At 68.4% G+C, this 57671-nt stretch carries 49 protein-coding genes (1 of these 49 running past the window's edge); 20 read left to right on the top strand and 29 right to left on the bottom strand.

Annotation, left to right across the window (positions count from 1 at the left end):
• Positions 1-718, bottom strand: partial view of a hypothetical protein gene (locus tag VN779_RS14005; protein WP_325723281.1) — the beginning only. It extends 2834 nt beyond the left edge of the window; only the first 718 of its 3552 coding nucleotides appear in the window; its start codon is at positions 716-718; its stop codon lies off the left edge, out of view.
• Positions 719-754: 36 nt separating this feature from the next.
• Positions 755-2092 carry a crotonyl-CoA carboxylase/reductase gene (gene ccrA, locus VN779_RS14000; RefSeq protein WP_349260787.1) on the bottom strand — a complete coding sequence of 446 codons (1338 nt, stop codon included), beginning with the start codon at positions 2090-2092 and terminating at the stop codon, positions 755-757.
• A 364-nt stretch (positions 2093-2456) separates the two neighbouring features.
• Here ccrA and VN779_RS13995 point away from each other — a divergent pair, with 364 nt between their 5' ends.
• Together VN779_RS13995 and VN779_RS13990 are read left to right on the top strand one after the other, a co-directional pair.
• Positions 2457-2852, top strand: coding sequence for a hypothetical protein (locus VN779_RS13995; protein ID WP_325723277.1), 396 nt, complete (start codon positions 2457-2459; stop codon positions 2850-2852).
• Positions 2853-2895: 43 nt separating this feature from the next.
• Positions 2896-3699: a TetR/AcrR family transcriptional regulator gene (locus VN779_RS13990; protein ID WP_325723275.1), complete on the top strand. Its 804-nt coding sequence runs from the start codon at positions 2896-2898 to the stop codon at positions 3697-3699.
• Positions 3700-3708: 9 nt separating this feature from the next.
• Here the strand turns inward: VN779_RS13990 and VN779_RS13985 are convergent, their stop codons facing one another.
• From VN779_RS13985 to mce, 3 genes are all read right to left on the bottom strand, one after another.
• Complete coding sequence (locus VN779_RS13985; RefSeq protein ID WP_325723273.1) at positions 3709-4194, bottom strand: hypothetical protein; 486 nt, start codon at positions 4192-4194, stop codon at positions 3709-3711.
• Positions 4195-4374: 180 nt separating this feature from the next.
• Entirely contained in the window at positions 4375-6528 is a 2154-nt protein-coding gene (locus tag VN779_RS13980; RefSeq protein ID WP_325723271.1) for a HelD family protein, read from the bottom strand.
• 167 nt (positions 6529-6695) lie between these two features.
• Positions 6696-7139, bottom strand: coding sequence for a methylmalonyl-CoA epimerase (gene mce, locus VN779_RS13975; RefSeq protein ID WP_325723269.1), 444 nt, complete (start codon positions 7137-7139; stop codon positions 6696-6698).
• 134 nt (positions 7140-7273) lie between these two features.
• Here mce and VN779_RS13970 point away from each other — a divergent pair, with 134 nt between their 5' ends.
• Both VN779_RS13970 and meaB read left to right on the top strand, forming a co-directional pair.
• Entirely contained in the window at positions 7274-8464 is a 1191-nt protein-coding gene (locus tag VN779_RS13970) for an acetyl-CoA C-acetyltransferase (RefSeq protein WP_325723264.1), read from the top strand.
• A gap of 68 nt (positions 8465-8532) precedes the next feature.
• Positions 8533-9483 (top strand): methylmalonyl Co-A mutase-associated GTPase MeaB, encoded by a 951-nt coding sequence (meaB, locus tag VN779_RS13965; protein ID WP_325723262.1) that lies wholly within the window; start codon positions 8533-8535, stop codon positions 9481-9483.
• 228 nt (positions 9484-9711) lie between these two features.
• Here the strand turns inward: meaB and VN779_RS13960 are convergent, their stop codons facing one another.
• From VN779_RS13960 to VN779_RS13940, 5 genes are all read right to left on the bottom strand, one after another.
• Complete coding sequence (locus VN779_RS13960) at positions 9712-10479, bottom strand: endo alpha-1,4 polygalactosaminidase (RefSeq protein WP_325723260.1); 768 nt, start codon at positions 10477-10479, stop codon at positions 9712-9714.
• A 161-nt stretch (positions 10480-10640) separates the two neighbouring features.
• Positions 10641-11321, bottom strand: coding sequence for a spherulation-specific family 4 protein (locus VN779_RS13955; RefSeq protein ID WP_325723259.1), 681 nt, complete (start codon positions 11319-11321; stop codon positions 10641-10643).
• 41 nt (positions 11322-11362) lie between these two features.
• Entirely contained in the window at positions 11363-12844 is a 1482-nt protein-coding gene (locus VN779_RS13950; protein ID WP_325723258.1) for a hypothetical protein, read from the bottom strand.
• Positions 12841-14361, bottom strand: a complete 1521-nt coding sequence (gene pelF / locus VN779_RS13945; RefSeq protein WP_325723257.1) for a GT4 family glycosyltransferase PelF — start codon at positions 14359-14361, stop codon at positions 12841-12843. Before pelF ends, VN779_RS13950 begins: the two co-directional genes overlap by 4 nt.
• Positions 14362-14541: 180 nt before the next feature.
• Positions 14542-16479: a hypothetical protein gene (locus VN779_RS13940; protein ID WP_325723255.1), complete on the bottom strand. Its 1938-nt coding sequence runs from the start codon at positions 16477-16479 to the stop codon at positions 14542-14544.
• A gap of 34 nt (positions 16480-16513) precedes the next feature.
• Here VN779_RS13940 and VN779_RS13935 point away from each other — a divergent pair, with 34 nt between their 5' ends.
• Positions 16514-16921: a hypothetical protein gene (locus tag VN779_RS13935; protein ID WP_325723253.1), complete on the top strand. Its 408-nt coding sequence runs from the start codon at positions 16514-16516 to the stop codon at positions 16919-16921.
• A gap of 243 nt (positions 16922-17164) precedes the next feature.
• Here VN779_RS13935 and VN779_RS13930 read toward each other — a convergent pair whose 3' ends face one another.
• The 3 genes from VN779_RS13930 to VN779_RS13920 form a co-directional block, all read right to left on the bottom strand.
• The gene (locus VN779_RS13930; protein ID WP_325723251.1) at positions 17165-18679 is read right to left on the bottom strand and encodes a maltokinase N-terminal cap-like domain-containing protein; all 1515 of its coding nucleotides are present in this window, start codon (positions 18677-18679) and stop codon (positions 17165-17167) included.
• A gap of 168 nt (positions 18680-18847) precedes the next feature.
• Positions 18848-20575 carry a maltose alpha-D-glucosyltransferase gene (gene treS / locus VN779_RS13925; RefSeq protein ID WP_325723249.1) on the bottom strand — a complete coding sequence of 576 codons (1728 nt, stop codon included), beginning with the start codon at positions 20573-20575 and terminating at the stop codon, positions 18848-18850.
• Between the two features lie 122 nt (positions 20576-20697).
• Positions 20698-23019 (bottom strand): alpha-1,4-glucan--maltose-1-phosphate maltosyltransferase, encoded by a 2322-nt coding sequence (locus VN779_RS13920; RefSeq protein WP_325723247.1) that lies wholly within the window; start codon positions 23017-23019, stop codon positions 20698-20700.
• Positions 23020-23276: 257 nt separating this feature from the next.
• On the opposite strand from VN779_RS13920, the gene glgP reads away from it, so the two are divergent.
• Positions 23277-25907 carry an alpha-glucan family phosphorylase gene (glgP, locus tag VN779_RS13915; protein ID WP_325723245.1) on the top strand — a complete coding sequence of 877 codons (2631 nt, stop codon included), beginning with the start codon at positions 23277-23279 and terminating at the stop codon, positions 25905-25907.
• 77 nt (positions 25908-25984) lie between these two features.
• Here the strand turns inward: glgP and glgX are convergent, their stop codons facing one another.
• Complete coding sequence (gene glgX / locus VN779_RS13910) at positions 25985-28180, bottom strand: glycogen debranching protein GlgX (protein ID WP_325723243.1); 2196 nt, start codon at positions 28178-28180, stop codon at positions 25985-25987.
• A 183-nt stretch (positions 28181-28363) separates the two neighbouring features.
• Between glgX and VN779_RS13905 the strand changes: the two genes are divergently transcribed.
• From VN779_RS13905 to VN779_RS13885, 5 genes are all read left to right on the top strand, one after another.
• On the top strand, positions 28364-29152 hold the full coding sequence (locus VN779_RS13905) for an enoyl-CoA hydratase/isomerase family protein (RefSeq protein ID WP_349260786.1): 789 nt from the start codon (positions 28364-28366) through the stop codon (positions 29150-29152).
• 145 nt (positions 29153-29297) lie between these two features.
• A complete protein-coding gene (locus VN779_RS13900) occupies positions 29298-30170 on the top strand; it encodes a heavy metal-binding domain-containing protein (protein WP_325723239.1) in 873 nt (290 codons plus the stop codon).
• 68 nt (positions 30171-30238) lie between these two features.
• Positions 30239-31024: a heavy metal-binding domain-containing protein gene (locus VN779_RS13895; protein ID WP_349260785.1), complete on the top strand. Its 786-nt coding sequence runs from the start codon at positions 30239-30241 to the stop codon at positions 31022-31024.
• Positions 31025-31041: 17 nt separating this feature from the next.
• Entirely contained in the window at positions 31042-31497 is a 456-nt protein-coding gene (locus tag VN779_RS13890) for a hypothetical protein (RefSeq protein ID WP_325723235.1), read from the top strand.
• Positions 31498-31547: 50 nt separating this feature from the next.
• Complete coding sequence (locus VN779_RS13885) at positions 31548-32207, top strand: MBL fold metallo-hydrolase (protein ID WP_325723233.1); 660 nt, start codon at positions 31548-31550, stop codon at positions 32205-32207.
• Between the two features lie 73 nt (positions 32208-32280).
• On the opposite strand, the gene VN779_RS13880 is transcribed toward VN779_RS13885, so the two are convergent.
• The 4 genes from VN779_RS13880 to VN779_RS13865 all read right to left on the bottom strand — a co-directional run bounded on the left by VN779_RS13880 (position 32281) and on the right by VN779_RS13865 (position 37047).
• Complete coding sequence (locus tag VN779_RS13880) at positions 32281-33957, bottom strand: acyl-CoA mutase large subunit family protein (RefSeq protein ID WP_325723231.1); 1677 nt, start codon at positions 33955-33957, stop codon at positions 32281-32283.
• 68 nt (positions 33958-34025) lie between these two features.
• Positions 34026-34583, bottom strand: coding sequence for a MarR family transcriptional regulator (locus VN779_RS13875; RefSeq protein WP_325723229.1), 558 nt, complete (start codon positions 34581-34583; stop codon positions 34026-34028).
• A 58-nt stretch (positions 34584-34641) separates the two neighbouring features.
• On the bottom strand, positions 34642-36507 hold the full coding sequence (gene ilvD, locus VN779_RS13870) for a dihydroxy-acid dehydratase (protein ID WP_325723227.1): 1866 nt from the start codon (positions 36505-36507) through the stop codon (positions 34642-34644).
• 177 nt (positions 36508-36684) lie between these two features.
• Positions 36685-37047: a DUF3817 domain-containing protein gene (locus VN779_RS13865; protein WP_325723225.1), complete on the bottom strand. Its 363-nt coding sequence runs from the start codon at positions 37045-37047 to the stop codon at positions 36685-36687.
• Between the two features lie 158 nt (positions 37048-37205).
• Between VN779_RS13865 and VN779_RS13860 the strand changes: the two genes are divergently transcribed.
• Both VN779_RS13860 and VN779_RS13855 read left to right on the top strand, forming a co-directional pair.
• On the top strand, positions 37206-38102 hold the full coding sequence (locus VN779_RS13860) for a DUF2127 domain-containing protein (RefSeq protein WP_325723223.1): 897 nt from the start codon (positions 37206-37208) through the stop codon (positions 38100-38102).
• Positions 38103-38141: 39 nt separating this feature from the next.
• Positions 38142-38714, top strand: a complete 573-nt coding sequence (locus tag VN779_RS13855; protein ID WP_325723221.1) for a MarR family winged helix-turn-helix transcriptional regulator — start codon at positions 38142-38144, stop codon at positions 38712-38714.
• Positions 38715-38781: 67 nt separating this feature from the next.
• Here VN779_RS13855 and VN779_RS13850 read toward each other — a convergent pair whose 3' ends face one another.
• The 7 genes from VN779_RS13850 to VN779_RS13820 all read right to left on the bottom strand — a co-directional run bounded on the left by VN779_RS13850 (position 38782) and on the right by VN779_RS13820 (position 45350).
• Entirely contained in the window at positions 38782-39813 is a 1032-nt protein-coding gene (locus tag VN779_RS13850) for an undecaprenyl-diphosphate phosphatase (protein ID WP_325723219.1), read from the bottom strand.
• A 97-nt stretch (positions 39814-39910) separates the two neighbouring features.
• On the bottom strand, positions 39911-40525 hold the full coding sequence (locus VN779_RS13845) for a hypothetical protein (RefSeq protein WP_325723217.1): 615 nt from the start codon (positions 40523-40525) through the stop codon (positions 39911-39913).
• A gap of 225 nt (positions 40526-40750) precedes the next feature.
• A complete protein-coding gene (locus VN779_RS13840) occupies positions 40751-41233 on the bottom strand; it encodes a hypothetical protein (protein ID WP_325723215.1) in 483 nt (160 codons plus the stop codon).
• Between the two features lie 317 nt (positions 41234-41550).
• Complete coding sequence (locus VN779_RS13835; protein ID WP_325723213.1) at positions 41551-43017, bottom strand: FAD-dependent oxidoreductase; 1467 nt, start codon at positions 43015-43017, stop codon at positions 41551-41553.
• 185 nt (positions 43018-43202) lie between these two features.
• Complete coding sequence (locus VN779_RS13830) at positions 43203-44447, bottom strand: AI-2E family transporter (RefSeq protein WP_325723211.1); 1245 nt, start codon at positions 44445-44447, stop codon at positions 43203-43205.
• Between the two features lie 3 nt (positions 44448-44450).
• Positions 44451-44753, bottom strand: coding sequence for a co-chaperone GroES (locus VN779_RS13825; protein ID WP_349260074.1), 303 nt, complete (start codon positions 44751-44753; stop codon positions 44451-44453).
• Between the two features lie 156 nt (positions 44754-44909).
• Entirely contained in the window at positions 44910-45350 is a 441-nt protein-coding gene (locus VN779_RS13820; RefSeq protein ID WP_325723207.1) for a DUF3618 domain-containing protein, read from the bottom strand.
• A 234-nt stretch (positions 45351-45584) separates the two neighbouring features.
• On the opposite strand from VN779_RS13820, the gene bcp reads away from it, so the two are divergent.
• The gene (gene bcp, locus VN779_RS13815; protein WP_325723205.1) at positions 45585-46055 is read left to right on the top strand and encodes a thioredoxin-dependent thiol peroxidase; all 471 of its coding nucleotides are present in this window, start codon (positions 45585-45587) and stop codon (positions 46053-46055) included.
• Positions 46056-46348: 293 nt separating this feature from the next.
• The gene (locus VN779_RS13810) at positions 46349-47149 is read left to right on the top strand and encodes an AIM24 family protein (RefSeq protein WP_325723203.1); all 801 of its coding nucleotides are present in this window, start codon (positions 46349-46351) and stop codon (positions 47147-47149) included.
• 165 nt (positions 47150-47314) lie between these two features.
• On the opposite strand, the gene VN779_RS13805 is transcribed toward VN779_RS13810, so the two are convergent.
• The 4 genes from VN779_RS13805 to VN779_RS13790 all read right to left on the bottom strand — a co-directional run bounded on the left by VN779_RS13805 (position 47315) and on the right by VN779_RS13790 (position 51434).
• Positions 47315-48457 (bottom strand): hypothetical protein, encoded by a 1143-nt coding sequence (locus VN779_RS13805; RefSeq protein ID WP_325723201.1) that lies wholly within the window; start codon positions 48455-48457, stop codon positions 47315-47317.
• Positions 48432-49106, bottom strand: a complete 675-nt coding sequence (locus tag VN779_RS13800; RefSeq protein WP_325723199.1) for a DUF6114 domain-containing protein — start codon at positions 49104-49106, stop codon at positions 48432-48434. Before VN779_RS13800 ends, VN779_RS13805 begins: the two co-directional genes overlap by 26 nt.
• Positions 49107-49218: 112 nt before the next feature.
• A complete protein-coding gene (locus VN779_RS13795; RefSeq protein ID WP_325723197.1) occupies positions 49219-49842 on the bottom strand; it encodes a DUF6230 family protein in 624 nt (207 codons plus the stop codon).
• A 623-nt stretch (positions 49843-50465) separates the two neighbouring features.
• On the bottom strand, positions 50466-51434 hold the full coding sequence (locus tag VN779_RS13790; protein WP_325723195.1) for a tetratricopeptide repeat protein: 969 nt from the start codon (positions 51432-51434) through the stop codon (positions 50466-50468).
• 244 nt (positions 51435-51678) lie between these two features.
• On the opposite strand from VN779_RS13790, the gene VN779_RS13785 reads away from it, so the two are divergent.
• The 5 genes from VN779_RS13785 to VN779_RS13765 form a co-directional block, all read left to right on the top strand.
• The gene (locus tag VN779_RS13785) at positions 51679-52365 is read left to right on the top strand and encodes a TetR/AcrR family transcriptional regulator (RefSeq protein WP_325723193.1); all 687 of its coding nucleotides are present in this window, start codon (positions 51679-51681) and stop codon (positions 52363-52365) included.
• Between the two features lie 460 nt (positions 52366-52825).
• Positions 52826-53815 (top strand): ABC transporter permease, encoded by a 990-nt coding sequence (locus tag VN779_RS13780; RefSeq protein ID WP_325723191.1) that lies wholly within the window; start codon positions 52826-52828, stop codon positions 53813-53815.
• Positions 53816-53910: 95 nt separating this feature from the next.
• Positions 53911-55701: an ABC transporter substrate-binding protein gene (locus VN779_RS13775; protein ID WP_325723189.1), complete on the top strand. Its 1791-nt coding sequence runs from the start codon at positions 53911-53913 to the stop codon at positions 55699-55701.
• A 103-nt stretch (positions 55702-55804) separates the two neighbouring features.
• Entirely contained in the window at positions 55805-56800 is a 996-nt protein-coding gene (locus VN779_RS13770; protein ID WP_325723187.1) for an ABC transporter permease, read from the top strand.
• On the top strand, positions 56797-57671 hold an 875-nt coding region (locus VN779_RS13765; protein WP_325723185.1), incomplete at its 3' end, for an ABC transporter ATP-binding protein. The genes VN779_RS13770 and VN779_RS13765, both read left to right, overlap by 4 nt.

Raw genomic sequence — 57671 nt, 5'->3', positions numbered from 1 at the left:
ACTGGCGCAGTTCCGACTCGATCTGCGCGCGGGCCTGCTCGGTGGCCTGACGGCGCATCTGCTCGGTCTCGTTGCGCACCCGCTCGGCCCAGGCCACGGTCTCGTTGACCTCGGCCTCGCCGCGCTGCCTGCGGTCAGCCAGCTCGGCTTCCAGGGACCGGCGCCGCTGCTCGAAGTCGGCCTGGAAGCGCTGCGCCTCCTGCTGCGCCTGCGCCCGCACCTGATCGGCCTGTGCCTGCGCGCTGCGCAGCATCTGGTCGACCTGGCCGGAGATGTTGCCGTAGTTGGGCGTGGTGCCGTTGCGGCGTAGTTCGTGCAGCTTCGAACGCAGCACCTCGACCTGGTACCCGAGGTCCTCGCCGTGCGCGATCGCCTCATCGCGCTCGGTGCGCACCCGATCAAGGTGCGCCTCGAGTTCGTCGAGGTGGGCTTCGACCTCGTACCGGTCATAGCTGCGCATGCTCTGCTCGGGACCCGCCTGCTCCCAGTCGTCGCGGGGCCGACCTGTGCCGCGGTCGGCCGTCTTGCCGCGCCTGCCCGGTGAGTGCGGTGTCGTCTCGTCCCGGCCCGGCTCCCAGACCCGATGCGGGTCCGGATCGGCGTAGCCGGAGTCGTCCGACTGCGCCGCGTAGTACTCCTGGAACCGTACGTCACCAGAGGCGTCATGGGGAGGGCGGGAACCGTACCCGGTCCGCTCGTCCACGCGCCCATATCCCATGACAGACAATCCTGTCAGATTCCGGGCCGGGGCACCTTAGACGTTACGAAAGCGTTCGATCGCACTACGGTGTCGCTCCCGCAGTGCGCTGTCACGCACCCCTAGTCCTTCCTCTGGTGCTAGACACAGTACGCCCACTTTGCCCTGATGCAGATTCCGATGGACGTCGAAGGCCGCCTGTCCGGCGTCGGCCAGCGGATAGCTGCGGGAAAGAGTCGGGTGGATACGGCCCTTCTGGATCAGCCGGTTCGCCTCCCAAGCCTCCCGGTAGTTGGCGAAGTGGGAACCGATGATTCGCTTGAGGTTCATCCAGAGGTAACGGTTGTCGTACTCGTGCATGAAGCCACTGGTCGACGCACAGGTGACGATCGTGCCGCCGCGCCTGGCCACGTAGACCGAGGCACCGAAGGTCTCCCGGCCAGGGTGCTCGAAGACGATGTCAGGGTCCTCGCCCCCGGTCAGTTCCCGGATACGCGCGCCGAAGCGCTGCCACTCCTTCGGGTTCTGCGTCGTCTCGTCGCTCCAGAACCGGAAGCCCTCCGCGGACCTGTCGATGATGAGCTCGGCGCCCATCGAGCGGCAGATCTCAGCCTTCTGCGGCGAGGAGACCACGCACACCGGGATCGCCCCGCCGTTCAAGGCGAACTGCGTCGCGTAGGAACCGAGGCCGCCCGAAGCGCCCCAGATCAACACCACGTCGCCCTGCTTCATCCCGGCGCCGTTGCGCGACACCAGCTGCCGGTACGCCGTGGAGTTCACCAGTCCGGGACTGGCCGCCTCCTCCCAGGTGAGGTGGTCCGGCTTCGGCATCAGCTGGTTGGTTTTCACCAACGCCACTTCGGCGAGCCCGCCGAAGTTGGTCTCGAAGCCCCAGATTCGCTGCTCCGGGTCGAGCATGGTGTCGGAGTGCCCCGCGGCGTCCTCGAGTTCGACGGAGAGGCAGTGCGCGACCACCTCGTCGCCGGGCCGCCACTTGTTCACCCCGGGGCCGGTGCGCAGCACCACGCCGGCCAGGTCCGAGCCGATGACGTGGTACGGCAGGTCGTGCCGCTTTGTCAGCGCGGACAGCTTGCCGTACTTGCGCAGGAAGGCGAAGGTCGGCACCGGCTCGAAGATCGAGGTCCACACGGTGTTGTAGTTGATCGCACTGGCCATCACGGCCACCAGGGCCTCGCCGGGGCCGAGCTCCGGCAGTGGCACCTCCTCGAGGTGCAGCGAGGTGCGCGGGTCCTTCTCCCAGGTGGTCAGGCCCTCGAACATCGCGGTCTCGTCCGCGTGCACGGTCACCGCCCGGTACGCCTCGGGCAGCGGGAGAGCGGCGAAGGCCTCGGCGGGCGTGTCTCCGGCGTTGATCGCGTCCAGAACCTCCTTCAACTCCGGGGAGGAGGGGGCCGCGGATGCGCCTGCGGTCTGGTTCCTGCTCATGGGTGTCGGCCTCCAGGTGGATGGTCGCGTGAGCTATGTGAACTGCGTTGTGCCGACCGGCTCGGGGCTGCGTCGGCACACGGCGGTCTGAAGTTGTGTCCAACTGTGTTACTTGCGAGTAACTATGCCGCCATGGATCCGGCTTGGCTAGATGGGCGCCCCACACAGTCGGGGTGGCGCGAATCACAGCGACGCACACCCGGAACAGATTTGAACGTGTTCGAAATCCGCGCTACGCTCAACGCGGAAACTGAACGTGTTCAAAACAGCGGCGAACGCCGGAGCCTGAACGCTTGAACTGGAGGGGATCCGCATGGACCTCACCGTCGCGACCTACATCGTCTATCTCGCCATCACCATCGCCTTGACCGTCTGGGTCGGCCGCACCTTCAGCCGGGCCGGCCTGGTCTTCCTCTCCGAGATCTTCCACGGGGACCAGAAGCTGGCCGAAGCGGTCAACCACCTGTTCGTGGTCGGCTTCTGCCTGGTCAACCTGGGCTTCGACGCGCTGTGGCTGCGTTACGGCCCGGCCGTCGCCGACACCCGCGGACTGTTCGAGGCGCTGTCCGTGAAGGTCGGCACGGTGCTGCTGATCCTCGGCGCGATGCATCTGCTGGACATCCTCGTGCTCAACCGCTACCGCCGCCGTGCGCTGACCGATCTGGCAAGCCAGCTCGGCCTGCCGGAAGCCTCCGCGCCGAGCAGGTGACCGGGCCGAGCAGGTGATCAGGCAGTCACGGCAGACTCTCCCCATGAGCGAGCAACCGGAAGCAGGCGCGGGGGAGCGGGTGGGGGGAGGTGCGGACCGAGCCGCGGGGGGCTCGGTCCGCACCCGCATCTCACCGCCAGGAGCGGAAACCAAGCCAGCCGCGCACACCAAGAGCGAGCAGACCCGCGCGTCGATTCTGGACACGGCGCTGCGCCTCTTCCGCGAGCGCGGCTACGACCGCACCACGATGCGCGCGATCGCCGAGGCGGCCGGAGTCTCGGTCGGGAACGCGTACTACTACTTCGCCTCCAAGGAACACCTGGTCCAGGGGTTCTACGACCAGATCGCGGAGGAACACCGCACTCAGCTTCCGCAGGCTTTGTCCGGCCGCACCGAGCTGGGCGACCGCCTCGTCACGACGCTCCAGGTCTGGATGGATATCGCAGGCCCCTACCACGAGTTCGCCGCCCAGCTGTTCAAGAACGCGGCCGACCCGCAGAGCCCGCTCAGCCCGTTCTCGGCTGAGTCGGAGCCGGCCCGGGACGCGATGATCGAGCTCTACCAGACCGTGCTCGCGGGCTCGGACGCGAGTGCGAAGCTCGACAAGGAACTCGCGGTGATGCTGCCGGAACTGCTGTGGCTCTACCACATGGGCATCGTGCTCTATTGGGTCTACGACCGGTCACCCAATGCTGAGCGCACCGCGCGCCTCGTGGCGCGAGCGACGGCCGTCGTCGCCCGGCTGGTGGCGCTTAGCCGATTCAAGGTCCTGCGTCCGCTTGTCCGCGAGGCCAAGGCGCTGCTGTCAGAGTTCGTGCTCGTACCGCAGGAGGGCGGCGAAGGCTAGCGGCGCAGGTCACTGTCCCCCGGGTCGGCGCCGGGCAATGAACTCCTCGAACTCGGCCATGAACCGGGTGAAGTCCGCGCTCGTCCCGGTGCGTAGTTCCAAGGAGTCGAGCAGCGACGCCTCGCCGAGGCAGAAAACGTGCTGGCCCTGCCACTCGACGCGGATGCCCGAGCGGTTCGGAAGATCCATGCGGGTGGCGGGTACCGGCGTGCCGTCGATCACGATGCTCGTCGGCGTCTCGGGAGCAGTTGGTATGCGCGGTCCACGCGCAGCGCCGGGACCGGCCATCCCGACTGGCTCGATCATGTTGCTGGCGAGCGTTTCCACGGAACGGATCCGCTGTGGCCAGTCGATAGTGCCGCGCACGGTGCGCACGCGCAGCTGCGTATGACCCGTCGTCGCGTAGGTCACGTCTATGGCCCACGGATGGTCGTCCGAATCTTCAAACCCGAGCAGGGCGATCGTGCCCTCCGGCGGCGCGCACGCGATAGCCACTGGCCCGGGGAACTCCTCGGCCTTCGCTGCGTAGTTCGTACGCTGAGGTTTTGGACCATCGCCCGGCTGCCAATAACGCATCCGCCCCTGCACCCCTCTGCCCCTCCGCCCGTAATCCCGTCAGCCCTCTAACGTGTCGGCGCAGAAGTCAGTTCCCTGGCCGGAGGCAGAAATATATGCTCAGGTCGTGCGCGGCTCGCAGATGTAAAGGCGCTGGGTCGCTCGGGTAAGGGCAACGTAGAGAGTCCGGGTGCCGGCGGGGGATTCCTGCTCGATCGCGGTCGGGCTGACGATGATCGCCGCGTCGTACTCCAAGCCCTTGGCGTCGAGGGCGTTGACGACGACTAGCCGGCCCGCTGCCTGCTCGACCTGCCGAGCCAGCGCCGCCGCCGTCGCCCGGGCCGCAGTGAGGCTCGTGATGACGCCGACCGTGCCCTCCACCGTCGCGAGAGCTTCCGTGACGGTTGCTTCCAGATCGTCACGGTGCTCGGGCGGGAAGCCGGTGGAGCGCACCGCGTCGGGAAGCGTCGCGTCGGGCGCCGCCTTCTTCGCGTACTGGCTCGCATAGGCGAAGATCTCGGCCGAGTTGCGGTAATTGGTGCGCAGTTCGTGGACGTGGCGGGGACGGTCGCCCAGCGCCGCCTGCATCGCCTGCTGCGACTCCTGCGGGTCGGGCCACGCGGATTGCACCGGATCGCCGACGATCGTCCAGGTGGCGCGGCGGCCGAGACGCCCGAGGACTCGCCACTGCATCGGGGAGAGGTCCTGCGCCTCGTCAACGATGACGTGCGCGTAGCTCTCGCGAACCCGCTCGCGGCGCGCTGTGTCCGTGGCGCGGTCGGCCCAGGAGGAGACCTCTGCGACGCCGCTGTCCGCGAAGAGGCCCCCGTATACGTCCTCTTCCTCGGTCTCCTGCGGCGGGGTGCCGAGGAGCTGGGTGAGTTCGTCGAGAAGCGGGACATCCTCGATGGAGAAGTCGGGGTCGGCGGCCGCGTCGGGTCCGATGGTCGCGGACCACGAACGCGCGAGCGCGTCGATCTGAGCAGGCGTCAGGTGACGACGTCCGTAGTGCGCGAGGGCTTGCGAATCTGCGCAGGAGCGCAGCACCTCGCGAGGTGTGCGGTAGGGCCACCACTCCTCGACGAACAGCTCGAAGTCGGTGCGGTCGCGCAGGTCGCGATCGAAGATCGTGCGCTCGGTCCGCCGGCGTTCGCGCAGCTCGCTTGGCAGTTGTTCCCAGGCTGCCTCAACCAGCGCTGTCTCCGCGTTCGCGCGGGCCGCGTTGGGGTGAGGGTTGCGCTGAAGGACCGCGCGGCGCAGATCGTCGAGGCGGCGCCCGTCGAGCCGGATGACGTGCCCGTGGTAGGTGGCGCGGAACTGGCGCGGGGTGCCCGGCGGCGTGGCGCGAGCCGCCCGGCCGAGGACCGGCAGCAGTCTGCCGGAGCCCTTGAGTTCGGCGAGGTCGGCTGGGTCGTGCCGGGTCGCCTTCACGCCGTCGACCAACTGGCCGAGGGATCGCAGCGCCGCGGTGTGCTCGCCCAGGGAGGGGAGGACCTGCTCGATGTAGGACACGAACACTGCCGAGGGCCCGACGATGAGCACGCCGCCGGATTCGAACCGCTTGCGCTCGTTGAACAACAAGTACGCGGCCCGGTGCAGCGCGACCGCGGTCTTACCGGTCCCGGGGCCGCCGGTGATGATCGTCGCACCGTCGGCGGGCGAGCGGACGGCGAGGTCCTGCTCCTTCTGAATGGTCGCCACGATGTCCTGCATCGCCGCGCCGCGCTTGCGGGTGAGCGCCGCCATGAGCGCGCCATCGCCGACCACCGTCAGACTCAGCTGCTCGGCGCGATCCGGGTCAAGCAGGTCGTCGTCGAGGCGGGTGACCTGAGCGCCAACGCAGCGAATAGTGCGTCGGCGCACCACGTCCATGCGGTCAGTCGGCGTCGCGCGGTAGAACGCGGCGGCGGCCGGCGCGCGCCAGTCGACCACCAGCGGTTCATAGTCCTCGTCGCGCACGCCGATACGGCCGATGTGCCGCGCTTCGCCGTCGTCGAAGTCGAGCCGGCCGAAGACCAGGCCCTCCTCCTGCGCGTCGAGCCGCCTGAGCCACACCGTGGCCTGATACACGATCGCGTCCCGCTCGACCAGGCCGCCCTCGTTGCCGAACAGCGCGCGCCGGTGACCCTCTGCCTCGTAGGCGCGGGCATGCTCGCGCATCACCTCAAGGCGCTCGTGCACCCGGTCCACATGGCGCTGCTCGGCTTGCATCTCGGCGCGCTGCGCCCGATCAGGCGCGCCGGTGCTCGTCGCGGGCTGAGGCAAAAGAGGCACGACCTCCGATAGGACACTTGGACGCGGTCCACCACGCCTGTACCTGGTTCAGGCAGGACCGGACAGTCTATCGGGGGTGGGCGACAGGGCGGAGGACCGAGCCGGGCGGGTTGGCTCGATTGGGATCCGTATACGTCAGCGTTGCTCTGCCTTAGCGCTGGTCTGTCTCAGTGCCGGTCTGTCTCTGACGGCGATGCCGCCTGAACGAGCTCGGTCAGCACGCCGTGGCAGTCCTTCGGGTGCAGGAAGTTGATCGAGGAGTTCGACGTACCGCAGCGCGGGGTTCCGTATAGCGCGCGGACGCCGGTACTCGTCGCTGCTTCGGTGGTGGCCACCACGTCGGGCGTGCCGAACGCGATGTGATGGATCCCCTCGCCGTGCTTTTCGAGGTATTTCGCGATCGCCGAGTCGTCGCGGACCGGCTCGAGCAGTTGAAGGTAGGAGGCCGCGCCGTCGTCGGTGCCGTTGATCCGGAGCATCGCCTCGCGCACGCCCTGCTCCTCGTTGACCTCGCTGTGCGCCACCTCGAAGCCATATGTCTTCCGGTAGAACTCGATGCTCGCGTCGAGATCCCGGCAGGCGATGCCGATGTGGTCGATGCGAGTGATCATGGATTCCTCCACCGAAATTCCGGTTCCGGGCACTGTGGTCAAGCCGACACTGTTAGACCCTACTGGGGGGTAGCTAAATTGTGGATAGTGTCGAAGACGACACTCGACCGCCATCTCAGGAGGCGTACCGAATCATGGCCAGCTCTGTCATTGTCGCCGGAGCGCGCACACCGATGGGCAAACTGCTCGGCGCGCTGACCCCGTTCAGCGGGGCCGACCTCGGTGGATTCGCGATCAAGGCCGCCTTGGCGCGGGCCGGGGTCGCCGCCGACCAAGTCGACTATGTGATCATGGGTCAGGTGCTCCAGGCCGGAACCGGGCAGATCCCGGCGCGCCAGGCCGCCGTGAAGGCCGGCATCCCGCTCAACGTGCCCGCGCTGTCCATCAACAAGGTCTGCCTCTCCGGGCTTGACGCGATCGCCCTGGCCGACCAGCTGATCCGGGCCGGCGAGGTGGAGATCGTGGTCGCCGGCGGCCAGGAGTCGATGACGAACGCGCCGCACCTGCTGCCCAACGCGCGCACCGGCTACAAGTACGGCTCGATCGAGGTCCTGGACGCGATGGCCTACGACGGCCTGACCGACTCCTTCGACCACATCCCGATGGGCGAATCCACCGAGCGGCATGTCGGCAAGCTCGGCATTAGCCGGGCCGAGCAGGACGATTTCGCCGCGCGGTCCCAGCAGCGCGCGGCCGCCGCGCAGAAGAACGGCATCTTCGAGGCCGAGATCGTCCCGGTGGAGATCCCGCAGCGCAAGGGCGACCCGATCGTCGTCAAGGAAGACGAGGGCGTGCGCGGGGACACCACCGCGGAAAGCCTTGGCAGGCTGCGCCCGGCGTTCACCAAGGACGGCACGATCACCGCGGGCAACGCCTCCCCGATCTCCGATGGCGCGGCCGCGGTCGTGGTGATGTCGAAGGCGAAGGCCGAGGAACTGGGCCTGACCTGGCTGGCGGAGATCGGTGCGCACGGCATCGTGGCCGGCCCGGACAACTCGCTGCACTCGCAGCCGTCCAACGCGATCAACGCGGCACTGGCGAAGGCCGGGCTGACAGTCGACGATCTCGACCTCATCGAGATCAACGAGGCGTTCGCCGCGGTCGGCCTCCAGTCGATGCGCGACCTCGGGGTCGGCGAGGAGAAGGTCAACGTCAACGGCGGCGCCATCGCGCTCGGCCACCCGATCGGCATGTCGGGCGCCCGTCTGGTGCTGCATCTCGCGCTCGAACTCCAGCGGCGCGGGGGCGGCACGGGCGCGGCCTCGCTGTGCGGTGGCGGTGGCCAGGGTGACGCGCTGATCGTTACCGTGCCGAAGCGTGCCTGAGCCCAGGCAGACGGTGCAGAGGCAGGGCTCAAGGACGACGCAGGGTGACGTGGATAGGGTCTTGAGTTGTGACTGACGTCCCTGCTTTGGTGGACCGCGCGCGTAAAGGCGACCCGCGCGCGGTCGCTCGCCTGATCTCCATGGTCGAGGACGGTTCGCCCGCGCTGCGGGAACTGATGGCGACCCTGGCCCCGCACTCCGGCAACGCGTACATCATCGGGCTGACCGGCGCTCCGGGCGTGGGCAAGTCGACCTCGACGAGCGCGATGGTCACGGAGTACCGGGCACGCGGCAAACGGATCGGGGTTCTCGCGGTCGACCCCTCCTCGCCCTTCTCCGGCGGCGCGCTGCTCGGCGACCGCGTGCGGATGCAGGAGCACGCGACCGACCCGGAGGTCTACATCCGGTCGATGGCCTCGCGGGGCCATCTCGGCGGCCTGTCCGCGGCCACCCCGCAGGCGCTGAGAGTTCTCGACGCGGCGGGCTGCGAGGTGATCCTGGTCGAGACCGTGGGCGTCGGGCAGTCAGAGGTCGAAGTCGCCTCGGCGGCGGACACCTCGGTGGTGTTGCTCGCCCCGGGCATGGGCGACGGGATCCAGGCGGCCAAGGCCGGGATCCTGGAGATCGGCGACGTGTTCGTGGTGAACAAGGCCGACCGGGACGGCGCCGACGCGACCGCGCGGGAGCTGAACCACATGCTCGCGCTCGGCGAGCGGCGCGAGGCCGGGGACTGGCGCCCGCCGATCGTCAAGACCGTCGCGGCGCGCGGCGAGGGCATCAGCGAGGTGGTCGAGGCGCTGGAGAAGCACCGCGCTTGGCTGGCCGAGACCGGAAAGCTCGCGGTGCGCCGCCGAGCCCGCGCGGCCGCGGAGATCGAGGCGATCGCGTTCGCGGTGCTGCGTTCCCAATTCGGTTCGCTGCACGGCGACTCGCGCATCGCGGCGCTGGCGGACCGCGTGGTAGAGGGCGCGCTCGATCCGTTCGCGGCGGCCGACGAACTGTTGGAGAGCGTGGACTAAGGACATCGCCGGGAGTGCGGTGGGCCAGGCGGCGTGACCAGCTGCACGCGCTTCAATGCGCCCTCGCGCCCTGCGCCAAAAGACTAGGCCGCCGGATGAATTGACAGCATGCTGCGATCCGGACTCTTAATCGTCGCTCTGCTCGATCCAGTGTCCGCGAGCGGGACCGCGACCTGTGACGCCCGGATCAACGTGCTGCTGGGCCGCGGCGAGCACCGCATGCGCAAGTCACCTGCTGGACGGTGCGGAGGCCGTCTGGCAGGGCCAGCGCGGCGCGTCGAGGCTCAGGTTTTTGCGCATCGAGGACAGGCCGAGCGCGGTCGTCTCACGGCAGAACTCGGTCAGCGGCAGGTTGTATTCGACGTGAAAGACGGCCTTACCGGCAGCAATGAACGGCTTGAGCAGGTCGCACTCCGAGTATTCGGCGCACTGCTCGTTGACCGCGAAGTCGAAGTCCGCGACGAGTTGCGGGATCTGGTCGAGGTCGTTCTTTAGGCCGATGGCCAGCCCGGCGGCGTGGGCGAGGTCGGCGAGCATGTGGTTGAAGGCCAGCTGGTCCGCGGCGGTCAGCGGGAAGCCGGTGTCGTTGTGGTAGCCGTCCACGTTGTCGGCCTCGACACCGTCGAAGCCCTTCTGCGCGCAGGCCTTGAACCGGTCGGCGAGGATGGGGCGCAGGACGTTGAGTTGCCGCACGTCCAGCCAGCGTTCGCCGGGCCAGCCGTTCGATTGTCCGATGATCGCGGCGGGGTAGCGCTTCGCGTCGGCGCGGAAAGACTCGTACGCTCCCGCATTGACGTAGCAGATCACCTTGCGACCGGCGGCGTGCAGCGTGGCGACGACCGTGGCGCTGTTCTCGCCTCCGTCGATGTCGTAGACCTGGGCGTTGACAGACGTGTCGACCGTGCCGGAAAGCTGCCACTGCCAGGTGAGGCCGGGCTTGGGCTGCCAGACGGTTCCAGGCGTGGCGGAGGAGGAGCCGGGGGGAGGTGACGGCACGGAAGCGGACGAGGAATCGGGCGGGGTAGTCGGCGACGAGGACAGCGAACTCTGTGCGGCCGAAGGCGATGGAGACACGGGCGTTGAGCAGGCGCTTAGCGCAGCAAGGGCAACCGCTAAGGACGCGGCGAATGCGTAGCGGAGGCGCGTTGCGCGGCAGCCTATTGCTCGAGCTGCCTGCTGAGGCTTCCCCATGGATTCGCTCCGCCTAGTTCCGTGACGTAGAAGGCTCCGACGTGGCGTGCGCGCGCCGTGTTTTGCGCCGCAGATACCTCCTCGGTCGGCGTGCTGTGCACAAGGTGACAGAAGCGCTCGGCCGGATGGTCTGCCGTCCAGTCAGTCGCTGCATGATCACGATACGCGGCCCAGGAGCCCTCGAAGGTGACCACCACATCCGCGAGTTCGGCGTATCCGGGATCGGGGGTCACGCCCGGGTTCAGGACGACGAAGTCCATTCCGGCGCGGCGCACGGCTTCGGCGATTCGGCCGTAGTGAGCGAGGTGATCGTGCCCGCTGGAGACCTGATCGAGGAACGCGCCGCGTAGCCCGTACCAGGACTGATAACGCATCACGTCGCGCAGGACGGACACGCTTGGGCGCTTTCCGTAGCCAGTATCTACGTAGCCGATAACGCGTCCACCCGATGCCTGAACCGCGGCGATCGGTTCGATATACCCGCGATCGACTGCCTGCCCGGGGCCAGAGCCCGGATTGAGAATCGCGAAGGACAGCGCAGGCCCGAGCGCGGCAAGGACCTGCCAACCGACCGGATCCCACAAGGGGTTGAAGTAAGCGGGGACCGCGAAGCGCGGCAGCGGTCGGAACGATCGGACCGGTTGCATGGGAGCTGCGGGCGACCGGTCTCGAGCGATGGGGTGACGGGTCATAGGTGCACCCACGGGCGCGCGGTGACGGCCGCGGCCCGAATCGCGAGCAGCACCGAAGCCTCCAAGGCGAGAGCGGCCAGGACCGCCGCGTTGCGGCTCGGCAGGGCGACGAGCGTCGAGGCCAGCGCGATCGCGGTGGGCCACAGCACGGCGCGCGCCTCGATGCCGCGCATGAACAGCGCCGCGAGCAGGCCCGGAGCGAGGGCGACCGCGAAGAAGTAGAGCCCTGCGGCGCGGGTGTCGCCGCGATCGAAGAAGTAGTAGACGGTAAGGGCTAACGCGGCGGTGGTCGCGGCCTGCCGGATGAGCGCCCCGAGTAAGAGCAGCGTCGCGGGCGGAGGAAAGCCTGCGGGGTCGGCCAACGTGGACAGCAACTCGCCCACTTGCCGCTGGTACCAGCGCGCGTGCCACTCGCCGGCGCCCATCCCCAGGGTCAGTACGATCGCGGCGTGCAGCGCGACCAGCCCCTGACCGGCCGCGACCGGGCCGGCGAGGACCACCGTGATGAGCGCGCCGGTGCCTAGACCGGAGAGCACGTGCGGCGACGAGTCGCGCAGCTCACGCTGCGTCAACCGCGGGCTGGTGCCGGTCCCGTGGCGGGTCAGCCGCAGCATGAACAGCACCGTTGCGGCGGCCGAGAGCTGAGCGCCCGCGAGTGCCGCGTAGGGCGGGGCGCCGAGCCACACCGCGATCGCGCCGGAAATCGCCGGGATGAGCGTGCCCGCCATCGCGAACTCCGCGCCGAGTACGAGGGCTGGGACGGCCGCGAGGCAGAACCAAAGGCTGGTCGCGGCTGGTAGCAGCGCGGTGAGTGCGGTACCGAGAACCAGTTGCGTCGCGCCGAGCAGCCAAGTGGAAACGAGCAGTGCGTATAGCGTTCCGTTGCGAAGAATACGCGCGGCACCGGCGCGGTCCGCGTTGTTCAGCCGGCTGTAGGCGAGGTGTGCGACGCCCTGGCCGTAGCCCCAGGCGAGCACCTGCACGACGGCGAGGACTGCGCGAGCAGGGCCAGTCATATCGCTCACCATGAACGCCATGGCGCACAGCGATGGCGCGGTGAACAGCAGACCGCGCAAGATCGCGCGGGCCGTGCCGGTCACGGTCGGCTGATCGTCGGACGCATCCGGCGAGTGCGGGTCGCGAGGAACCCGGCGATGCAACTCCTCGGCGAGCGCGAACAGGTCCGGCAGGCCGAACCTCTCAGCTGCGATCCGGTCGTTGTAACCCTCTGCTTCGAGCCCGGCGGCGATCGCCAGCGAATCCACCGCGCTGCGGCACAGGTCCGCGAGGCTCAGCGCGAGGCGATCGACCGCATCGAGGGCACGGGGAGTGTCGAGACTGTCGGCGGAAGGTTCGGCCGAGTCGGCGTCCGGATTGGTGCAGTCTGTTAAGAGAGGCCTACGCGGTTGGCTGTAGGCAGTGGCAAACGCATGGTTCGGTACGCCGTCCGCCCCGCCGAGCAGAGACGGTGCACTCATGCGGCGAGCCCGCTAGGCACGGACGACTCTTGAGCGGCCCAGGACGATTCCGTGCTGTCTGACGTGGCGTCGGATGCGGTAACGGGTTCCAGTGCTGGCTCGGGTACGCGCGGGGCGCCAAGGCTGTCGTAGATCTCGTCGAAGATGTCCACCGCGCGGCCGATGGTGAACAGTTCCAGCGCCCGCTCGCGAGCCGCCTTGCCCAGTTCGCGCCGCCGCTCATGATCGGTGAGCAGCGCCAGACAGGCCTGGGCCAGCTCCGCCGGTCGACGCGGCGGGACCACGAGACCGGTATCGCCGATCGCCTCGGCCACGCCGCCGACCTCGGTCCCGACATTCGGCCTGCCACAGGCCATCGCCTCGATCACGGTGAACGGAAGGCCCTCAGAGATCGAGGACAGGACGACCACGTGCCCGGCCGCGTACGCGTCGCTCACCACGTTGCACTGCCCTTCGAAGACAACGGCCTCGCCGATGCCGAGCTCCTGCACCAGCGCGAGGCATTCCTCGTGATACCACTCGCCGCCGGCCGGCGCGCCGCCGAAGATGCGCAGCCGCGCGGCCGGCAGTTCGGCCAGCACCAGCGCGAAGCCGCGCAGCAGCGTGTGCAGGTCCTTGAGCGGATCGATCCGGCCGACGAAGACCAGCGTCGGCTCATCCGGCTCCCCCTGAGCGGGCGGAAATCGGTCCGGATCGACGCCGTTGTACACGGTGCGCAGCTTCGCCGGATCCGCGCCGAGCCGTTTCTCCCAGCGTTGGTTGTACTGGTTGCAGGGCGTGATGAGATCTGCGTTGCGGTAGCCGGTCTCGCACAGGCGCCTGGTAAACGCAGCGACGATTGCCTTAACCGGCCAGCCGAGGCGTTCACCGTGTAGGGCAAGGTACCGCTCGCGCAGGTATACGCCGTGCTCGGCGACGATCAGTGGCGTCCCGTGCGTCCACTTCGCGACCAAGCCGACGAGCGCGGCCAGACCGTTCGACACCGTGTGCGTGACGTGGGTTTCCGGCGGCCGATAGGACAGCGGGCGCAACGCGTGCTCGATAAGGTCCAGAGCGGTCATCGCGTCGGCCAGTTTGAGCGCGGGACCGAGACCACCGTGCGAGCGCTGCCAGAAATCCGCGAGAGCGCTGGCGACCGCGTCCGTGCGCAGCACCTCGCTGAGGCTGATCGGCTGATGTGCCTGGAAGAACAGCTCGAACAGGGCTGATTCGAAATCCTCCGCGGCCCCGGGTTCCCGGCTCAGCGCCGCTTCGAGCAGGCTGATCGCCGCGGCCGGGTCCGGGCGCTTGGCGAACCGGCCGCGCTGGTTCGGGCGTTGGGTCGTCCACAGCGGAAGCAGCCGCAGCGAATCGACGTTCTCCGGCAGTTCGTAGACGGCGGGCTCGTGGCCGGTGGCGGTAAGGGCGACGACGTGAAAGCGATGCGTCTTCAGCCCTTTGATCATCTGATCGCACCAGACCGAGACGCCGCCGCGTACATGTGGATACGTGCCCTCAGTCACGAGCAGGATCTCCACGGGTTCCGTTCCCCCTCAAGTACGGCGCGGTGAGTAACGCAACCGTGCAACGTGTCTGCGGTCGCGTTCCTGTGAGTGCATGTAGCTGTGCGGGTGCGCTTATCCGGGCGCGCCGAGTGCTCGGAGGTCGCTCCGAGCACTCGGCTTGATTTGCTTGATCAGTTGGTTGTGACCGCTGGACTACAGCAGCCCGGAATAGCCGGGGAGCAGCAGGGTGAAGCCGCCGGCCGGGGACTTCTTGTAGGCGGAGAGCTCACCGGCGTATGCGGACCCGAAGGCGGTCGCGCCCAGCGAACCGCCCAGCAGGCCGGGGTTCTGCGTGCCGGTCGGCCCGGGGAAGGGCACGTACAGCCCGCTCGGCGCCGAGATGAACACCTTGCCGCTCTGCAGGTAGCCCGAGACGCTGCCCGCCGCGACCGCTGCCGCCCACGCCGACTGCTGCTGAAGGGTCTGGCCCTCCGCGGCGAGCGTCTGCTCGACGATCGGTGCGGTCGAGGCGAACTCGGCCCGGTACTGGCTCAGGATCGCGTTCAGCGCCGGGTAAAGGGTCCGATCCTCGGCCAGGTTCGACTGGTGCACGTAGGTCGGCCGCGGGTCGTTGGCGGTGATGTGGCTCAGTGCGATCCGGGCCTCGGTCGGCACGATGTAGTCCGTGTAGCCGGTGACCGGGTCCAGCGGGCTGATGCAGGTCGAGGTCGGGTTGTTCTCGCAGATCCCTGATCCGCCGTTGGCCGCCGAGGTGTAGACCCAGTTGTACTCGTTGATCTCGTCCGAGACCGTCGCGGCGTTGTAGTACACGTTCATCGGATGCCGGGGCACGGTCAGCGTCGAGCCGCCGGTGACGAGCCGCTGGTTCGGCTCGCGGGAGGCGTCGGAGCCGGTCCACGCGACGTGCTGGGCGGCCAGGCCCGGGCCGAGGTTCGGGTTGTCGACCGGCTGCTGCGGCAGCGTCGCCAGGCCCGAGTGCTCGCCGGTGACCAGTTCCGTGGCGTCGGTCGTGAAGCCCTTGGCCTTCGCCCAGGCCACGTTCTGCGAGACCTGCGAGGTGATGTCGGACTGCGGCACCCAGATCGGGTTGCCGCTCGCGTCGGTCTGGCAGGACCACGGGATGGTGGTCTCGTTCTGCTCACAGCCGAGGAACTCGTGCGAATAGGTGTGGTTGACCCACTCCAGCGCGGCTGACTTGTTGGCCTGCCAGGCGGTCAGCAGCGGATCTGAGCCGGTCGCGGTTACCTCGTCGTCCGAGCCGCCGCCGTTGTACAGCATGGTCAGCTTGTAGTTGTTCGCGTTCTGCCAGCTGGCCTGATACGACACGTCGGCCGCGGTCATCCGGCTCGGCGTGGTGTCCGGGATACCGGCCGGGCAGATCGAGTCGCCCGGCGTGCAGTGTCCGACCTGGGACCACTCGGAGTCCGGCAGGAAGGTGTCATCGACGTCGACGGTGAAGTAGTTGCGGTCGTAGCCGAAGTGCACGCCTTGTGTCGCCCAGGTGATGAACCCGTGCGCGAGTGCGCGGAACTGCGCCTGGTTGGCGTTGTACGCGAATGTGTTGATCAGTTCGCTGCGGTTGCTCGTGGCGTAGATGCCAGCCAGGACGCCCTGTGTCGTGGTGCCGGGGATCGTCATGGTGAGCAGCGGATCGAACGTGGTACCGGTCGCCGGGTTGGGAGTACCGAGGTACCCGTATGACTCGGAGATGGTCGGGTCGATGTTCTCGAAGGGCACGCTGCCGCTCAGATACGGGAACGCCTTGGTTTTCCCGTCGCTGGTAGCTGTAGCGGTCATCCCGTCGAGCGTGCCCGCGAAGGTCGGGTAGTTCATGCCGACGGCCGGGCTCGGATACAGGTAGGCGTCGACCTGCCGGACGGAGTATGTGATCTCATACGCGTCGAGCGCCGAGATCTCGGCGGCGGAAAGCTGCGCAGGCGCGTTGTTGGGCAGCACGACCGCGTCAAAGTGCGCTTCTGGCACTCCGCCGGCGGTGCCGGCGAGGAACGCGGCGGTGAGCTGCTGGCGGGTCGCGCTGGTCAGGTCGATCGCGGTGTAGGGCACGCCCTCGGTGCTCAGCTCGGTCCGGATCGCTTCAACCGGCGAAGATCCATCGGTAAGGACGAGCACGCGAAGGTCGACCCGGTCGCCGGAGGGGAAGCTCGTGGCGGCCAGGCTGCTCGACTTCGCGGTGGTGGATTTGATGGGGCCTGACTTGACGCTGTTAGAACCAGCTGGGTTAGCACCGGCTGTGTTCGACTCGATGACGGAGCCGGAGTTCGCGGTGGAGGTGGCCGCCCGAGAGACGGCGGCCTGGATCGGGACGGCGGCGACGGCGCACAGCGTCGCGGCGGCGAGCCCGGCGACGGGTCTGGCACGGCGGTTGCCGCGCGGTTTGCGGGCATGGCGAAGCAAGGAGTTCCCCCCTGCGGTAGTTGTTGAAGTCTTTTCGTCGGACCGTGGCACCGAGATTAATTTCGGCCACGGCTTCCACCCGACGGTTACCGTAGGGGAGGGGCAGGGGGTGCGCCATATCGAACTGGAAAGAATTCATCCGAACGTATGGTTTTAGGCTAACAATTTCGACGCACTCGGGGCGCACTCGCAATTGCAGCGTGCGCGCTAGTCAGCGCATGCAGTAACGCTGAGCGGCATCGTCGAAGAGATCACTGCTTTGACAGGAATCAGGACCGGCAGGCACGCACGTTCTTTCGGCGAACGTGAGTGCCTCTCGCGTGTATCACCGGAATGCTCGCCGAATGAATGCGCCGCGGGCCGGTCCTGAACGATGGTTTTGAAAATAGGTGTTCGAAAATCAGTGCCGCGTGGAAAGCCGTGCGCAGGCATTAAGCGGAATGGGCAGCCAGGACGGCCGGTTGGCCGCTTCGTATCCGACTTCGTATACCGCTTTGTCGATCTCGAACGCGCGTAGCACTGCGGACTCCGCGCGCGGGTCGTAGCCGAGCACCTCGGCGTACCCGCGGCAGAACGCGTCACGGTTGCGCGCCGCCCACTCACCTGCCCGCGCCGTCATCAGCTCGGTCGCCGCCGGAGGCTGGTCGGCGAGCGTCGACATGGTGCCCAGCAGATGGTGCGCCGCGTAGTCAAAAGAGCGCAGCATGCCGGCGATGTCCTTGAGCGGGCTCGCCGGAGCGCGCCGCTCGGCCAGCGACCGGGTCGGTTCGCCCTCGAAGTCCAGCAGGATCCAGCCGGTGACGGTGCGCATCGCCTGGCCGAGGTGGTAGTCGCCGTGCACCCGCTGCACCGGCAGCGGACCGCCGAGCGCGGCGAGTCGGTCTATGGCCTCAGCCAATCCCGGCGCATACGGCCGCAGTTGCGGTACCTGACGCGCCGTCATCTCCAGCTGCCGGCGCATCCCGCCGGCCAGGTGCTCAAGGTCCTCCGGCGCCAGCCAGCCGGTCGGCAGCGTCGCGGCCAGCGCTCGGTGCACGCGCGCGGTCGCCATGCCGAGCCGGTGCGCCTCGGGCCCGAAATCGGCGCCGGCGCGCGCCGCCGACACGTCAGGCTCGGCGGCGAAAAGGTCGCGCACGCTGGTCAGCGCGAGCGCCCAGCCGTCCGTCGCGCTCGGCAGGAACGGTTGGAGCGTGAGCAGGGTGACCGGTTCGTCGACGGCCTCTCCGCCGAGGCTGGCGCCGTCGAGCGCGGCGGCGTCGAACTCGGCCCAGCCGATCGGTGGCGCTATGTGCGGAGACTCGGCCACCGCGAGGGCCAGGCCCAGCTCCAGCTCGGGGCTGCGGCCCGGAGCCGGCCGGCGGAAGACCTTGGCGATGTACTGATCGCCGTACACCAGCGAGGTGTTCGACTGCTCGCCGGTCAGCACCAGCGCGCGCAGGTCCGTGCGCAGCACCTGCCCGGCCAGCCGGTCGAAGCGCAGCGGGCCCACCGAGTCCCGGTCCGCGATCCGCTCCAGCAGCCACGCGGCGAGGAATGCGTCATGCAACCCGTCGTAGCAATGCCCACCGAGCTCGGGTACCGCACTGTTCGGATCGCCTATCGCCGCGTGCCTCAGCCGATCAGGCAGTGAGCGCCGCGCACCCACGAAGACCTGATAGGTCTGCGGCGCCTCGCCGTTGGCCGCACCATCGCGGTACGTGACCTCCGCCAGAACGTGCCACAACCGCACGTCCTCGCCGTTGTCGTCAGCGATTTGCGGCGCGGCCAGGCAGGAGGAAACGACGACCGACTCGATGTCCCGGCCCTTGCCGCCGAACCAGCGTTGCTCGGGCAGCCAGCCGGACAGCAGCCCGGCCAGCCGCTCGGTGGAGCGGCCGTCCAGAGCGGGGTGGGCCATGTCGATCGTCGACGTCATCGTCGGTCATCCCTTCACGCTGCGCCGTGGCTGCACCGAGCAGCGCCCCGTTCGTGGCACGCCGGTACCGCGCCTCTTACCCTCCTTTCGGCGCCGTAATGGGTGCGCCGACGGTCCTACCCGGACCGTTTTCCTCACATCACGTCAGTTCACATGAAGTCGCGTCCGTCACGGCCGCTGCAACTTGAACCAGTAGAACCCATGGCCGCCCAGTGTGAGCAGGTACGGCAGCTCGCCGATCTTCGGGAAGTGCACCCCGCCGATCAGCTCCACCGGCTCGATGGCCTGGTAGGCGCGCAGGTCCAGCTCGGTCGGCTGCGGGAAGCGGGAGAGGTTCATCACACACAGCACCAGATCGTCCTCGGCTCCCGACCCGCGCGGCGCCTCGGCAGCCGGCAGTTCGCGGATGAAGGCGAGGACCGAGGGGTTGGTCGAGCCGAGCTCCTGGAAGGTGCCCAGGCCGAAGGCCGGGTTCTGCCGCCGGATCTCGATCATCCGCTTGGTCCAGTGCAGCAGCGAGGAGGAGCTGGCCATCTGCGCCTCGACGTTGACGGATTGGTAGCCGTAGACGGCGTCCATGATCACCGGCAGGTTCAGCCGGCCCGGGTCACAGGCCGAGAAGCCCGCGTTGCGGTCCGGCGTCCACTGCATCGGGGTGCGCACGCCGTCGCGGTCGCCGAGCCAGATGTTGTCGCCCATCCCGATCTCGTCGCCGTAGTACAGCACCGGGGAGCCGGGAAGCGAGAGCAGCAGCGCGGTGAACAGCTCGATCTGCCGCCGGTCGTTTTCCAGCAGCGGAGCGAGCCGCCGGCGGATGCCCACGTTCGCCTTCATCCGCGGGTCCTTGGCGTACTCGCTGTACATGTAGTCGCGGTCTTCGTCGGTGACCATCTCGAGCGTGAGCTCGTCGTGGTTGCGCAGGAAGATGCCCCACTGGCAGTTCGCCGGGATCGCCGGGGTCTGCGCCATGATCTCCGAGATCGGATAGCGCGACTCGCGGCGCACCGCCATGAAGATGCGCGGCATCACCGGGAAGTGGAAAGCCATGTGGCACTCATCGCCGCCGGACTCGGCGTCACCGAAGTAAGCCACCACGTCGGCGGGCCACTGGTTCGCCTCGGCGAGCAGCACCGTGTCCGGGTACTCGGTGTCCACCATCTTGCGCACCTTCTTGAGGAACTGGTGCGTGCGCGGCAGGTTCTCGCAGTTGGTGCCCTCTTCCTGGTACAGGTACGGCACCGCGTCCAGCCGGAAGCCGTCGATGCCCAGGTCGAGCCAGAACCGCAGCGCCGCCAGCATCTCGGCGTGTACCTGCGGGTTCTCGTAGTTCAGGTCGGGCTGGTGGGAGAAGAAGCGGTGCCAGAAGTACTGCTTGCGTACCGGGTCGAAGGTCCAGTTCGAGGTCTCGGTATCGATGAAGATGATGCGCGCGTCGGCGAACTGCTTATCGTCATCGGCCCACACGTAATAGTCGCCGTAGGGCCCGTCCGGGTCGTTGCGCGAGGCCTGGAACCACGGGTGCTGATCGCTGGTGTGGTTGACCACGAAGTCGATGATGATCCGGATGCCGCGGGCGTGGGCCTGCTCCACGAAGTCCACGAAGTCACCGAGGTCGCCGAACTCCGGCAGCACGTCGGTGTAGTCGGACACGTCGTAGCCGCCATCACGCAGCGGGGACTTGAAGAACGGCGGCAGCCAGATGCAGTCGACGCCGAGCCACTGCAGGTAATCCAGCTTGCTCGTCAGACCCTTGAGGTCTCCGGTGCCGTCGTGATTCGAGTCGTGGAAGGAGCGGACCAGAACCTCGTAGAAGACGGCGCGCTTGAACCAATCCGGATCGCGTTCGCTCTTCGGAAGGTCCAGCGGTGAGTCTGATACCGGTTCGTTGACGATCACGGTCACTCCAGTTGTGCCGGGAGCACCTGTGGTGCACGGATGAGGGTGGACTGCACACGACCGCCGATCCGCCCTGGGCGCCGCGCCTCGGGCCGGGGCCCCGGGCCGTCGCGATCAGGGCCCTACCTGATCAGCGTAAGCACATGGGCCGGTTGAGTGTGCGGGTCGAGCCGGACGTAGTTGTGCCGGCCCCAGTGGTACACCGCACCGGTCAGCTCGTCGCGAACGGTGAAGCGGTCGTCCCAGCCGAGGCCGAGCGCGGACAAGTCCAGGGAGACGGTGGCCTCGACCGTGTTGTGCGGATCGAGATTGACGACCACCAGGACCAGATCAGCAGCTGTGTGCTTGGAGTAGCACAGCACAGCATCGTTGTCCGTGGAGTGAAATTTGAGATTACGTAACCCTTGCAGTGCAACATGTTCACGACGTAGGCCGTTGAGACGCGTCAGGAAGGGTGCCAACGACCTGCCTTCAGCCTCCGCCGCGGCCCAGTCACGCGGCCTAAGCTGGTACTTTTCCGAGTTCAGGTATTCCTCGCTGCCCGGTCGCACCGGCGCGCTCTCGCACAGTTCGTAGCCGGAGTACACGCCCCAGGTAGGGCTGAGCGTCGACGCGAGGACCGCTCTGATCTTGAAGCCGGGACGTCCCGAGTACTGAAGGTATTCGTGCAGGATGTCCGGGGTGTTGACGAACAGGTTCGGACGCAGGAACGCCGAGGAGGAATCGGCCAGCTCGGTCAGGTACTCCTGAAGCTCCTGCTTGGTGTTGCGCCAGGTGAAGTACGTGTACGACTGGTGGAACCCGATCTTGGCGAGGGTGTGCATCATCGCCGGGCGGGTGAAGGCCTCGGCGAGGAAGAGCACGTCTGGGTCAGTGGCGTGGATCCGGTCGAGCAGCCGCTCCCAGAACAGCACCGGCTTGGTGTGCGGGTTGTCGACCCGGAAGATGCGCACACCGTGGCCCATCCACAGCCGCAGCACCCGCTCGCACTCCTCCAGGATCGCGGGCAGCACCCCGGGACCGTCGAAGTCCAGCGGGTAGATGTCCTGATACTTCTTCGGCGGGTTCTCGGCGTAGGCGATGCTGCCGTCGGCGCGGTGGGCGAACCAGTCCGGGTGCTTGAGCACCCAGGGATGGTCCGGCGAGCACTGCAGCGCGAAGTCCAGCGCCACCTCGATGCCCAGCTTGCCGGCCCGGTCCACGAAGTAATCGAAGTCGGCGAAGGTGCCCAGGTCCGGGTGGATCGCGTCGTGGCCGCCGTCAGTCGCGCCGATGGCCCACGGCGAGCCGACGTCCCACGGACCGGCGGTCGTGGAGTTGTTCGGGCCTTTGCGGTAGGCGGTGCCGATCGGGTGGACCGGCGGAAGGTAGACCACGTCGAAGCCCATCGCCGCGATGCCGGGCAGCCGTTCGGCGGCGGTGCGCAGCGTTCCGGAGACGGGAGGGGTGGCGCCGGTCGAGTCCACCTGCGCGCCCTCTGAGCGCGGGAACATCTCGTACCAGGACCCGAACAGGGCACGGGCCCGATCAACCCGCAGCGGGTAGCGCTCGCTCTCGGTCAGCAGGTCGCGCACGGGACGCGCGGCGAGGGCGCGGTGCAGTTCGATCTGCTCCATCGCGGCCAGCCTGGCCTCGGCCGGAACATCGACGTCGCGCAGCAGCTGAGCGGTCGTCAGAAGCAGTTCCACGTCAGGGTCGGCGGGCTGCGCCGGCGCGGAAGCGGACCGGTCGCCGTCCACAGCCGCGGCGTCCGATCGGCGCGCCCGGTCCGCAAGATCGTCCAGCGTCGCCTGGACGACGCGTTCGATGACCGCTTCGGTGGCCGCCGCGCGCGCGGAGATCGAGGCGCTGGAACCACCAGAGCCACTCGCACCCCTTACCTCACTTGAGGCAACAGAAGCATCGGAAGCACCAGGGGGGCTCGTGGGGGTCGTGCGGCGCGTGTGGGTGACGGTGTCTACTCCATCTGTGCCATTTCTGTGATGTTCGGCACGGCTGTGATTTTCGGCACGCTGGCGCGCGGCGCGCGCAGCAGCGGGACCTGTCACCGCGTCAGCCGCCGCGGCACGCTCAAGCAACCGCGCGCCGTCCTCGAAGACCAGCTCGATGTCGATACCGGCCGGGATCTTCACCCGGGCCGCGTGATACCAGGTGGACAGCGGATCGGACCACGCCTCCACGTGGAACGTCCACTCCCCGCGCCGGTCCGCGACCACTTGCGCGCCGTAGCGATCGGTGCCGGGAGCCAGCTCGCGCATCGGGGCCCACGCGCCGCGTTCGCCGTCAGGGCCGGTCAGCACCACGTTCGCGGCGACCGCGTCGTGCCCTTCTCGGAAGACGGTCGCGGTTACGGTGAACAGCTCGCCGGGCACCGCTTTGGCGGGCCGGGCGCCGTCGAGGATCCGCGGCTGGACGTCGACGATGGGGATGCGTCCGATGCTCATGCGGGATTCATATCCGATTTCTCGCGTTGCACGCGACGCGAGGGGCGACGGCACGCTTTCGGCCCTCTTCAGTCTCGGCCGGTCTTGGCCCAAAGCCGCGGTGTAGGACCGGTTACAGCTCGGCAACCGGTTCGGCCAGCGTGTTACCAGACCGCAACTCAGCCGGGGGGCGTTCGGGAGTGCACGGCAGCGCTCCGCCCGCGAACCTGAGCCACCATGTCGCGAAACCCGGTGACCAGCCGCTACTGTCCCGAAGCATGAGGGCTATCCGACGCTTCACCGTCCGCACCGTGCTTCCCGAACCGCTCGCGCCGCTCGCCGAACTGGCGGCGAACCTCCGCTGGTCCTGGCACGCACCCACCCGAGACCTGTTCGCCGCGGTGGACCCCGGGCAGTGGGAGGCGGTCGGCGGCGACCCGGTGCGCCTGCTCGGCGCGGTGCGCACCGAGCGGCTGGCCGTGCTGGCCGCCGATGGCCGGTTCACCGCGCGGATCGCCGACGCGGCCGCGAACCTGCGCGCATACCTGACCGAGCCGAAGTGGTACCAGACGCTGACCGACGCCCCCCGCGCGATCGCCTACTTCTCCCCGGAATATGGAATCACCGCCGTGCTGCCGCAGTACTCCGGCGGCCTCGGCATCCTGGCCGGCGACCACCTGAAGGCCGCCTCCGACCTGGGCGTGCCGATCATCGGCGTCGGCCTGCTGTACAAGCACGGCTACTTCCGCCAGTCGCTCTCCCGTGACGCCTGGCAGCTCGAGACCTATCCGCTGATCGACCCGGACAACCTGCCGCTGACCCGGCTGCGCGAGGCCGACGGAACCGCCGTGCGCGTCACCATCGGGCTGCCCGGGCTGCGTGAACTGGTCGCGCAGGTTTGGCTGGCGCAGGTCGGCCGGGTGCCGCTGCTGCTGCTCGACACCGACATCGAGGACAACGCGGACGGCGGCCGCGAGATCACCGACCGGCTTTACGGCGGTTCCAGCGAGCACCGGCTGCACCAGGAGATGCTGCTCGGCATCGGCGGCATCCGGGCCGTGCGGGCCTACTGCCGGCTCACCGGCACTGCGCAGCCCGAGGTCTACCACACCAACGAGGGCCACGCCGGGTTCCTCGGCATCGAGCGAATCAGGGAGCTGTCGGAGGAACACGGCCTCGACTTCGGCGCCGCGCTGGCCGCGGTCCGAGCCGGCACCCTGTTCACCACGCACACCCCGGTCCCGGCCGGCATCGACCGTTTCTCGCACGACCTGGTCGCTGAGCACTTCGGCGGCGACAACCAGTCCCCGGGCGTGCAGATGGAGAACGTCCTCGGGCTCGGCGCCGAGGACTTCCCCGGCGGCGACCCGGGCTGCTTCAACATGGCCGTGATGGGCCTGCGGCTCGCGCAGCGGGCCAACGGCGTCTCGGTGCTGCACGGCGAGGTCTCCCGGGAGATGTTCGGCGGGCTGTGGCCGGGCTTCGACCCGCCGGAGGTGCCGATCACCTCGATCACCAACGGCGTGCACGCGGAGACCTGGGTGCACCCGGCGGTCTTCGAACTGGTCGAGCGGGAACTCGGCCCCGGCGCGCTCGCCGACGAGCCCTTCGAAGCCGTGGACCGCTTGTCTGACAAGACGATCTGGGAAATCCGCTGCGTGCTGCGCGCCGCGTTGGTCGACGAGGCACGGCGCCGGGTCAAGGAGTCCTGGATCGCTCGCGGCGCCTCGGAGGCCGAGCTGGGCTGGACCGCCGACGTGCTCGATCCGGAGGTGCTCACCATCGGCTTCGCGCGCCGGGTGCCCTCCTACAAGCGGCTGACCCTGATGCTGCGCGACCGCGAGCGGCTCGCTTCGATGCTGCTCAACCCGCAGCGCCCGATCCAGCTGGTGATCGCCGGAAAGGCGCACCCGGCCGATGAGGGCGGCAAGCGGCTGATCCAGGAGCTGGTGCGGTTCGCCGACGAGCACAACGTGCGGCACCGGATCGTCTTCCTGCCGAACTACGACATGGCGATGGCCCAGTCGCTGCTGCCCGGCTGCGATGTGTGGCTCAACAACCCGCTGCGGCCGCTGGAGGCCTGTGGCACCTCCGGGATGAAGTCGGCGCTCAACGGCGGGCTGAACCTGTCCATCCGGGACGGCTGGTGGGACGAGTGGTTCGACGGCGAGAACGGCTGGGCGATCCCGACCGCGAACGGCGTCGACGACCCGGACCGGCGCGACGAGCTTGAGGCCGCGGCGCTCTACGACCTCATCGAGACCTCGGTGAGCCGCCGCTTCTACGACCGTGACGCGGCCGGTCTGCCGACGCGCTGGATCGAGATGGTGCGACACACGCTGAGCACGCTCGGCCCCAAGGTCTTGGCCAGCCGGATGGTGCGGGACTACGTGCAGCAGCTGTACGTCCCGGCCGCGACGTCCTCGCGTGCGGTATCGGCGGATGGATACCGCAGCGCGATCGAGCTGGCCGCGTGGACGGAGCGGATCAAGGCGAGCTGGCCGGAGCTGGCGATCGAGCACGTGGACGCGGTCGCCGACAGCGATGGCAGCGGCGAGGGCGCCCCTCGGCTCGGCGGCTCGTTGCGGGTTCGCGCGCTGGTGCAGCTCGGCTCGATCACGCCGGACGACCTGGAAGTCCAGGCGGTTTATGGTCGGGTCGACGAGCGGGACCAGTTGCGGGACACGCACACGGTCGCGCTGGAGTTGAACGGCGTGGACGACCTCGGCCGCAACCGCTACGAGGGCGTCGTGGAGCTGGACCGGTCCGGACCGTTCGGGTACACGGTGCGTGCGGTACCGAAGCATCCGATGCTGTCCACGCCCGCGGAGCTTGGGCTCGCCGTGTTGCCGACGCCGGTGACCGTCTCGTCCTCGGGCGAAGGCAGCGGCGACACGTTCATGCGCTGACGTGACAACTGCGGCGGTGCTCCGGATACGTCCGGAGCACCGCCGCGATGCACGCACCCTCGAAAGCCGACCTGGTGTCAGGTCGCTGACCACGCCTCCGGATCCGCGCGCAGCAGCATCAGCGATCGCGGGACGAGCGTGACCGGCAGCCCGCCGCCGTAGGTGACGTTGTCTCGCGCGCCGGGGTCGCCTTCCAGGGTCGTATCGATCACGCTGTGGTACCAACGCGCCCACGGATCGCCTGGCAGCACGAACTCCAGCTCCTCGGCCCCGGCGTGCACCAGCAGCAAGAAGCTGTCGTCGATGATCCGCTCGCCGTGGTTCCCCCGCCCGCGGATGTCCTGCCCGGAGAGGTACACCCCGAGGCCGGCGGCTGGCGCGAACCAGTCGCCGTCGGTCATCTCCTCGCCGTCCGGCCGGAACCAGGCGATGTCCTGCAGGCCGCCCGGATGTGCGGGCTGGCCCGAGAAGAACACGCGCTGGCGCAGCACCGGATGCCGTTTGCGCAGGTGGATCAGACGCCGGGTCAGATCCAACAGGCTGGACCATTCGCCCTTCTCCAGCAGCGACCAGTCGACCCAGCTGACCTCGTTGTCGACGCAGTACGCGTTGTTGTCGCCCTGTTGCGTCCGGCCGAACTCGTCGCCCGCGACGATCATCGGCACGCCGGTGGCCAGCACCAGAGTCGTCATCAGGTTACGGATCTGCCGCCGTCGCACCTGGTTGACGGCCTCATCGTCCGACTCGCCCTCGACGCCGTAGTTCGCGGAGCGGTTGTCGTTGGTGCCGTCGCGGTTGTTCTCGCCGTGCGCCTCGTTGTGCTTGTGGTCGTAGGTGACCAGATCGCGCATCGTGAAACCGTCGTGTGCGGTAACGAAGTTGATCGATGCGTACGGTCGTCGTCCGTCGTCCTGGTAGAGGTCTGAGGAGCCGGACAGGCGGTAGGCCAGGTCGCGCACGTCGGTGCGCGCGCCGCGCCAGAAGTCCCGGACCGTGTCGCGGAACTTGTCGTTCCACTCCGTCCACAGCGGCGGGAACTCGCCGACCTGATAGCCGCCCTCGCCGACGTCCCAGGGCTCGGCGATCAGCTTCACCTGCTGGAGCACCGGATCCTGCGCGATGACGGTGAGGAAGGCGGAGAGCTTGTCCACGTCGTGGAAGGAGCGGGCGAGGGCGGAGGCGAGGTCGAAGCGGAATCCGTCCACGCCCATCTCGGTGACCCAGTACCGCAGCGAATCGGTGATCAGCTGAAGCACGTGCGGTTGTACGACGTTGAGCGTGTTACCGCAGCCGGTGTAGTCGGCATACCGGCTCGGGTTCTTCTCGTCGAGCCGGTAGTAGCTCTCGTTGTCGATGCCGCGGAAGCACAGCGTCGGTCCATCGCCGCCGCCCTCGGCGGTGTGGTTGTAGACCACATCGAGGATGACCTCGATGCCGGCCGCGTGCATCGCCGCGACCATCTCCTTGAATTCGCGCACCTGGCCGCCGCGCTCGCCGCGCCGGGCCGCCGCCGAGTAGGGCGCGTGCGGAGCGAAGTAGCCGATCGAGTTGTAGCCCCAGTAGTTGCCGAGCCCGCGCTCTAGGAGGTGCGGTTCCGAGACGAAGTGGTGAATCGGCAGCAGCTCGACCGCGGTAACGCCCAGATGGACGAGATGCTCGATGACAGCCGGATGCGCCAGTCCTGCATACGTACCGCGCAGCTCATCAGGCACAGCTGGATGGCGCATGGTGTAGCCGCGGACGTGAAGCTCGTAGATGATCGTCTCGGCCCACGGCGTACGCGGTGGCGTGCCGGTATCGACGTCGACCCGGCCGGTCACGATGCCCTGCGGAACGTACGGTGCCGAATCGCGGTCGTCCGGGGCGTTCGAGTTGGCGGTCGAACCGTGCTTCACATGCGCGTACACCGCGTCGTCGAGGACGAACTCGCCTTCCAGCGCCCGCGCGTACGGATCGAGCAGCAGCTTGTCCGCGTTCCAGCGGCGGCCGCGCGACGGATCCCAGGGCCCGTGCACCCGAAAGCCGTAACGCTGACCGGGCTCGATGCCCGGCAGGTAGCCGTGCCAGACGTGAAAGGTGGATTCGGTCAGCGGGATCCGGCTCTCGCCACCGCCATCGTCGAACAGGCACAGTTCGACGCTTTCGGCTCCCGCCGCCCAGAGCGCGAAATTGACGCCTTGTCCGTCGTGGCGAGCACCGAGCGGATGCCAGGTACCGGGCCAGGGCCGGTCCCAGTGCTCGGTGTGGTGCGGATCGCCAACTTGGTCACTCATGGTGTCCATTGTGCCTTTTGACGGGTCGTGAAGAACCTCATGGCCCCGGAAATTCGGCGGCTGACCGGCCGTGGTTGGATGAACGGTGCAGGCGGACGGTGATCCAAGGGAGTGTCAGCGTTGACTGAGCCGAACGAGGGCGCGACGTCGGGCGACAAGGACAACGCGCTGGGCGCGCAGGTCCTGTGGCGCGCCGAGTATGTCCGGATCGAGATCGCGCCCGATACGCCGCGGGTCGCCACCATCCGGATCGACCGGCCGAAGCTGAACCCGCTGGATTCGCACGTGCAGGCCGAGCTGAGGCAGGCAGCCCAGCAGGTGACCGCCAACCCGGACCTGCGCGCCGTGGTGCTCTACGGCGGTCCGATCGCGTTCGCGGCCGGAGCGGACATCAAGGAGATGGCCGCTCTCTCCTACACCGACATGGTGCAGCGCTCGGGCACTCTTCAAGACTCCTTCACCGCGATCGCGCGCATCCCGAAGCCGGTCATCGCGGCAGTCACCGGTTTCGCGCTCGGCGGCGGCTGCGAGCTGGCGTTGTGCGCGGACCTGCGGGTGGCCGCCGCCGACGCCAGGTTCGGGCAGCCGGAGATCAAGCTGGGCCTCATCCCCGGAGCCGGTGGCACGCAGCGGCTCTCCCGCCTAATCGGCCCCGCCCGGGCCAAGGACCTGGTCTTCACCGGACGGATGGTCGACGCCGAGGAGGCGCTGCGGATCGGCCTCGCGGACCGCGTCGTCGCGCCCGAGGAGGTCTACCCGACCGCGCTGGCCTGGGCCGCCGAATTGGCCGCCGGACCGGCCTTCGCGCTGCGCGCCGCGAAGGACGCGATCGACCGCGGTCTGGAGACGGATCTGGCCACCGGCTTGGAGATCGAGCGGGCGCAGTTCGCCGCGCTGTTCGCGACGCCGGACCGGAGCACCGGCATGCAGTCCTTCATCGAACACGGCCCAGGCAAAGCCGTCTTCGACTGATCCCCTCCCAAGAGCGACGCCGAGCGCGACACACGGCACCGTGCCCGACCTCGGCGAATAACCTCGCGCCTGGCTTCGTGTTCACACAAGCCCGCGATGTCATACGCTGCGAGAGAGCGCACTTCCGTCTCCGACCGGGGGTCTGATGCCAGAACAGCTGGACGCCGCCCTTCCCGAGGTGGCTCGTGCGCGGATGGCCGAGATCCGTGAGAGCCACACCTGGGGCTCCGCGCTGAGCACGCAGGAGTTCGCGGCCATCACCGGCGCCGGTTTCGACCCGGTCGGCCAGGTGCTCGGCACGGCGGTGTTCCACATCGGGTACGCCGGGCGCTGGGGCTGCTCGGGCGCGTGGTCGTTCTTCGGCGGCACCGAGGTCTCCTCCTCCGCGTACGCCCCCTTCTCCCAGCTCGTGCGCACGATGTACGGCGCGCGGCGGCTGGCGCTGGCCCGGGCCATCGCCGAATGCAAGGCGCTCGGCGGCGACGGGATCGTCGGGGTGAAGCTGCGCGTCGGGCACTTCTCGGCCGGCGGCATGGAGTTCACCGCGCTCGGCACGGCGGTGCGTGCCCGCTCCAAGAGTCGCCCGGCGAGGCCGTTCACCTCGCACGTCACCGGCCAGGAGTTCGCCAAGCTGCTGCACGGCGGCTGGGTGCCGACCGGGCTTGTGCTCGGCATCTCGATCGCGACCAGGCACGACGACTGGCGCACCTACGGACAGCTGCGCTGGACCGCGGGTAACCAGGAGGTCGATGGTTATACGCAGCTGATCAACCACGCCCGGCACGATGCCCGCTACCAGCTCCAGCTCGACGCGAAGGCGCACGGCGGGGACGGGATCGTGGTCGACGAGATGCAGCTGCGCATCCGCGAGCGCGAGTGCCCGTCGTACGAGAACCAGCGTGACCACATCGCCGAGGCCGAGTTCGTCGGCACGTCGATCGCCCGCTTCGACCGCAGGCCCGGCGGCACCGGGCTCAAGCCACCGCTTAGCATCATGACCCTGAATCGGGGGCGTTGAGGATGACCGATCAGTCCATCCAGCAGGAGGCCGGGGACCTGGTCGCGCAGGGCGTGCCCGAGGACGCGATGCGCCGGCTCGCCCAGCTGCGTCCCGGCCAGGGCTCGATCTTCACCTCGGACCTGACGGTGAACGAGTTCCTGCTGGTGCGCGAGGCCGGGTTCCGGCCGCTCGGCCTGGTGCTCGGCTCCTCGATCTACCACGTGGGCCTGCAGTTGGGCCGCTGGTCGAAGAACCAGGAGATGACCGTCCTGTCCCAGGCCATGTACCACGCCCGCGAGCTGGCGATGAGCCGGATGGAGGCGGAGGCCAGCGCGCTGGGCGCGGACGGCATCGTCGGGGTGCGGCTGGACGTGGAGTTCAAGGAGTTCGGCAACGACATCGCCGAATTCATCGCGGTCGGCACGGCGGTCAAGGCGGACGGCGCGGACCCCGGACAGCACGGCCACTGGCGCAACAACAAGAACAAGCCGTTCACCTCGGACCTCTCCGGCCAGGACTTCTGGACCCTGATCCGGGCCGGGTATGCGCCCCTTGATATGGTGATGGGATCTTGCGTCTACCACGTCGCGCACCAGCGCTTCGGCCAGGTGGTCGGGAACGCGGGCCGGAACGTGGAGATCGAGCAGTTCACCCAGGCGCTCTACGACGCGCGCGAGCTGGCGATGAGCCGGATGCAGGCAGAGGCGGAGGCGCTGGACGCTGAGGGCATCGTCGCGGTGCAGCTGCGTCAGCACTCGCATACCTGGGGCTCGCACACCACCGAGTTCTTCGCCATCGGCACCGCGGTACGGCCGCTGCGCGCGGACCACGTGATCGACCGCCCGAGTATGGTGCTGAGCCTCGACGCCTGAGTCGGAACCGGGAAGACATGGCTGAATACGAATCACACGAGCTGGTTCCCGCCGACGAAAGCGGAGCCGGCGCCGGCTTGGACCGCGGCATGGACGTCGAACTGCTGGCGGCCGCGCTGCGCCGGGATACCGCGGATCTGGAACTGTACGCGAAGGTGCTGTCGGTGACGCTGGCCGACTCGCTACCGGCGGGCGCGGTACAGGTCGAGCGCAAGCGGACTATGGCGGACCGGATGGCCGGCCGCGAGGGCGCGGTCACCAACATCGACGTGGCACTCGGCGAGCAGCGGCTCGGCCTGCGGATGGATCGCGGCCGGATGACCGGTGAGGTGTGCAAGGAGGTGCGCGGCATCGTGCTCTCCCGGCAACAGGTGGGACTGGACGAGTGGATCAACACGCTCGCCCGAGCGCTCGCCGAGACGGCCGCGTCAAGCGGCCGCGCCCGCGAGGCGCTGGAGCGCTTCCTGAGCTAGCGTCACTCCCGCACCAGGCCTTAGGGCGAACGCGAAAGAAAGTGACGGACATGCAGATCACGTGGTTGGGTCACGCCGGGCTCCGCATCGAGCAGGACGGCTACACGCTGGTCGTCGATCCAGGCGTCTTCTGCGAGCAGCAGGCGCTCGCCGCAGCGCTCGATGATGCCGACGGCGTGCTCATCACGCACGAGCACTTGGACCACCTCGCCGAAGACGCGGTCAGAGCCGCGCTGGCGAAGAAGCCGCAGATCGAGGTGTGGACGAACAGCTCGGTCGCCGCCCAGGCCGAGGGCACCCCGGCCACCGTGCACGTAGTTGGCGACGGATCCACGTTCACGGCGGGCGGCATCGAAGTTCAGTGCTACGGCGAGTGGCACGACCCGATCCACCGGGACATCCCAACCGTCCGCAACACCGGCTTCCTGATCGGCGGCAGCGTCTTTCATCCCGGCGACGCGCTGACCAACCCGAACGTGCCGATCGACCTGCTGCTCGTTCCCTCGCACGGCCCGTGGACGCGGACCGGCGACCTGATCGACTACGTCAGGGAGCTGAAGCCGAACCGGGTCTCGCCGATTCATGACGCGATGCTCAGCCAGGTCGGCAACGACTTCCTCGGCATGCTGCTGTCCGAGAATCCGGGCGCGGGACCGGGTACCGGCGCGCCGTTCTCGAAGATGACCCTCGGCCAGCCGTTCGAGCTCTGATGCCGATGCCCGGCCGCGCTGAGCGTGCGGCCGGGCATCGGCAGCTAGCCGGGAATCTGAATCTAGCGCAGCGTCAGAACCTGGCCGGCTCGGTGTACGTACCGTAGACGTCCTTGAGCACGCCGCAGATCTCGCCGAGCGTCGCCTCCGCGCGGACCGCGTCGAGCATCGGCGGAATCAGGTTCACGCCCTCCTTCGTCGCACCGTCGCGCAACACGGCGAGCGTCGAGCGCACCGCCTCGTCGTCCCGCTTGGCGCGGCGCTCGGCGAGCACCCGGTTCTGCTCCAGTTCGACCTCGTGCGAGACGCGCAGGATTTCGAGCGGCGCCTCGATGGTCTCGGTGTGCGCGTTGACCCCGACGATCCGCTTCTCACCCTTCTCAACGGCCCGCTGATACTGGAACGAGGCCTCTGCGATCTGGCCGGTGAAGTAGCCCTCGTCGATGCCGCGCAGCAGACCCGAGGTCACCGAACCGTCCCGCCCGAGGTCCTTGATCTGCTGGAAGATCGCCTCCGCCTCGGCCTCCATCCGGTCGGTGAGCGCCTCGATGTACCAGGAGCCGCCGAGCGGGTCGGCCACGTTCGCCGCACCGGTCTCCTCCAGGATGACCTGCTGGGTGCGCACGGCGATCTCGGCCGCCTTAGCGGAGGGCAGCGCGAGCACTTCGTCGAGCGCGTTGGTGTGCAGCGAGTTGGTGCCGCCGAGCACGGCCGCCAGCGCCTCGATCGCGGTGCGGACGATGTTGTTCTCCGGCTGCTGCGCGGTGAGTGAGACCCCTGCCGTCTGAGTGTGGAAGCGCAGCCACTGCGCCTTCGCCGTCTTCGCGCCATAGACGTCGCGCAGCCAGCGGGCCCAGATCCGGCGCGCCGCGCGGAACTTCGCGATCTCCTCGAAGAAGTCGATATGCGCGTCGAAGAAGAAGGAGAGGCCCGGGGCGAAGACGTCGATGTCCAGGCCGCGGGAGAGCCCGAGTTCCACATAGCCGAACCCGTCCGCCAGCGTGTAGGCCAGTTCCTGCGCCGCCGTGGATCCCGCCTCGCGGATGTGATAGCCGGAGACCGAGAGCGGCTTGTACGCGGGGATGCCCTGCGCGCAGTACTCCATCAGGTCGCCGATGAGGCGAAGGTGCGGCTCCGGCGGGAACAGCCACTCCTTCTGCGCGATGTACTCCTTGAAGATGTCAGTCTGCAACGTGCCGTTGAGCTTGCCGATCTCGACGCCCTGGCGTTCCGCGGCGACGACGTACATGCAGAACACCGGGACGGCCGGTCCGCTGATCGTCATCGAGGTGGTCACATCGCCCAGCGGGATGCCGCCGAACAGCACGTCCATGTCCGCGGCCGAGTCGATCGCGACGCCGCAGTGCCCGACCTCGCCGAGCGAGCGCGGGTCGTCCGAGTCGCGGCCCATCAGCGTCGGCATGTCGAACGCGACGGACAATCCGCCGCCGCCGGCAGCGAGGATGGCTCGGAAGCGCTCGTTGGTGTGCGCGGCGTTACCGAAGCCGGCGAATTGGCGGATCGTCCACGGACGCCCGCGATAGCCGGTCGGGTACAGCCCTCGCGTGTACGGATAGTCGCCGGGCCAGCCGATCTGCTCGAAACCGGGAACGACAGAGCCCGGAGGCGGGCCGTAGACCGGCTCCGTTTCGTTGCCGGAGATGGTGGTGGTGTCTCGGTCGGTCTTCGCCGCCTTGTCGTAGGCCGCCTGCCAACGCTCCCGGCCCGCCGCGATGCTCGCGTCATCCATGCGTCCAAAGTACTAGGACGTCCTAATATCTGTCGACGCGGCGCGGTCGATGAGGGCTCGATCGGTGGTTACTCGCCCGATTCGGTGATGCCGGCGTCGGTGAGGTCCGTCTCGGTGAAATCGCCGGCGGCGAGGCGCAGCGTGCGCAGCGTCTCGAACAGCGCACGGTGCTGGTCCGAGTCCAGCGCGTCCAGGCCGAACTGAGCGGCCATCAGGTCGGCCGTCGCCTTCTCCACCACCACCCGGCCGTCGGGCGTGATCTCGGCGAGCACGCCGCGGCCGTCCTCCGGGTTGGGCTTGCGCGCGACCAGGCCCGACTTGGTCAGCCGGTCCACGATGTTGGTCACCGAGGTCGGATGCACCTGGAGCCGCTCGCCGATCTTCGAGAGCGGCAGCGAACCGCGCCGGCTGAAGGTGAGCAGCACCAGCGCCTCGTATCTGGCGAAGGTCAGATCGTAGGGCTTGACGATCGCGTCCACCTCGGCGAGCACCAGCTGATGCGCGCGCATCAGCGAGGTCACCGCGAGCATCGAGGTAGACGTGCCCCAGCGCTGCTGCCACAACGAAAAGGCCCGCTCGACCGGATCGAAGGGCAGGCGGCCACCCTGGCTGGCCTGGTTCGGCATCGGACCGTCTTTCTCCTTGCAGGTGGCCGCGCGCCTCGTAGGTCGCGTGCGGCCTGACTCAGCCTTCGAGCAGCGCCCGGTCGCGCACGGCTCCGGTCGCCGCCGAGGTGGCCAGCAGCGCGTACGCCTTGAGCGCCAGCGAGATCGGGCGGTCACGGTCGGCCGGGCGGTAGCCGTTCCCGGCCTCCAGCGCGGCGCGACGGGCGGCCAGCACCTCGTCGGGCACATCCAGCGTGATCGAGCGGTCCCGGATGTCGATCGCGATCTCGTCGCCCTCCTCGACCAGCGCGATCATGCCGCCGGCCGCCGCCTCGGGGGAGACGTGGCCGATCGAGAGACCCGAGGTCCCGCCGGAGAACCGGCCATCGGTGATCAGCGCGCACTTCGCGCCGAGGCCCTTGCCCTTGAGGAACGCGGTCGGGTACAGCATCTCCTGCATGCCCGGCCCGCCCTTCGGGCCCTCGTAGCGGATGACCACCACATCGCCCGCGACGATCTGGTTGCCCATGATCGCCTCGACCGCCTGCTCCTGCGACTCGAACACGCGCGCCGGGCCGCGGAAGCTCCAGATCGACTCGGCGACGCCCGCCGTCTTCACCACCGCGCCGTCGGCCGCGATGTTGCCCCAGAGCACTGCCAGGCCGCCGTCCTTGGTGTAGGCGTGCGGGACGGCGCGGATGCAGCCGTTCTCCCCATCGGTGTCCAGCGAGGACCAGCGGTTCTCCGTGGAGAACGGCTCCGTCGTGCGCACGCCGCCCGGCGCCGCGTGGAAGAGCTCGAATGCCTCGTCGTCGGCCTTGCCGCCGCGCACGTCCCACTGGTTCAACCAGGCGGTCAGGGTCGGGGAGTGCACCGCGTGCACCGAATCGTCGAGCAATCCGCCCCGGTTCAGCTCACCGAGGATCGCCGGGATGCCGCCGGCCCGGTGCACGTCCTCCATGTAATACGTCTTACTCAGCGAGGCCTTGTTCGGGGCCACCTTCGCGATGCACGGCACCCGGCGGCTGGTCGCGTCGATCTCCTTGAGCCCGAAACCGACCCCGGCCTCCTGCGCGGCGGCCAGCAGGTGCAGCACGGTGTTCGTCGAGCCGCCCATCGCCACATCGAGCGCCATCGCGTTGCCGAACGCGGCGGGAGTGGCGATCGCGCGCGGCAGGACCGACTCGTCGTCCTGCTCGTAGTAACGCTTGGCCAGCTCGATGACCAGGGATCCGGCCCGCTCGAACAGGGCGCGCCGCTTGGCGTGCGTGGCCAGGGTCGAGCCATTGCCGGGCAGCCCGAGGCCGAGCGCTTCGACCAGGCAGTTCATCGAGTTCGCGGTGAACATCCCGGAGCAGGAGCCGCAGGTCGGACAGGCGGAGCGCTCGATGGTGTCGAGGGTGTCGTCGGACACGTTCTCGTCCGCGGCCGCCGACATGGCGTCGATCAGGTCGAGCTTGTCGTAGGCCACGCCGTCGCGGATGTGCGCCTGCCCGGCCTCCATCGGTCCGCCGGAGACGAACACGGTCGGGATGTTGAGGCGCAGCGCGGCCATCAGCATGCCGGGGGTGATCTTGTCGCAGTTGGAGATGCACACCAGCGCGTCGGCGCAGTGCGCATTGACCATGTACTCGACCGCGTCGGCGATCAGCTCGCGGGAAGGCAGCGAATAGAGCATGCCGCCGTGGCCCATCGCGATGCCGTCGTCGACCGCGATCGTGTTGAACTCCTTGGCCACACCCCCGGCGCCGACAACCGACTCGGCCACGATCTCGCCGACGTTGCGCAGGTGCACGTGGCCCGGCACGAACTGGGTGAACGAGTTGGCGATCGCGACGATCGGTTTGCCGAAGTCCGACTCGGCCATGCCGGTGGCCCGCCACAGCGCCCGCGCGCCGGCCATGTTCCGTCCGTGAGTCGAGGTGCGTGACCGCAATGCCGGCATGGTCGGCTCCTTGCCTGTCGCTCGTCGTACGCCGATTCCGCTTGTTACTCGCGGGGAATATCCTCCCACCCGGTCCGGGGCGCGGACCAGGCATCCCAAGGATTGGGACGGTGTGTTGCGCGCCGGTGGTGGAAACCTGGAGCGGAGCGGACAGCGGGAGCGGCGGCCGGGGGAACGTTAGGCGGCGACCGGCTCGGGAGCGGTGATGGGCTGCGACAGCTCGGCACGTACCGAGCGCTCGGCGAAGAACGCCCCGGTCGGCAGGACGGACATCACCAGCACCCAGACGACGCGCTTGATGCTCCAGCGCTGCCGACGCCAGCCGTCGAGCGCCAGCAGGACGTAGCCGATGAACAGCAGGCCGTGAATCGTCCCCATGATCGTCACGGCGATCGGCAGGCCGGCCGCGTACTTAAGCGGCATGGCCACGCACAGCAGGAGGAGGAAGGAGGCGCCCTCGGCGAGCGAGACCGGCAGGAAGTACCGGCTGAACGTGTTCCTTTGGCCGGTGTTGTTCATGATCGTGGCCGTTTCGGGCATAGGTGATCCTTGATAGTTCAGCGTCCTTGACGGATCAGCGCTGAGAGCGGGAGGCGCGGCTTGCGCGAGACCATCTTACCGACGGCTGGTCGGGAAAAAGTGCACGGCTTGGCGAGACTCCTGTCACAGCCGCGCCCCGGCACCTAATCTGTGTGGCCATGGATTGGAACAGGCGCCATTGCGCGCGGCGGGGGCACGTCCTCTACGAGCCCGTCGAACCGGAGTACCGCGACCGGATCAAGGCCGAGACGGCGCTCGGGCCGGCTTGGCGCTGCCTGCGGTGCGGCGACTTCGTGCTTGAGACGCCGAAGGCGACCGGCCCGGCGACCGACGCCCCGGTGGTTCCGCGCGGCAAGGCGCTGCGTTCGCTGCTGATCATGCGGCTGCTCGCGGTCGAGCGGGTGTTCCGCTTCTTCCTGGTCGGCGCGGCGGCCTACGCGGTGTGGCGGTTCGAGAACTCGCAGGGCGCGCTGTCGCAGCTGTTCGAGAAGGACCTCACCCTGTTCAGGCCGCTGGCCACGCACTGGGGCTACGACCTGGATCATTCCTCGATCGTCGACACGATCCGCAAGTCCTTCAACTACAAACACTCCACTCTCACCGTCGTCGCGCTCCTGCTGGCCGCCTACGCGGTGATCGAACTGATCGAGGCGGTCGGCCTGTGGCTGGCCAAACGCTGGGGCGAGTACTTCGCCGTGGTGGCCACCGCCGCGTTCCTGCCGATCGAGATCCACGAGATCATCAGCAAGCAGTCCGCGTTCAAGATCGCCACCTTTGCCCTCAACGTGGTCGCCGTGCTGTACCTGTTGCTGTCGAAGCGGTTGTTCGGGCTGCGTGGCGGAAAGGCCGCAGCCGAACGGGAACTGCACAGCGAATCGCTGCTGGAGATCGAGAAGGCGGCGGGCGAGATGCCGGATCGGGCCGCCGAGGAGGCGCTGACTACCGCCGCACCTGCGGCCGTCGCCGACGTCGAAACGCAGACCGGCGAGATCAGCGAGGCTGGAGCGGACTCGCCGAGCCGAGAGCGCGCGGCGGTACATCCTTCCAGCGAATAAAATGTTCATAGTTCAACTACTGCAAGGTATCATGGAGACATGAGCCTGGAAGACACGCGTACCGCAGCGGGCGGCACGGCGGCCACGGTCGCCGAGCCGCGCTGGCTGTCCGACGCCGAGCAGCAGACCTGGCGCGCCTGGCTCGAAGTCATGCGGTTGCTTCCGGCGCAGCTCGAGGACCGGCTGCACGATCGGCACGACCTGAACCTGACCGACTATCAGGTGCTGGTGGAGCTCTCCGAGTCGGCGGAAGGCAAGCTGCGGATGACCGAGCTGGCCAACCGCACCTCGCTGTCGAAGAGCCGGCTCTCGCACCAGATCGGCCGCATGGAGAAGTCCGGGCTCGTCGAAAGGCAGGACTGCCCCTCGGACCGGCGCGGCGCGTTCGCGGTCATCACCGAGCAGGGCTGGGCGCTGATGCGCTCGGCCGCTCCCGGACACGTGGACGACGTGCGCGAGCTGTTCATAGACCTGATGTCTCCGGAGGAGATCGAGGTCGTCGGCCGCGCGATGGGCGTCATCGCCGGCAAGCTGCGCCAGTCACCGGGCCTCGGCTGCCCGAACGCGATGGCGGAAATGCAGGCCGCGGCCCGCGCTCGCGCCGCGTCCTAACGCTCAGGCGCAGCAACGATCAGGCGCGGCAAGAGCCAGGTGCAGCAGGAGTCAGGTGCAATAGCCGTCAGGCGAAGCGGGCCACTGAGATGACGCCCACCACGAGGCAGTAGATCGCGAACGGTGTCAGCGTCCTGGTCTCGAAGTACCGCACCAGGAAACGCACCGAGATGTACGAGGCCACGAACGCGATCAGCGACCCGGCGATGGCCGGGCCGATCACGGCCGAGTTCTCCGGCTTCGCAAGTTCCGGCAGCTTGTACAGGCCGGCCAGCAGGATCACCGGCGTGGCCAGCAGGAACGCGAAGCGCGCGGCGTCCTCGTGGTGCAGCCCCTTGAACAGGCCCGTCACGATCGTCGCGCCCGAACGGCTCAGCCCCGGGAACAGGCCGAGGATCTGCGCCGCGCCGATCTGCACCGCGGTACCGCGCGAGAGCCTGGCCAGCCGCACATCGCTGGCGATCTCCGGCGGCAGCTCGCGGCCGTGCCGGTCCAGTTCGCGCTGCGGCTCCAGCGTCGCGGTGCTCTGCTTGCGCCGGGTGCCGCCGTTCACCATCGCGGCCGCCGCCGCCCGGTCACCACGCCTGCCGCGGTCCGCCCTGCGCCCCGAGCCGCCCGCGTCCTCGGTCGCCGCGGCGCTCCCGCCGCGCAGCCGCTCGGCGCCGATGAGGATCAGCCCATTGATAGCGAGGAACACGCCTGCCCATACCGGCTTGCCCAGGTGCTGGCGCAGCAGCTTGTCCAGCACCAGACCGGCCAGGCCGACCGGGATGGTGCCGACGATCAGCAGCCAGGCCAGCTTCTCGTACGGAGTCTGGATCTGCCGGTTGCGGATGGAACTGACCAGTCCCTTGATCACCCGGACCCAGTCGCGCCAGAAGAACAGCAGCAGCGCGCAGGCCGTGGCCACGTGCAGCGCGACCACCAGCGCCAGGTAGGGCGACTTGTCCGCGGTCATGTCCAGCGTGCTCGCCCAGCTGCCACCGAGGAAGGCCGGGATCAGCACCGCGTGCCCGAGGCTGGAGACGGGAAAGAGCTCGGCCACACCCTGCACCAGGCCGATCACGATCGCTTCGAGATACGTCACGGTACCGGACAAGTCACAACCCCTGGAGATAGTCGGCCCTGAGTACCGGTCGGCAGCGGTGTAGAGCCGGTCCTCGGGCGCAGCGCGCGGCGAGTCAGGAAAACAATAGTCACTTCGTGAGGCCGTCTGGCGCGCGATACCAGGAATCCAGGGTCTCCGGCGGCACGCCCATCGCGGCGGCCACCTTCTCCCACGGCATCGGCTCAAGACCGCCGGCTGCCAGCCCCACCACCTCGCGCAGCATCGCGTCCACCACGCGCCGCGCCTTGACCAGCGACGCGAGCGCGTTCTGGTACGAGCTGCGGTCGACCTCGCGAATCGTCATCGGCAGCCAGCCGTTGATCATGCCGATGAACTGCCGGCGCAGGTCCTCGTCCAGCTCGCCGGGAATCGTGACGGAACCGTCGCAGCGCACCTCGGCCAGCACCAGGCCCTGCTCGTCGCGCAGAACCGCGCGCACCGCCTGGTAGCTCTGGTAGCGGTGCACGTTGGCGCCGATCCGGTCCGCACCCGAGATGTGGTCGGCGAAGTCGCGCAGCCGTGACGCGACCGAGGCGGCGTAGCCGCGGAAGGCGTCGCTGGCCATTGAGCCGCCTCCGTCGACCAGCGCCTGCGGCCGGTCCACGACCTCCACCCCGGCGGTCGTCCAGCGGCTGCTCCCGGTCTGCTGGTCCAGCACCACGACGTCGTAGTCGATCCGGTCCGGGCGGTAGAACCTGGTCATCGGTGACTTACCCCCAATCGGAAACCCGCTGCGGCCATGTGCCGTCCGCCACCAGCCGTGCGCCTCCGATGTAGTGGCTCGATTGGCTCCTTTTCTCGCAGGCTCAATCAAACGAAAGGTGAACTCCGGGTGGCCGAGGAGCAACCGTTCGCAGCGGAAATCAGAACACGTGCGCACCCGAACGTCGCAGAGACCTGACGGCTCTTCGCCTGATACTTCGACGAATCAGCGCTCGAAAACAGCCGATACCCGAATGCGGGTGCCGGCCGGGCCGAGGCCGCTTGGCGCGGGACCGTTGAGCACGAGCCGCAACGCGCCACCGCGTACCCGATCCGCGTAACCCTCAAGGCGCACCGTCTCATCAGGGCCGGCGTCTTCACCGAGGGCAGAGGCGATGAGTTCGGTCGCGTAGCGGCGATTCCCGAGCGCGGTGATCTCAGCCAAGGTAAGGCGCACCGAGTGCGTCTTGTCGGCGGCGACCGCGATCTCACCCACCGTCAGATGTACCGGATCGCCGACGATGAGCGCACCTGAAAGGATCGGAAGCGTTCGGACGTCGTTGCGCCGAAGCAGCATCGCCGGATTCCACCGGCGGCCGCGCGTTCGGGCCTCGACGGTGCCGCCGGCCGCGAGCGACCAGCGTCCGCGTAGAGAGCTGACCTGTCGTCCGGTGCGGACGCCAGGATTCGGCAGTTCCAGCGCGGTCATGACGCCCTCCACACAGCCGGTCTCAGCCCCGACACTTGGACAGGGGCCGCCGGGACCCGGAACGTTCCGAGGGTCCGGAGCGGGGGACGGTACCTCGTTGCCGATCACGCAGATCGGACCCGGCGATCCCGGTCAGCCCCGGCGGCTTCTCCTGTGCTCCTCACTGTTCCGCAGTTTCCTGTGGCCAGCCTAAAAACGAGGTAAGGGACCGGTGTGACTTGGCGGTGAGCGGCGGTCAGGTTTCGCACGAGCCGGGAGGCAGGGTCCGCCGGGCGAGGCCGAGCCGGGTGGCGAAGTGGCTCGGTCGGCGCCGCCGGTCAGGTTTCGGCGATGTGGTGAGCGAAGCGGTCGCGCGCTGCTGACCAGTGGTCATGGTCGAACTTGCCGGAGCCGAGCGCGTCGGCGGCCTCGTAGCCCATGACCATCGCGTGGTGCGTGTTGTCCGGCGTGAACAGGCCGTGCCGCCCGAACGTGGTCACGTTTCCGAGGTTCTCGACCCAGTCCTCAAGCACGGACAGATGTTCCCGATAGCCGCGCTGATAGACCGGGTAGACGTTGCGCAGCCGTTTGACCTGGAGCCACTCGAGGCTGAGCGGCGGCAGACCGGTGCGGTTTACGGCATCCCCGATCACGTCCGCCAAGTCCTCGTCCGAGGCGTTCCAGATCTCGTCCCCTATGTCGCAGGGCAGCTCGAAGCAGACCACCGAGCGGTCCTCTGGGTCCTCGGGATTGATCCGGTGGTTCGCCGGCTCGGAGATCCGGCTGACCGGAGTGTCGGAGGCCGGGATGTAATGCACGTCGTGCTTGGTCCAGCGGCCGCCCCGGTGCACCGCGTACACCAGCACGATCGCCCGGAAGCGCAGGTTGCCGCTGGCTTCGACGGCCTCATACGGCGCGCCCGGCGAGGTCATCCGGGCCAGCAGCGGCAGCGGGAGCGTGGAGAAGACATGCCGCGCACGCAGCCAGCCGCTCGACTCCCAATGATCGAGCCCTGACCAGCCACCACGCTCGGCCGCCGCCGCGTGGTGCTCGGAGCGGCCGAGCCGCACCGCGATGTCGCTCTCGCCAACGTCCAGCCGCTCGACCATCGCGCCAAGCCGCAGCCGCGCGCCCGCAGTTACCGCAGCGTCGGCGAGCGTCTCGCACAGCTGGCCGAAACCGCGGCGCGGGTAAAGGTACGCAAGCGATTCGCTGGACATCGCGGACCGCACCGACCGCACCAACGCCGCGAGCGCGGTCGGTGCACCGGCCTTGCGGCGCGCCTGGTCTGCGTCGATCTCGTCGCCCGACAGACCCCAGAGCTTGCGGGCGTAGGGCGCGTACACCTGTTCGTAGAGCGTCGGGCCGAAGCCCGCGCGCATGAGTTCGGCGTAGGTGTCCGGATTCTCAGGAGCCTTAGAGCGGCGCCACGGGGTCGAGATCGCCTCGAACGCGGCGCGGGCCATCGGCACGGCGGGCAGCGCCCGGGCCAGTTCGCGCGGCTTGAACGGATAAGCGATCCACTTTTCGCCCAGCAGCAGGCGACCGTCGCGGTACCGGGTCTGCAAGTCGCCGGCGAGCAGATAACGCAGGTCGGCGAGCACGTACGCCGGCATGTCCGGGTTGAGCCGGTGGCTGCCGTAATCCACTCGCACGCCGGCCACGTCGAACGAGGCGGCCATCCCGCCGACCGACTCGGCGCGGTCGAGCACTACGACGGACAGGCCACGACGGGCGGCTCGCCACGCGGCGGAGAGCCCGGCCGGTCCAGCGCCGAGGACGACGAGGTCAGTACTGCTATTCAATGTGGCCGCTACTCATCCGAAGTCTGCATCCATGGCGCACTTAGCCTAGTGCGCTGCGCCTCGCTGCGTCACACGTACACGAGCACTGTTCTCTAACGAGCGACCACGCAGTCACCGAGTGTAGCCTCAACGCGAGCTTGCTGAAGGGCGCTTCTCTCAACCCCGCTCGCTCAGCGACAGTTCGCTCAGCGACGGTCGAGTCGGGGAATGAGAACCTCGACGGTGATCAGCTTGAGCGCGGCGGCCGTCGGAATCGCGACCAGCGCCCCGATGATGCCCAGAAGGGAGCCGCCGGCCAGCACCGCGACGACGGTGACGATCGGCGGGACGTCCACGGCGTGCCGCATCACCTTCGGCAGCAGGACGTAGTCCTCGGTCAGCCGGAAACCGATGTAGAACAACAGTGTCGCGATGGCTACGGGCACTGACACGGTCAACGCGACCAGAGTGACGATCGCACCGCCGATGGTCGAGCCGATGACCGGGATCATGTCCATTAGCGCGACCAACAGGCCGAGCGCGGCCGGGTACTGAATGCCCCAGGCAGCAGTCCAGACATAGGTGGCGAGCCCTGCGATCGAGGCGTTGAGCGCCGAGCCGAGCATGTACCGGCCGACTTGGGTGAGGATCTCGTCGCCGAGGGCACGTACTCGGTCGCGGCGCGAGGCGGGGACAGTGCGGTACGCCACCGCGACGATGTTAGGCAGCCCGGCGAGGAAGTAGATCGTCAACGCGACCACGGCCAGCGTGGAGGTCAGCGTTGACAGCACGTATTTACCCGCACCGACGATGCCGGATACCGCGGTGGTGCCGACGCCTCGTGCGGAAAGCGCCGACTGCACCTTAGAGACGACGTGGTACTTCGCCTCCAGCCGCCCAAGGTAGGTCGAGCGGTCCTGGATCTGTTGCAGCACATGCGGAATGGCATGCACGAGCGCGGTGACTTCGGTGGCCACCGGCGGCACGATCACCGCGAGGAATCCGGCGACCAGCGCCATCACGCCGAGGGCCACTATCAGCACCGCGCCGGCCCGCCGCATCGGCACGCGCGTCTGCCGGGTGAGCATGGTGACGATGGGGTTGAGCGAGACGGCGAGGAACGCGGCGAGCAGCACGGTGGTGATCACGCCGCCGGCACGGGCAATCCCGCGAACTAGTAGGTAAGCGGAGAGCGCTCCGGCGGCGAGTCCGAAGGCGTAGGTGAAGTAGGAGCGCTGCGGTAGCGCGGCAGCGAGTGAGGTGGCTGATGCCGCCGGTACCGGGGACAGCGAGGCCGGCGCGGCAGCAGGTTCTGCTGGGGCAGCAACTTCCGGCGCGGCGCCAGACTCGGACTCGACAGCAGGTTCCGGCGCGACACCGGAAGTGCCGGCGGGAGCGGCCTCTCGGGCGTCGTCCGCACCCGCGCCGTCAGTCTGCCCGCCCGTGCCCATGGCCTAAAGGTACAGGCCGGTCGCCCCGCTGGAGTCGCCAAGCCGCTCGGCCGCGACCGCGTGGATGTCGCGCTCGCGCAGCAGCACGTACTCCACGCCGCGCACCTCAACCTCGGCGCGGTCGTCCGGGTCGTACAGCACTCGGTCGCCGATCTCGACTGTGCGCACATTCTGGCCGATCGCGACGACCTGCGCCCAGGCCAGCCGGTGCGACATCTGCGCGGTCGCCGGGATGAGGATCCCGCCGCTCGAGCGGCGCTCTCCCTCCGCGCCGTCAGACCGGACCAGGACCCGGTCGTGCAGCATCTTGATCGGCAGCTTGTCGAGGGACGCCGCGTTGTTAAGAGACGCGGTGTTCTTAAGAGACGGCGCGCCTTCAGCGGGCACGGCCGACTTCTCGTCGTCGGACTTGGATCGGGGACTCACGCCCCGACGTTAGCGCATCTCGCTCGTGCCTCGGCACTAAGAGCGGCCGCGTACCGTGTGCAGCGCGACCATTCCGCCGATCACAACACCGAAGCTGCCGAGTAACGCGGCAACCCGCTGCTTACGCAGTTCCCCGGTGCGTTCTGAGACGAACTGATACTTAACCCGCAGACCGCCGCGCCGCAGCAGGTCACGTGGGCTGAGCCGTTCGCTCAACTCGTCAAGCGTCGAGGACAGGTGGTCGCGAGTGCGACCCAGGTCGGCCTCGATCTCGGCAGGCGACCGGGTGTCCTTGACCTCGAGCTGCACCTCGCCGTCCCGATGTCCGTTCGTACCGCGCTCAAGCTGCGAGCCGGCCACCTCGCCGTGCGGCGTGACCACCAGGATCGGGTTGGCGGCCGCGGTGCCCTTGCTTCCTTCGTTCTTCGCCACGTCGATCACCCCCGGGTGGGTCCGACTGTCCTTGTTCTCAGCCATCGCTCCAACTCCCTCGCTCGTGCCGTCTCGGGACCGCCTACCCGCTTTTGCGGCTTTCCCTCGGCCCTACTGCCCGACGAAGGGTCACGCGTCAGCCACCTGGCGCAGTAACGGTCCGGCCGGGTCAAGAAGGGAGCCTGTGTCGGCCCCCTCTCGTAGGCTGGTGCCCGCATCTCAAGCCCGAGCGACCCGAACTACCGAGACCCAGCGCAACCGAGAGACAGGACGGCCAACGTGTCAGTGCGACTTGAACCCGGGACCGAGGCGCCGCAGTTCACTCTGCCGGACGCGGACGGCAAGCCGGTATCGCTGTCCGACTACGCGGGACGCAAGGTCATCGTGTACGTATACCCGGCCGCGATGACCCCGGGCTGCACCAAGCAGGCCTGCGACTTCCGCGACTCGCTCCAGTCGCTGGCGGCGTCGGGATACGCGGTGCTCGGCCTGTCCCCGGACAAGCCGGAGAAGCTGGCCAAGTTCCGGGAGCGCGACGGCCTGAACTTCCCGCTGCTGTCCGATCAGGACAAGAAGGTACTCGAGGCGTACGGCGCGTACGGCGAGAAGAAGCTGTACGGCAAGCTCGTCGTCGGCGTCATCCGCTCCACCTTCGTCATCGGCGAAGACGGGAAGATCGAGCTGGCGCAATACGCGGTGAAGGCGACCGGGCACGTCGCGAAGCTGCGCCGCGATCTGGGGCTGGACTGACGGATCACGGTTCTGACTGGCACGTTTCCGACTAAGGGCCCGCCGAGAAATAAATGGCGCGTCCACGCCTTGGTCATCACCGCTGAGCGCACCGGCGTCGAGGCCGAGTACGCCCGGTACGAGGCCTCAACCCCGGCACACTCAGCGGCGCGCCCAAGGCCCGACCGCGCAACATTTATTTCTCGGCGGGCCCTAACGCAGGGTTCTACACCCGGCCGCGCCGGAAATCCCTCGGAACCCGTATGCTCGCGGGTCAAGTGCGACGATTTCATCGCTGACGAGGGGGACCACCAGTGACCGCCCAGGTAAGCCTGCTTCCATCACACGTGACCCAGGGCCAAGGCCCCGGCGTCGCGTTCCGCATCGAGGGACAGATCGTCCCGGTGCTGCATTTGGCCATGAACGGTCAGGTGCCGGTCTACTTCGAGCACCACGTGGTGCTGTGGAAGCAGCCGCAGGTGGACATCCAGATCATGCCGCTCAAGGGCGCGTTCAAGCGGGTCATCGGCGGCATGCCGATCTTCATGACGCAGGCGGTCGGCTTCGGTGAGATCGCCTTCTCCCGCGACTCGGCCGGTCAGGTCTTCCCGCTCAACGTGCCGCACGGCAGCGCGATCCTGGTGCGTGAGCACCAGTTCCTGGCCGCGACCGCGAACCTCGCCTACAACTTCGAGCGGGTGCGCGGCATCGGCTCGATGCTGTTCGGCAGCCAGGGCTTCTGGCAGGACCGCTTCGAGGCGCACCAGGGCGACGGCCTGCTGTGGCTGCACGCGCACGGCAACGCCTTCGAGGTGGTGCTCCAGCCCGGCGAGGTCATCGATGTGGAGCCTGGCTCCTGGATCTACCGGGACATGAGCGTCCAGTACTCGCAGCAGGTCTTCGGCCTCAAGACCGGCATCCTCGGCGGTGGCGGAAACCTGGTATTCAACCGGTTCACCGGCCCCGGCCGGGTTGGCTTGCAGTCCGGCTACTTCCACCCGGGCGGGGCCGAGGTCGGCGCGGCCGCGGGCGCGGTGGCCGGCGGAGCGCGCGGCGGGCTCGGCGGAGCGGTCGCCGGCGGCATCATCGGCGGCTTGCTCGGCGGCAACGGCTGAGCTGACGGAGCGTCCGGCGCGAGGCGCGGAACGCGAAGGGCGGCCTGGACTCCTTTGTCCAGGCCGCCCTTGCTTGTGGGTGGGGTGGTGCCTTTGTGGTTCGGGTGGCGCTGTGGTTCGGGTGGAGCTGTGGTCCGGGCGGCTAGGTTCAGCCGCCCGCGCCGGTCAGTTGCCGTGTCCGTCGAAGCCGGGGATGGCGATCGTCCCGGTGTTGAGGAACGCGTTGTCCGCCTCGACGTTCGTGAACAGCAGCGGGAGCGGGATGGTGATGCCGCGCAGCACGGTCAGCAGACCCGGGTTCGCCGGAGTGAAGGTCTGATGAATCAGGCCGAGCACGTCCGCCGTGAACGAGGTGGACCACAGGTGCACGTTTTCCAGCGTCACCGTCTGGCCCTTGCCGCCGTCGACGTACTGGATCTTGCCGCCGCCCTGCTGTGAGTAGGTGATCATGCTCAGCAGCGTTACCTTGGCCGCGGTGAAGTCCAGCACCTGCTCCGGACCATCAACGGTCTGTATCGTCGTGACGCCGTTGTAGGTCAGGCTGTACATCGTCATCGACGGGGAGGACAGGTGCCACGGCAGATTGGCCGCCGTGTTGCCGTCCGAGGTAGCCGTGTTCGCCTTGATCTGCGACTGCGGGAGGCAGCTGCCGGTCGGGGACGGCGTAGCCTGAGCGCCTGCGCCGGTCGCCGCCTGCTTGACTGCGCCGCTGTGCGTGACTGTCTTCGTTCCGCCGGTGGATGAGCCGACCTTCGCCGCGCCCTGCCGCACGACGGACACCACCGAACTCGCGGCGCCGCCGACCGTGCCGCTGGACTTGTTGAAGGCCGCGCCCATCACCGGAGCCGCCCCGGCCTTCGGCAGCTGCTGCGAGCCGAAGATCCAGGTCCACACGCCGTTGAGCCAGCCCCAGAAGCCGCCGCTCGACGTCGTCGAGGCGCTGGGCGTCGGGGTGGGCGCGGCCGCGCTTCCGGCCGCCGCGCTGTTCGACGCGGACGCGGAAGCCGACGGCGAGGCCGAGGTGCCCGTGTTCTTCGTCGTGTTCGCCTTGGTCGAGCCGCTGGCGCTCGCGCTCGCCTGCGGAGTCGCCGTGGCGGACCGGGAGGCCGAGGCCGACGGGCTGGTGCTCGCCGGACTGTTGGTGCTGCAGACCGAGGTGGGGAACGGCAACGCCGAGGACGTGCCCGCCGCGTTGGCCGGCGCGGCCAGGGTCAGCGCTCCCGCGACCGCCGCGAGGGCGATCGGAGTGGCGACCGCGACCAGGGCGCGCCGGCTCGTACCGTCAGTCCTCCGGGTGCTGGTCGGCACCGGTCTCCTCCACTTCCGGAAGGTAACTCGTCGGGGCGTCCGCGCCCGCGCGGCTGCGGGCCTCGAACTCGGCGAGCTCGGCCTGCCCGGCCGGCGCGCCGTACGCCTCGCTCATCATCGGGTCCGCGGCGCCCTGGTAGGACCCCGCCTCGTACGCCGCGCCCTCGCCGGACTCGCCGTGCTGCGCTTGCTGCGGCTCCTCGTGGCGCAGCCGACGCCGCTGGCGCCGGCTCGGCGCCTCCCAGCCCGGCCGCGGGGTCCACGCCACCGCGAGGCCGCCGCCGATCAGCGCCAGCAGGGTGCCGATCATGAAGCCGCCGAGGTTGGTGGCCGGCAGCGCGATCAGGCCGAGCATGATCGAGGCGATCCCGGCGAACACCCGGTAGGCCGGGGCGAGCCAGACGGTCAGGCCGAACATCATCATCAGCGCGCCGATGAAGAAGGCGGAGACGCCGCCGACGCCCTCATGGATGATGTTGCCGATCGAGGAAAGCGGCGCAAGCCACAACTCGATGCCGGCCAAGACGATGAGCAGCCCGGCTGGGAACGGCCGCCCCTTTCGCCAGTGCCGGAAACCGTGCAGCGCGCGCAGCGGCATCGGTTGGCTCGGCTCATGGGGGCTCGGGCTGTCAAGGGTGTGCGTGGTCATCGATGCTGCTCCGTAAAGAAAGGCGGCGGGCACGGGGATTCGCGGCCCCGCACCCGCGCCTTGCGGTTGCGGACTGCTCAAAGGGACGGACTGCTCCGAACCTTAGTTGCTCCTAGAAGCAGGGGTTGTTGCCCATCGACATGCTCAGCGACATGTCGTGCAGCTGGAAGCTGCCCGCGTTGGTCGAGTAAGCGACCTGCTGCACGCCGGTGAGCGTCGCCTTCTCGGCCTGCTGGCCGAACAGGCCGGGGGTGCCCTTGGCGCCGGTCGCGCTGCCGCTCAGCGTCGAGGCGTCCTGGCCGATGTTGATGTTCGTGAAGTCGGCCTCACCGGCGTTCAGCTGCGACATGTCGATGGTCAGGTTGTCGGCGTGCACCGGGGTCTTGCCGCCACCCGCCTTGATGGTGAGTGTGACATCGCCGATGACCGGGATGCTGGTGACCACGGACTGGCACAGGTTGGTGATGTCCGCCGAGGCGAACGCGGACACGGCGGCCGGGAACTGCGAGCCGTCGGCGTGGTGGTCGACGGTGCCGTACTGCACGAATCCGCTGCCGGTGAGCGACGAGGCAGTCAGCTTGAACTGCTGGCCGGAGACAGCGAACGAGGCCGCGATGGCGCCGTTGGCCATCATGACCGAGAGTGCGCCCGCGGCGATGACGGTCGGCACCATCACTAGGCCGAGCCGTTTCCACGAGGTGCGCCCGAGAACCTGGGCGCCGGAGGTGTCCTTCACGTCCACTCCTGATGCGTTGCGCGGCCCGTGAGTTGGAGCCGCGGCGGAACCGAGGGACCGCGCGACCCGCGTTTCCACGGGATCGACGCGGCGGTTGGCGCTGCGAGCAGTGCGCCGGCGGGGGCGGGGACCGCACCTTTTCCGGCACTCACCCGGTGGGGAACCGCTCTGGTCCCGCCGTGGGGGAGGGACCGGTCGGACCGGGTAGGTGCGATCGTGCTCGACACGTGGACGTAATACAAGGGGTTCGTTACCGACCGGTAACCAAGCCGTGGTCGCGCATTCCGGAGCCTTTCCGCGAGCCGAGTCGTTTCGCGGGGGGTCGATTGGCGCGGCAACCCGCAATTCCAGGCATTTCGCGCACGTGCATGCTCGGGCGGTTACTTAGCGCGACCGGATTCGTCGAAGTGCTCGAAGGTAAATAGTTAGTAATGGACTGCCGGGGGTCACTCCTTCGAGTGACCCCACGACAGGTACCCGTGTGCTATGTGGGACGGCGCGTATCGGCAGGCTATGGCCAGCGCAGACGCTCGTATCGACGCGCGTACAGCTAATACCGCAAGCGGTCTAATAAGGCATCTAATACGGCAGTCCTACCGAGACGGTTCGAACGGCAGCGGTAGTTAGAACAGCAGCGTGGTCAGCCGGGCCCGGGCCGGGGCGACCCGCGGGTCCTGCGGGCCGAGCAGTTCGAAAAAGTCGAGCAGCAACCGGCGGGCCCGATCCCGCTCCTCGCCCGAGAAACCCTGAACCGCGGCGAGTAGCAACGCCAGCGCGGTATCCGCGTCCCCGCTCGCCAGCGCGGCGTCCGCCGCGGCGCACTGCGCGTCGATGTCCTTCGGGTTCTGCTTCGCCAGGGCGAGGGCCGCGGCCGGGTCGGCGTTCCGGGTCCGGCGCATCAGCTCCACCTGCGCGAGCGCCGGCTTGGCCTCGGGGTGGTTCGGGTTCTGGCTCAGCACGTTCTGCAGCGCGCGGGCCGCGCCGTCTAGATCGTCGGCGGCGAGCGCGTCGTACGCGGCGGCCAAGGCCGGGTCCATCGGCGGCTCGGCCGGGCGGGCGGCCGCGTCCTCGGTGCCGGCACCGGCACCGGTGAGACCGAATTCCCGCTGCGCCAGCGCCAGCAGTTCGGAGATCCACTGCCGCACCTGTGCCTCGGGCTGCGCTCCGGCGAACTCGCCGATCAGTTCCCCGGCCACGATGGCCTTCACCGACGGAATGCTCTGGACCCGCAGCGCCTGCACGAGACGCGGGTTGCCCTCAGCATCGACGCGCGCGAGAACGAAGCCCCCGGAGAACTCCGCGGCCAGTTGCTCGAGAATGCCGAGCAACTGCTTGCTCTGCTCAGACCAGTCCGCGCCCAAGTGCAGCACGACAGGTACCTGGAGCGAGCGCTCTAGCACCGAGGACTGGAAGTCGGCCTCGGTCGCGTCCACCACGAAGGCAGAAGTCTGTGAAGCGGCGTCCGGTGAGACCGGGCCCTGGCCGGCACCCTGATTCGGGTCCTGCGCCGCGGCCGGACGCGCCTGCGGCGCCGGCGGCTGCTTGAGCGCGGACAGGTCCACCACACCCGACATCGAGAACGAAGGTCGCATGTGCTCCATTCTCACATCCCGCGCGGCTCGGATGGAGCGCTCGGTGCCCAGTCGATCGGGCCGAAGCGCGCCCTAGAGGACCTCTTGAGAACTGGCTGCGGCGGCGAAACCACCCGCCCGGTCCCCACCGGACGCGCCCTCGGTTCTGCCGCCGCCCTGCCTCGCTCGCGGTACCGGGGTGGACGAGTTCCGATACGAGTCGTAGCGTAGCGGAACCTGGCTGCGGACGGAAAGGCGGCGTGACGTGGCGTCGGTCACCCACAAGAACACAGACGCGTCTCATACGGCGCCTGCATCTAATACGGCTGCGTCCAATCCGCAGACCCCGCCGGCGACGAGCCGGACCTCTGGCCGTCCCCGCTCAGCCGATGCGGACGAGGCGATCCTGTCCGCCGCCCGCGAGCTGCTGGCCGAGCGCGGTTGGGACGGGATGACCCTCGGCGATGTAGCCGCCCGCGCAGGCGTCGCCAAGACCACGCTTTACCGCCGCTGGCCGGGGAAGGCCGAACTCGTCGTCGACGCGATGGCTCAGCTCTTCGACACGCTGCGGCCGGTGGATGCCGGTTCCGTGCGCGCGGACGCCGAGATAACCATCAGGGACTTGATAGCGCTGCTGGCCCGCCCCGAGACGCAGACCGCCTTCCTCGCCCTGGCCGCGCACGCCTCCCGCGATCCGGGCCTGCGCACCGCCGTCCGCGAGAAGATCATCGACCGGCAGCGACACCTCGTGCACGCGGGAGCCAGCCGCGCCGCGGCCCGCGGCGAGGGCCCGCAGATCACCGAGCCCGATCTGCTGTTCGATGTGATCGCCGGCACCATGGTTCATCGAATGCTGATCGCCGGCGAACCGGTGGACGACGCCTACCTCGAACGTTTTCTCGATCTGGTACTCCCCACCGCGGCCAAGAAGCCGGGTCAGGGCAACGGCTAATGCTGCGCGCAGATGACACTGCGCGATGGCGTCGTGCCGGTAAGTGTCCCTAGTATCCGGCACCGCGCACCACACGGTAGTGTCGCCCCGACCGCGAACCCGACCGGGGTGCGGTGTCGAGACGAACCGCAGTGCGTCGCAGCCGTCCGCCGCGAATGCCGCCTGTCCGTAATGCACGAACTGATCCGGAACGGCTCGAATACGCCCGGTCACCAACTGTAAGGGTTGAAAGCGGCGGCATGGCCGACTGGTCACGGTTGGGCAACAGGGACCGCCGCGCTCTTCCTTTCGATCTGAGGTTTGAGGCAGGGTCCATGGCTGGCGACGTCTACCACGGCGCCGCGAGCAGCACCGCACACGTCGCGGTGATCCGTGCCGGTGTGCGTGCCTTACCGGGTCGCGCCGAGAGCTCGGAAAGCCGCTCCGCTTGGGCCGCAAAGGTTTTTGAGGACGCGACTCGATGACGATCACCAGGGAGTCGGACGGGACTTTCATACCCGCCGCCGACGCCGCGCCGGCCAGCCCGGCGATCGAAGGGCGCTCCCTCGGCCGAATCGCGTGGAACCGACTGAAGCAGGACCGGATCGCGATGGCCGGCGGGGTCGTGGTCGTCCTGCTCATCCTGGCCGCGGTGCTCGCCGGGCCGCTCTCCTCGCTCAGCGGCAACGACCCGGACACGCTGCACAACAAGCTGATCGACCCGAACTATCAGATCCCTTACGGCGGGATGGGCGGCATCAGCGGCAGCCACTGGCTCGGCGTGGACCTGCCCAACGGCCGCGACATCTTTAGCCGCATCCTTTACGGCGCCAGGATCTCGCTCGGCATCGCCGGCGTCTCCACCCTGGTCGCCATCGCGATCGGCGTGCTGCTCGGCGTGACAGCCGGGTATTTCGGCGGCTGGATCGACGCGGTCATCAGCCGGGTCATGGACGTCTTCCTCGCCTTCCCGTTGCTGCTGTTCTCCATCGCGATCATCGGCGTGCTGCCGGACGACGCGTTCGGCCTGTCCGGCAACGGCCTGCGCTTCGGCGTCCTGGTCGTGGTGATCGGCTTCTTCTCCTGGCCGTACATCGGCCGCATCGTGCGCGGCCAGACCATCGCGCTGCGCGAGCGCGAGTTCGTCGCCGCCGCCCGCTCGCTCGGCGCCCGGCCGAGCCGGATCATCCTGCGCGAGCTGATGCCGAATCTGCTCGCCCCGATCCTGGTCTACGCCACCCTGCTGATCCCGGCGAACATCCTGTTCGAGGCCGGGCTCTCGTTCCTCGGCGTCGGGATAAAGGACCCGACGCCGTCCTGGGGCGCGATGATCAACTCCGCGATCAGCACCTTCCAGATCGACCCGGAGTACCTCATCGTGCCCGGCACCGCGATCTTCATCACCGTCCTGGCGTTCAACCTGCTCGGCGACGGGCTGCGCGACGCCTTCGACCCGAAGGGGTCGCGTTGAGTGCGGCCGCGCGCGACGAGGCGCGCATCACCGCCACCACCCACCCGGTCAACAGCCGGCACAGTAACTCGCACACTGAGGGGTTTCTCCGCACCATGCGAAAGTCCAAGCTCATCGCCGCGGCCGCGGGCGTGATAGCCGTCGCCACCGCCGCGTCGGCCTGTGGCAGCTCTTCCTCTGGCGGCGTGAACTCGTCGACGAGCAGCTTCAACGCCGGCATGACCACCATCGTGAACCCGTCATCGCACCAGGGCGGCGTGCTGCGCATGGCCCTGGTTTCCGACTGGGACTCGATGGACCTAGGGAACACCTACGACGCGTTCGCCTGGGACTTCGCCCGGCTCTACGGCCGCTCGCTGCTGAGCTGGAAGCAGGCACCCGGCTCCGCCGGCCTGCAACTGGTGCCCGACCTGGCCACCGACAACGGCGAGGTCTCCCCCGACGGTCTGACCTGGACCTTCCACCTGCGCGACGGCGCCACCTACCAGGACGGCAGCGCGATCACCGCGGCCGATGTGAAGTACGCGATCGAGCGCTCGAACTTCGGCCAGGACACGCTGCAGTTCGGTCCGAACTACTTCGCCAAGGTGCTGCAGGACAAGACCAGCTACCAGGGCCCGTACCTGGACAAGAACGCGGCGGACGGCGTCTCGGGCATCGAGGTCGACGGCACCGACACCATCAAGTTCCACCTGACCAAGAAGTTCTCCGACTTCCCTGAGCTGGCCGCGCTGCCCTCCACCGCCCCGGTCCCGCGGGCCAAGGACACCGGAGCGAACTACTTCAAGTCGATCGTCTCCTCCGGCCAGTACGAGATCTCCTCGTACCAGCCCGGCAAGGAGGCGGTGCTGGTGCCGAACCCGAACTTCAAGGCGGACACCGACCCCGAGGGCATCCACAAGGTCACCGCCGACAAGATCGACGTGCAGCTGAACGTCAACCAGGACCAGATCGACCAGGAACTGCTGCACGGTCAGCTCGACGTCGACCTCGACGGTACCGGCGTCGGCACCACGGCCCAGTCGCAGATCCTGGCCAACCCGACGCTCAAGGCCCAGGCCGATGACGGCTACACCAATGCGCTGACGTACATGACGATCAACACCCAGGTAAAGCCGTTCGATAACGTCGACTGCCGGCGCGCGATCGAGTACGCGGTGGACAAGACGACGGTGCAGTCCGCGCTCGGCGGCGCTCTCGGCGGCGGCGACATCGCCACCACCCTGCTCACCCCGGACATGGCCGGGTACGCGCAGTCCAACCGTTACCCGACTCCCGGCAACCAGGGCGACCCGCAGCAGGCCCAGCAGGAGCTGCAGACCTGCAAGGGGGCGGAGCCGAACCAGTTCAACAACAGCGGTTCGCTGACTGTGAAGCTCTCGGCCCGCGCTGACCGGCCCAAGGAGGTCAACGCCGCGATCGCCATCCAGGCCGCGCTCAAGCTCGCGAACATCAACGTGGAGATCGACAAGTACCCGTCGAACAAGTACTTCGGCTCCTTCGCGGGCAACGACTCCTTCGTCAAGTCGAACAAGATCGGCCTGTCGATGATGAAGTGGGGCGCGGACTGGCCGGACGTGTTCGGTGACCTGGACCAGGTCGTCACCCCGGACGGCATCCACCCCGGCAGCGGCTCGACCAACCTGGGTGACTACACCAGCCCGCAGGTGCAGAACCTGTTCGCCCAGTACCTGTCCACGACCGATGCCGCGGCCCGCAACAAGATCGGCGCCGCGATCGACCAGCAGGTGATGGATGACGCAGCGGTGGTGCCGCTGGCCTACAACAAGGCGCTGATCTACCACCCGGCGAACGTGACGAACTGGTTCGAGCAGCCCTCGTTCGGCGAGCCGGACTTCTCGGTGCTCGGCGTGTCAGGCAGCTGATCCGCGGCGCCGCTGAACCAAGGCACCGACCCGTCATCCGAAGGCAGGTGAACGGCGAACGGCGGCCCCGATCCCGGATCGGGGCCGCCGAGCCACCATCCCGATGCTGACCTACATCGTCCGGCGTCTGCTGGCCGCCGTCGGCCTGCTGCTCGTGATCAGCCTGATCACGTTCTGGATCTTCTTCGTGCTGCCCCAATGGGCCGGTCAGACCCCGCAGTCGATGGCCGCGGGGTACGTCGGCAGGCAGCAGAACCCGGCCGCGCTGCAAGCGGTGATCGACCACTTCGGCTTCGACAAGCCGCTGTTTGTGCAGTACTTCGACTACATCGTCGGCATCGTCGGTGGTCGAACGTACAGCGACGGCGTCTCGCTGATTCACTGCAACGCGCCTTGCTTCGGGTACTCCTTCAAGAATTTCGAGCAGGTCTGGCCGACGCTGCTCAGCCGCGCTCCGGTCACCCTCTCGATCGCGATCGGCGCGGGTGTGCTGTGGCTGGTGTTCGGTGTGTTGTCAGGGGTGATCTCTGCGGTGCGTAAGGGCAGCATCGCCGACCGGGCGTCGATGGGTATCGCGCTGGCCGGTGTGGCGCTGCCGGTGTACTTCGTCGGCCCGCTGCTTGAGGCGCTTACCGGTCAGTGGAGCACCAAGTACGTGCCCTTCCTCAGTAATCCGCTGCAATGGGCGCAACACCTGCTGATTCCCTGGATCGCGCTGGCATTCGGCTACGCGGCGCTGTACGCACGCATGACGCGCGCAGGCATGCTCGATGCGCTTAACGAGGACTTCGTGCGTACCGCGCGGGCGAAGGGCGTAAAGGAACGCAAGGTGCTCTACAAGCACGCGCTGCGTTCCGCGCTGACGCCGATCATCACCATCTTCGGCATGGACCTCGGCACGGTGCTCGGCGGCGCGGTGCTCCTGGAGGTGGCGTTCTCGCTTCCCGGCCTCGGTTTGCTGGCGGTGAACTCGATCCAGCAGGACGACTTCCCGGTGATCATGGGCGTGACGTTGATCGCCGCGTTCTTCATCGTGGTCGCCAACATCGTGGTGGACGTGCTGTACGCCTTCGTGGACCCGCGGGTGCGGCTGTCATGAGCGGGCGTCACGGCAAGAGTGCCCCCGCCGTCGAATCGGATCCGGGCGGAAGCGAGGGCTTTTCCCGTGGCCCGGGTCGCCGCCGCGCTCCCGAGCCCGAGCCTGCCCCCGCTTACGAGCCCGCTCGCGCTCACGAGCCCGCCCCCCTCGACGTCGATCCGTCGATCGAGTACGAACTGACCCGGTTCCCCGAGTTCGCCGGCCGTCGCGAGGACTGGGGCACGCAGCCGTTCCTCGACGTGCGGGACCTGCGGGTGCACTTCCCGACCGAGGACGGCGTCGTCAAGTCGGTGGACGGAATCAGCTTCCGGGTCGAACGCGGAAAGACGCTCGGCATCGTCGGCGAGTCGGGCTCCGGCAAGTCGGTCACCTCACTCTCGCTGCTCGGCCTGCACAAGCGGCCGGACAAGCGCGGCCGCGGCGGCGCGCGGATCTCGGGTGAGATCTGGCTGGACGGCGAGGACCTGATCAACGCGGCGCCGGAGCGGCTGGAGGAGTTGCGCGGCGACAAGCTCGCGATGATCTTCCAGGACCCGCTGTCCGCGATGCATCCCTATTACACGGTCGGGGAGCAGATCGCCGAGGCGTACCTGGCGCACAACCGCGCGTCCAAGGCGGTGGCTCGCAAGCGCACGATCGAGATGCTCGACCGGGTCGGTATTCCGCAGCCGACCTCGCGCGTGGACGACTATCCGCACCAGTTCTCCGGCGGTATGCGCCAGCGCGCGATGATCGCGATGTCGTTGATCTGCAATCCAGAGCTGCTGATCGCGGACGAGCCGACCACGGCGCTCGACGTGACGGTGCAGGCGCAGATCCTGGACCTGATGCGCGACCTGCAGCAGGAGTTCAACAGCGCTCTGATCATCAT

Origin of the sequence: Actinocrinis sp. (assembly GCF_035605935.1) — a bacterium.
Taxonomy (GTDB): domain Bacteria; phylum Actinomycetota; class Actinomycetes; order Streptomycetales; family Catenulisporaceae; genus Actinocrinis.
This window is presented reverse-complemented; position numbering and strand designations above follow the sequence as displayed.

Excerpts from the sequence above, each read along its gene's own strand:
- glgX (WP_325723243.1), bottom strand. The coding sequence starts at position 28,180 with ATGAGTGACCAAGTTGGCGATCCGCACCACACCGAGCACTGGGACCGG.
- VN779_RS13820 (WP_325723207.1), bottom strand. The coding sequence starts at position 45,350 with ATGGCTGAGAACAAGGACAGTCGGACCCACCCGGGGGTGATCGACGTG.
- VN779_RS13840 (WP_325723215.1), bottom strand. The coding sequence starts at position 41,233 with ATGACCGCGCTGGAACTGCCGAATCCTGGCGTCCGCACCGGACGACAG.
- VN779_RS13775 (WP_325723189.1), top strand. The coding sequence starts at position 53,911 with ATGCGAAAGTCCAAGCTCATCGCCGCGGCCGCGGGCGTGATAGCCGTC.
- mce (WP_325723269.1), bottom strand. The coding sequence starts at position 7,139 with ATGATCACTCGCATCGACCACATCGGCATCGCCTGCCGGGATCTCGAC.
- VN779_RS13930 (WP_325723251.1), bottom strand. The coding sequence starts at position 18,679 with ATGACGTCGACGATCGACATGGCCCACCCCGCTCTGGACGGCCGCTCC.
- glgP (WP_325723245.1), top strand. The coding sequence starts at position 23,277 with ATGAGGGCTATCCGACGCTTCACCGTCCGCACCGTGCTTCCCGAACCG.
- VN779_RS13890 (WP_325723235.1), top strand. The coding sequence starts at position 31,042 with ATGGCTGAATACGAATCACACGAGCTGGTTCCCGCCGACGAAAGCGGA.
- VN779_RS13800 (WP_325723199.1), bottom strand. The coding sequence starts at position 49,106 with ATGACCACGCACACCCTTGACAGCCCGAGCCCCCATGAGCCGAGCCAA.
- VN779_RS13970 (WP_325723264.1), top strand. The coding sequence starts at position 7,274 with ATGGCCAGCTCTGTCATTGTCGCCGGAGCGCGCACACCGATGGGCAAA.
- VN779_RS13875 (WP_325723229.1), bottom strand. The coding sequence starts at position 34,583 with ATGCCGAACCAGGCCAGCCAGGGTGGCCGCCTGCCCTTCGATCCGGTC.
- VN779_RS13845 (WP_325723217.1), bottom strand. The coding sequence starts at position 40,525 with ATGACCAGGTTCTACCGCCCGGACCGGATCGACTACGACGTCGTGGTG.
- VN779_RS13990 (WP_325723275.1), top strand. The coding sequence starts at position 2,896 with ATGAGCGAGCAACCGGAAGCAGGCGCGGGGGAGCGGGTGGGGGGAGGT.
- VN779_RS13860 (WP_325723223.1), top strand. The coding sequence starts at position 37,206 with ATGGATTGGAACAGGCGCCATTGCGCGCGGCGGGGGCACGTCCTCTAC.
- VN779_RS13880 (WP_325723231.1), bottom strand. The coding sequence starts at position 33,957 with ATGGATGACGCGAGCATCGCGGCGGGCCGGGAGCGTTGGCAGGCGGCC.
- VN779_RS13900 (WP_325723239.1), top strand. The coding sequence starts at position 29,298 with ATGCCAGAACAGCTGGACGCCGCCCTTCCCGAGGTGGCTCGTGCGCGG.
- ilvD (WP_325723227.1), bottom strand. The coding sequence starts at position 36,507 with ATGCCGGCATTGCGGTCACGCACCTCGACTCACGGACGGAACATGGCC.
- VN779_RS13955 (WP_325723259.1), bottom strand. The coding sequence starts at position 11,321 with ATGCAACCGGTCCGATCGTTCCGACCGCTGCCGCGCTTCGCGGTCCCC.
- VN779_RS13995 (WP_325723277.1), top strand. The coding sequence starts at position 2,457 with ATGGACCTCACCGTCGCGACCTACATCGTCTATCTCGCCATCACCATC.
- VN779_RS13825 (WP_349260074.1), bottom strand. The coding sequence starts at position 44,753 with ATGCTGCACGACCGGGTCCTGGTCCGGTCTGACGGCGCGGAGGGAGAG.
- VN779_RS13780 (WP_325723191.1), top strand. The coding sequence starts at position 52,826 with ATGACGATCACCAGGGAGTCGGACGGGACTTTCATACCCGCCGCCGAC.
- VN779_RS13885 (WP_325723233.1), top strand. The coding sequence starts at position 31,548 with ATGCAGATCACGTGGTTGGGTCACGCCGGGCTCCGCATCGAGCAGGAC.
- VN779_RS13790 (WP_325723195.1), bottom strand. The coding sequence starts at position 51,434 with ATGCGACCTTCGTTCTCGATGTCGGGTGTGGTGGACCTGTCCGCGCTC.
- VN779_RS13920 (WP_325723247.1), bottom strand. The coding sequence starts at position 23,019 with ATGAGCATCGGACGCATCCCCATCGTCGACGTCCAGCCGCGGATCCTC.
- VN779_RS13855 (WP_325723221.1), top strand. The coding sequence starts at position 38,142 with ATGAGCCTGGAAGACACGCGTACCGCAGCGGGCGGCACGGCGGCCACG.
- VN779_RS13770 (WP_325723187.1), top strand. The coding sequence starts at position 55,805 with ATGCTGACCTACATCGTCCGGCGTCTGCTGGCCGCCGTCGGCCTGCTG.
- VN779_RS13830 (WP_325723211.1), bottom strand. The coding sequence starts at position 44,447 with ATGGGCACGGGCGGGCAGACTGACGGCGCGGGTGCGGACGACGCCCGA.
- VN779_RS13950 (WP_325723258.1), bottom strand. The coding sequence starts at position 12,844 with ATGAGTGCACCGTCTCTGCTCGGCGGGGCGGACGGCGTACCGAACCAT.
- VN779_RS13865 (WP_325723225.1), bottom strand. The coding sequence starts at position 37,047 with ATGCCCGAAACGGCCACGATCATGAACAACACCGGCCAAAGGAACACG.
- VN779_RS13895 (WP_349260785.1), top strand. The coding sequence starts at position 30,239 with ATGCGCCGGCTCGCCCAGCTGCGTCCCGGCCAGGGCTCGATCTTCACC.